This is a genomic window from Pantoea sp. alder81, assembly GCF_020179835.1.
Classification (GTDB): domain Bacteria; phylum Pseudomonadota; class Gammaproteobacteria; order Enterobacterales; family Enterobacteriaceae; genus Pantoea.
On the sequence record NZ_JAIUDA010000004.1, the window covers coordinates 56,373 to 114,043 of the forward strand.

The window sequence follows — 57,671 nt, forward strand, 5'->3', positions numbered from 1 at the left end:
AATACCAGCCAGAAGGCTGAAGAGGCAAATCCGCTGAAGATGGTGCTGGTAGGTGCGATGTTCAGCAGCGTGGCGGCGGCAAAAAACAGCAGCGCGGTAAGGTATTCCGGCAATCGCGCGCTTGCCCATAGCAATATGGTGATGGCTATCACCAACGTGGTAAGCCAGAAATGCATATCTGAAGTCACTGACCGAACTCCCTGTCTACTAACCGTCGCACAAAGCGGATAAGCATAGTGCAATCCATAATGTGCAACGCTGAGTCAGTTAACAGTTTGTTAAATTGCCAGCTGTCCGAGCCAGTTTATTAACGCTTCGCTGCCCGGCTGGCTGCGCGAACGCTGTGGCCAGGCAAGAAAATAGGGTTTACTTAACGGCAGGCTTAACGCATCAACCATAACCAAATCCCCTCGCGCCAGCTCAGCGGCAATCAGTCTTTTCTGCCCCAACAACAAACCCGCTCCTGCCACAGCAGCATCTATCGCCAAAGAGGTCAGATTGAAGCTTAACGCGGGTTGTGGCACGGGTTCCGCCATGCCTTTCGCCTGATACCAGCTGCGCCAGTCGGGCAAAAAACGCCCTTCGTTACCCCAGTCGAGATGAATCAACGGAGCCTGCTGCAACACGCTTTCCAGCGGAAATTGCTTGAGCAGCGCGGGACTCGCCACCGGCACCACTTCGTCCAAAAACAGCCGCTGCTTATCAAGCTGAGGATAGCGATCCTCACCAAAGCAAATGACAAAGTCCGCTGGGGTTGCATTGAAATCCACTTGTGCATGAGTGCCGTGCAGCGATAAATCAATATCAGGACAGTGAACGCGCCACTGCGCAATGTGGGGCAGCAGCCACTTCGAGGCCAGCGCGGGCAATGAATAGAGCGTTAGCTTGGGCATCGTCGCCACATGACGCAGGTTTTGCTGCCCGAGATGCAGAATGTCAAAGGCTTCCGTCACATAGCGCAGATACTCTTTGCCGGTTTCAGTCAGCATTACGCCACTTTGCGTACGCACAAACAGCGCGCTGCCCAACTGTTCCTCTAGCTGGCGAATTTGTTGGCTCACCGCAGCAGGCGTCAGCGCCAGTTGTGCGGCGGCCTTTGCCAGACTGCCCAACTCCGCCGCCACCTTAAATGACTGGATAACGCTGATTTTCGGTAAACGCGGTGACTGTGCGGGCATTAAGGTTTCCTTAGCAGGGCATTAAATTTATATCGTTACGCACTAACATATCAGTGAGTTACAGTCATTACACACCTGTCACAATGAGAACTGCTGCTATGACTGCACTGATTCGTTTCGATTTGCATCCACTGGCCGACGCCGAATGGCGACGTGAATGCCGTGAACAGCTCAACCAGCATGGCGCGCTGGTTCTGCGTCAGTTTTTACAACCCGACGCGTTGCAAAACATCATTGCCGAAGGAAATGCTCAGCGCCATCTGGCCTATCACACCCTCAGCAAACATAACGTCTATCTGATGAAAAAAGACGAGGCGTTCGACGCTGATCATCCGCGCAATCGCGATGTGATCAGTACCAAAGGCTGTATTACCGACGACGTGATTGCCGCCGAATCGCCGCTGCGCCAACTGTATAACGACGAACTGTTTAAAAGTTTTCTGTGCGACGTGCTGGGCGAAACCGCGCTCTATCCCTACGCCGACCCGCTTTCATCCATCAACCTGCATTACGCGCCCGATGGACAGGAACTCGGCTGGCACTTCGATAACTCCTCCTTTGCCATCACCCTACTGGTGCAGAAACCCCGCGCGGGCGGCGTATTCCAGTATGTGAAGGATTTACGCGATGCCGATGCGGGAGAGATGAATTTTGACGGCGTGGCGGCGGTATTGGATCAACGCCAACCGGTCGATGCATTGGCGATTGAAGCGGGTGACTTAGTGCTGTTCCGTGGTCGCAACTCAATGCACCGTGTGACGCCAACTGAAGGTGACGTCACGCGTATGCTGGCGGTGCTGGCGTACAACACGCAGCCCGGCATCGCCCTGTCGGAAACGGCGCGCATGACCTTTTATGGTCGGTTATGATTGGCGTTTAACAAACCCTGCCAGCCACGCACAAAAATCTGCTGGGTACGAAAAGCCACCAGATCGCGCCAGTCGCGGTCTGCTGGCCAAAAACCTTCCACCAGCTCATGCTTTAAGGCGCGCCCTGATTCACTGGCCGGTTCACCCTGCAGATGCAGCCAATGATCTTCACGCACGCGACGATGCATCTCTTCGCCGGGATACGTTCCGCACTCCACCACCAGCGGCAAGATCTGCGTCTGCGGCAGTGATTCCAGCAGGAACTGCGACAGATAGCCGGTTGCGGTTGCGGTCACTCCGGTGACACTGTCACGGCCTGCACCGGTAAACAGTAACGTTAACCACTCGCCATACAGAGATTTTCCCCACTGATGCGCAGCGAATTGTTGTTCAGCAATCGAGAGCAACATCGGATGGCCCCAGGCACCGGCTCCCGTATGCAGATCGAAGCTCAGGATGGTTTTTGCCTGCGACAAATGGTCAGCGATGATGGTTTGCATGGTGCGATAAGACCAGCTCGGCTGCTGTCCACCGTAGAAGAAGCCGTCCGCGAATTGGTATTGCCCGGCTTCCACCACCCGTTTCACCGCCAGCCAACCTGCGCCGTTAAGGGTTTCAGCTAATAGCTCATCAGCTTGTGTACGCTCGCCATGGTAGATGCCGTGCCATGACGGGTATTCAGGGTTAGCGGGGGCTGGCTGCGTAAAGTCGATGAAGTTGCGGTTAAGATCGATGTTGTCTTCGTTGACGCGTCGTAAATGTGCCGCGCCCCAGGGATTCAACAGGTGCAGCAACACAATCGCGGTGTCATCGGGCAAGGCAGTGAGACTAAAGCGATTAAGCCACTCAATCTGACTGTCCGAACCATAATAGCCTTCCACTCCGTGCGTGCCAGAGATGATCATCATCAGTTTGCTGGCGGCGGGATCGCCAATTACGGCGACATCGGTGTAAAGCGTTTCACCTTGTGGGCCCGACAGCGGATGCGGATAAGAAGTCAGAGCGCCGTGTTGGCGCTCGACTGCCGCGAGGAAACGTGCACGTTGGGACGGGTAATGCGGCAATTCAGACATGCTGTTTCCTGTAAATAATGGCGCTTACGGATAGACCTTAAACTTGAAATATTTCTTCGCTAACTGATCGTAAGTGCCGTTGTTGTGCAGTTCGGCCAGCGCATCATTGATTAGTTTCAGATGGACGGTATCGCCCTTACGCAGGCCAATCCCGACACCGTTACCCAGCAGTTCTTTATCCACCAGCGTGGCTTTAATGACGTAATCTTTGCCTTCCGGCGTATTCAGGAAACCCTGATCCGCTGACACTGCATTTGCCAGTGTGCCATCGAGGCGTCCCGCGACCAGGTCAGGATAGATCTCCATCTGATTCGGGTAAGACACAATATTCACGCCCTGCGTCGCCCATTTTGCTTTGGCGTAGGTTTCCTGAATGGTGCCCTGCGCCACGCCGATGTTCTTACCATTCAGCGTGCTGATATCTTCGGTCAGAGTGCTGCTCTTCGGCGTCAACAGCGCACTCGGCGTGATATACAGCATGTTGGTGAAATCCACCTGCTCACGGCGTTTTTCTGTCATCGACATCGCCGACAGAATCGCATCAAACTTCTTCGCCTGCAGTGCCGGAATACTGCCATCAAAGCCGATCTGCACCCACTGGCATTTTACTTTTGCCTGAGCACAAATGGCGTTGCCCAAATCGATATCAAATCCTTTGAGCGAGCCATCGCTGGCTTTAGATTCAAACGGGGGGAAGGTCGGATCGACACCAAAGCGCAACGTCTGCTCAGCAAACGACAGGGTGCTGAAGGCGCCAAGTGACAGCAGTAACGCGAAGGACAAACTCTTTTTCATTGTTAGCTCCAGCAGGCAGGTAAATTCACGACGGCATGGAGAGTTAATAACATGGCGGAAACATTACCACCACTAAAAAAATGGATTTGTGTAGAGTGAATTCTTATATTGATTAATAAGTTAGAGAATTTTCACACCCCATTAAAAATAACTTAATACCCCGCCGTCATTCTTTTGTCATAACTCGCTCACCCTGCTGTCAGCGCCGTTTTCATATCCTGTGCCCGAACCTTCCTTATCTGGAGCACGATCATGAAACTGAAAAAACTGACTTTTGCAGCGGGCATTTTATTGGCGATGGCTGGCGGCGCGGCACACGCCCAAGCGCAGCCGGTGAAGAATATTGTGTTAGTACACGGTGCTTTTGTAGGCGGTGCGGGCTGGCGTCCGGTGTATGACCGCCTGACGCACGATGGCTATAAAGTGACGCTGGTGCAGGAACCGCTGACTGGTTTCCCGGAAGATGTTACGGCGACACGCCGCATCATCGATCAGCAGAACGGACCGGTGATTCTGGTCGGTCACAGCTATGGCGGCGCCATCATCACCGAAGCGGGAAATGACAACAAAGTGGTGGGACTGGTGTACATCGCGGCGCACGCGCTGGATAACGGCGAAACCGAAGCGATCAACGGCAAGAAATTCCCGAACAGCGCGCATCCGTTTGCCAAATCGACTGATGGCTATCTGACCATTGCGCCAGAAAATTACCACAGCGATTTCGCCGCCGATTTACCGGCCGCCCAGGCGGATTTTGAAGCGCATGCGCAGATGCCAACCAATGCCGCCGTGTTCACCGCCAACATTCCAGACCCGGCGTGGAAGACCAAGCCTAGCTGGTACATGGTGGCGAAAGCTGACAAAATCATTAACCCTGATCTGGAGCGGATGTACGCCAAACGCGCGCACAGCCATACAGTTGAAATCGCCGGCGCCAGCCACTCGGTGTATGAATCTCATCCTGATGATGTGGCGAAATTGATTGAACAGGCCGCTCAGCAGGCGCAGCCCTAACCCACTGATTCCGCCCGGAGATGCGCATGAAAATTTTGGTGATTGAAGATGAAGCCAAAGCGCGCGATTACATGCGCAAAGGATTAACCGAAGCGGGATTTATCGTGGATGTGGCCGAGAACGGGCAAGACGGTTTGTTCTATGCGCAGGAGCATCATTACGATCTGATCTTACTCGACGTAATGATGCCTGGCATGAGCGGCTGGGAGGTGATGGCCGCGCTGGATAAACAGATCCAGACACCGGTGATTTTCCTCACGGCTAAGGGTACGTTGGAAGATCGCATCAAAGGGCTGGAACTGGGCGCGGATGATTACCTCGTGAAGCCCTTCTCGTTCGCAGAACTGCTGGCGCGCGTTCGTACGCAGTTGCGGCGCGGCGGTCAGCAAAAACTTCCCGATGTGCTGACCCTCGCCGACCTGCAACTCGATATCCTTAAACGTCGGGTGGAGCGCGCGGGTCAACGCATCGATCTCACCAATAAAGAGTTCAACCTGCTACACCTGTTTATGCTGCATCCCGGTGAGGTGCTGACGCGCACGGTGATCGCCTCACGCGTGTGGGACATGAATTTTGATAGCGATACCAACGTGGTCGACGTGGCAGTAAAACGCCTGCGCCAGAAGATCGATGGCCCCTTTGCCCAGCCGCTGATTCATACCGTGCACGGCGTCGGATATCGCTGCGAAGCTGAAACATGAAAAAACTCTCGCTTGCCACTCGCTTATCACTACTGCTCAGTACCTCAGTGATTGTGATCTTTGCCCTGAGCGGCTTTGCCTTGTATCAGTCTCTGGCGAAACAGATCGGTGTGCGTGATGACGCGGCTTTACTGACACGTATCGATCAGATTCGTACGCTGCTACGCGATGAAGACGCCATCACGCTGATCCAGCAAAAACCACGCCTGTTTGCCAATATGCTGGGCAACACGGAGTCTTTGCTGGTGCTGCGCTTTCCCGGCCAGCCGCCGCTGATTGTCGTCAATCCCGGCGCACGACCGATGCCCGACATCACGCCGGTGGCCACCGATCAGCCACTGAGTCTGGCCTCTGTACATCATCAGCAGGCACAGGATGGCACCCCTTTTATCTCCGCCGCCGCCTTAGCGCCTACGCGTGATGGTAATGGGCAAATTGAGATCATTACCGGCCGCCAGATGAGCGATCGTACCCAAACGCTGAACAGCTATCGCGATCAGATTATTGTCTCGACTGCACTGGCTGCGCTGCTGGTAGCAGCGCTCAGTATCTGGCTTATTCGACGCGGCTTGTCTCCGTTACGTCGGCTGGCAGCGGAAACTGATGCAATAGACGTGCGGCGCTTATCGCATCGTATCCAGTTCAGCGATTCCCCGACAGAACTGCAACCGCTGGTCGCTGCCTTCAATCAGATGCTCAGTCGCCTGGAAATGGGCTATCAACAACTCAGCCAGGTTTCAGCGGATATGGCACACGACCTGCGCACGCCGATTGGCACCTTAATCGGTCAGACCGAAGTGGCGTTGAGCCAGCCGCGCAGCGTGGACGATTATCAGGCGTTGCTGGGCTCGAATTACGAGGAACTGGAGCGACTGGCGAAGATGATCGATAACATGCTGTTCCTCGCCAAAGCGGAAGACGCCAGTCAGGCGATGGATTGGCAGCGGATCGATTTGGCACAGCTGGGCGAAAAGTTGCAGGACTATTTTGATGGCATGGCCGAGGAGCACGCCATGCAGTTGGAGATGCGCATGCAGGGAGAATTACGCGCCGATCCGCAACTGCTGCAACGTGCACTGGCGAATCTGATGGCGAATGCGTTGCGCTATGGCGAGCGCGAATCGACCATTCGAGTGTTAAGTGCGGTGCGCGATCAGGGAATTGAGTTGGTGGTGGAGAATCAAGGCGCGGCGTTGAGTGCTGAACAGCAGTCACGCATGTTTGATCGCTTCTGGCGCGCCGATGCATCACGACATCAAAGCAGTAGCGGACTGGGATTATCGATTGTGCGCAGCATCATGCGGTTGCATCACGGCAGCTGTGCGGTAAGCAGTGAGAACGGGGTGAACCGATTTAGTTTGCTGTTTCCGCGTTAAAACGTGTCGCGGCGCGACTCATCGCGCGGGGTTAAAACCACGTAAAAAAATTGCGCCGCGACCGCTTAAATAAAGGTGAAAATCTCTTCGCGCGGTAAACGTGATTTTGGCAATGCCGCGTTGAAATCTTCGTCACTGCGATAGCCCAGCGACACCAGTACCACGCTGGTAAAGCCTTTCTCACGCAGGCCCAACGCCTGATCCAGCGCACGCTGATCAAAACCTTCCATCGGTGTCGCATCAATCCCTAGCATCGCGGCACCTAACAGCAGACCACCGAGCGCCAGGTAAACCTGTTTTTCCATCCACTGCGGGATATCACGCTGCTCATAACGGTGCATATCAACATAGCCACGGCGGCTCTTGTCCTGTCCGGTCTTGCCTTCTGGTTTGGCAAAACGCCCATCCTGCTCTTCCTGCGCCAGTACATTTTGCAGATGCGCGTCATCCAGATCGGTGCGCATGCACAGCGCGATCACATGGGAAGCATTCAGCACTTTCGGGCCGTTATAGACAAACGCGCCGGTAGTGGATTGCGCGATCTGCTCACGACCTTCTGGCGTGGAAGCGACCACAAAATGCCACGGCTGAGAGTTGACGGATGACGGGCTGTTACGCAGCACGTTCAGCAGCGTTTCGATCTCTTCCTGCGGCAAGCTTTTACCACTGGCGAAGGCTTTAACGGTGTGGCGACGAGCCACTGCATCATTAAGTGTCATGGCAATCTCCTGAATCGATTATTTTAAAAGTGCCGTTACCTTAACCGCCGCGCTTACACGGCGGTTAACGAATTGTGTTTCAAAGGGTTAAAAGCCGCTGAGCACGATCTTGCCGCGGGCTCGACCGCTTTCGATCAGCGCATGGGCTTTGCGCAAATTGGCCGCATTGATAGTGCCGTGATGTTCGCCCGCCGTGGTTTGCAGCGTCTGGTCATCAATCAGCTGACTCACGCGTTCTAATATGTCGTGCTGACGCTGCATATCGCAGGTCTGGAACAGTGAACGGGTAAACATTAGCTCCCAGTGCAGCGAGATGGCTTTACGTTTCAGCGGCACCACATCCAGCGTTTCAGGATCGTCGATCAGTGCCAGCTTGCCCTGTGGGGCCAGCACATCAACCAGCTGGGTGTAATAGCTGTCGGTGTGCGTCAATGAAGCCACATAGCGTACCTGCGGATGGCCAATGGCCGCCAGCTGTTCACCCAGCGGCTGCTGATGATTGACCACATGATGCGCGCCCAGTGAGCGCACCCAATCCGCGGTTTCAGGGCGTGATGCGGTGCCAATCACCGTGAGGTTGGTCAGCTTACGCGCCAGCTGCGTCAGGATCGAACCCACACCGCCGCCTGCACCAATAATCAATAACGCCGCATTGTCTTCTGCCTGCACCTCAAGACGGTCAAACAGCAGTTCCCACGCGGTGAGTGATGTCAGCGGCAACGCAGCAGCACCGGCATCATTGAGGGTGCGGGGTTTATGTCCGGCAATGCGCTCATCCACCAGCCCATATTCGGCATAACTGCCAGCGCGAGTGATATCGCCGGCGTAAAACACCTCATCGCCCGGCTGGAACAGCGTGACGTCTTCGCCCACCGCTTCTACCACGCCGACGGCATCCCAACCCAGAATGCGCGGTTTATCGGTTGGCGCACCGTTACGCACTTTGGTATCCACCGGGTTCACGGCAATCGCGTGAATATTCACCAGCAGATCGCGTGCGCCCGGTTGAGGTTTGGCGACATCCAGTTCGTACAACGCATTTTCATCGGAAATCGGTAAACCGTTTTGGCTATAAACAATCGCTTTCATCAGGCCGTTCCTCAATTCATCAGGGTGTTAAGTAAGTTGGATTCAGCATAGCGGCCTGCACGCTGTGGAAAAATGCCGATTGCACAACAACACTTTCACTCTTAGAGTGAAAATCCCTGCCTGTTTTGACGATGAGTAAGAAAATGATCCGACTGGAAGATGTCACGCTATTCGTGCGATCGGCAGCACTGGGCAGCTTTTCCCGCGCGGCCCGTGAAGTGAATTTGCTGCCGGGGCAAGTGAGCGCCGCCATTCAGCGACTGGAGCGAGAACTGGACCGTCGCCTGTTTGCGCGATCCACACGTAGCCTGCGCTTGACCGCCGAAGGGGAAAAGTATCTGCCGTACGCGCAGGAGATGCTGGCTCTGATGCACGCCGGTGCCGATAGCCTGCAAAGTCACGAAGACGCACTGAGCGGCGAACTTAAAATCGCGATGCCTTCCGATATTGGTCGCAATATCCTCTTGCCACTGATCACCGACTTCTGCTGTGAACACCCTGCCTTATCGGTTCGTTTATCGTTATCCGATCAAATCAGTGATGTGTTTCGCGATCCGGTAGATATCGCCATTCGCTACGGCAAACTCGAAGACAGCAGTTACGTGGCATTGCCGCTGGCCGAGGACAATCGCCGCATCATGGTGGCGTCGCCAGCTTATCTCGATCAACACGGACGCCCGCAACAACTGGAAGATTTAGCGCAACATCACTGCCTGCCGTTTGTGATGGGCGGCCACGTCTATGACAAGTGGACGTTCCCGCAGGAAGGTATGCGCCGACAAATCACGGTAAAAAGTCGCCTTCTGTGTGATGACGCCGAAGTGGCGCGCCGTTGGGCTATCGATGGCATGGGCATCGCATATAAATCGTGGATTGATGTCTGTGAGGATATTCAGCAGCGCCGCCTGGAACGGGTGCTACCTGAGATCCCCGGCGAGAGCACGCCACTGCATTTAATCTGCCCGCATCGTAAGCAGTTCTCTCCCGCGATTCGGGCATTGCATAGCATATTGCGGGAGCATCTGCAGGCGATTACCGCGCAACTGTAATAGCTGTAATTATGCAGAGCTTATGCGAACTTGCGGTTTTGATTGCCTCGGGAGCGGCTTTATCATTTTGAAAATTGATAACACCTTCAGGGACTCACATGCGCAACATCACAAAGACAATACTCGCTTCACTGCTTTTCTCCTCACTGCTTGCCAGCGCCAACGCCGAAGAGACACTTCGCATTGGCTATCAGAAATCCTCCACCTTGCTGACGTTGATAAAGCAGCGCGGCGATCTGGATAAGGCGCTCGCCGACCGTGGCATAAAAGTGACATGGCACGAGTTCACCAGCGGTTTGCCACTGCTGGAAGCGCTGAATCTGAACAACGTTGACCTTTCTGCTGACGTGGCCGATACCGTTCCGGTGTTCGCGCAAGCGGCTGGCGCCGACCTCACGTATTACGCGCGCGAAACGCCCTCTCCAGAAGCTCAGGCCATTCTGGTGCCCGCCAACTCCAGCATCAAATCGCTGCAGGATTTAAAAGGTAAAAAGATTGCCGTTACCAAAGCGGCAGGCAGCCATTATCTGCTGATCGCCGCGTTGCAAAAGGCGGGACTGAAATTCAGTGATGTCACACCTGCATGGCTGACGCCTGCCGATGGGCGCGCCGCGCTGGAACACGGCAGCGTTGATGCATGGGTAACATGGGAACCCTTTGTCACCAGTTCGAAAGTGGAGCAGCACACGCGCGTGCTGGTGAGCGGCAAAGGTCTCGCCAGTTATCAGCGCTACTATCTGGTATCGACGCCTTATGCGCAGAAGCATCCTGAGGTGTTGGGGATTGTGTATAAGACGCTGGATCATGAAGCTCAATGGCTGAAAGCACATCCAACGGATGCAGCAAAGATTCTCTCTCCGTTGTGGGGTAATTTGCCATTGGCCACGGTGGAACAAGCGAACCAGCAACGTAGCTATCAGATCGAGCCAGTGAACAAGAGCGATCTGGCTGAGCAGCAGAAGATTGCAGATGCGTTTTATCAGGCGAAGCTGCTGCCGAAAGCGATTGATGCGCAGGATGTGGGCACCTGGCAGCCGCAGACGAAATAGTCACCCTGCCAGAGAATGAGTTGATTAAGCAGGTTGGCATCGGGCATGTCCGCTGATCGCATTGAAGCTTTGCCTGCAAATGCCGATAGACGTATCAGGCTTTCTCAAAGCCGTTTCCGCCCCCCATTAGTCGTTTTAAAGGAGAGCAAGATGGATGTATCACAGATTACTTCACTGGCTATCGGTCTGGATAATATGGACCTCAGCAGTAAGGTGAGCACCCTGGTACTGAAAAAGACCCTCGATAATCAGCAGTCAATGGCAGCAGGAATTCTTGATTCCATTCCGCAACTGCCTGCTAATCCGGCAGTTGGCCGCAACATCAATACCACCGCATAAACTCACGTTGCATCGTTGCACTTACTGAACGACCTCTGTTAGCGTGTATTTTTAACCACTCCCTACTTCAGGGAGTGGTCGACACGCTAATCAGGGACGTTTCGTGACGATTTTCTTTCCGCTTATCTACTTGTTTGCCGGATGGTTGCTGGGAAAAACCGCCTGGGATTGCAAAACGGCTGCGTCATGGATATTGACGCGCATCGCTATTCCCATCGTGATCATCTTTAATATATCAACCCGCTTTCACAGCATGAGCACCATTATTATCGCCACCGCGATATGCATGATGTTTCTATTGCTGGCAGGCCGCTATGTTTTCCCTGATCCCATTAAAAACCTGTGCTTTAGCTATCTCAACATCGGCTGGCTGGGTCTGCCCGTTGCTAGCGTGTTATTCGGCAATGATGCTGCGACCATTATTATTGCCGCCTATGTCGGCAGCTCAATTGTCGGCAACTCGCTGGGCGCAGGCATGCTCTCCGGCGAGAAATTTAATCCAATCACGTTGATGCGCACCCCGCCCGTCATCGCACTGATGATCGGCGCAGCGTTAATTCCATTCAGTGATCAGGTGGCTCAATACTTCGATAGCCTGTATCAAATTGCCAAATTCATGATGAGTTTTCTTGGCATGGCCGTGTTGGGCATTTGGCTTTCAAAAACGACAATATCGATGGAAGATTTTCGACTCGAACTGCGTCCGTTTATCACGCGTTCAATGGTTTTCGCTGTGCTGGTTTCTTTGCTGCTGCTGATAGCCGATCAGTTCAACGCGCCACTTATTACGCACAATCCAGCAACGCTGTATCTCTTCTGTCTGCTTCCCCCCGCAGCCAATATTATCGTACTGGAGACACATTACCTGGGCACTGGAAATTCAGCGCGGGCGATTTCATGTGGGACTTGTATCAGTATCGTGGCGATAGCGCTTTATTCGGCTGCTGTTTTGGGTGGCAGAGCGTTAGAGATATGGGGTTGAAGAGATGTTTAAGCGGGTTAACCTGATGCTCTTTAGACACTCATTTATCGTTTGTCGCGACATGTGCGAACAGGTTGTGCGGCATCAGCTCTAGTTCGTGCTATTTAAAAGGACATAAGCAATGACAGTTCAGCATGAGCCCTACTGGAACCGAATGGTGCCCGAACTGACCGTAACGGACTTCACTGCCTCACTGTATTTTTACACTGATGTATTGGGATTTCAGATTATGGTCAGACGAAGTGATCCCGAATTTGCTTACATCAACCTCGGCGAAGCACAGCTGATGCTTGAGCAGTTTCAAGCCGAAGGCTGGAATACCGCAGAACTCGTCAAACCGCTGGGGCGCGGCGTGAATTTCCAGATTGAGGTGGATGATATTGCCTGTGTGCTGACGCGGGTAAGGAAATATGGCGTGCCGCTGTATCGGGATTTGCGAGAAAACACCTATCAGATTGGAGAAACCATCGCTTGCCAGAGAGAGTTTCTCGTTCAGGATCCGGATGGCTATCTTCTACGTTTTTGCCAGTTTGTTGAGTGAGGGGGATTGTGGAGGTTGGGGGCTGGTTTTCGAGTGATGGATACCGATGGCTGGGGGGCCGCTTTGAGCGAAAATCGGACGTCGGTGATTAGTCTCTTTAGCCAGATTACAGGTATGAGCCGCTAATATAAGCGGCTGCATCTGTAACTTATTCTGAGTAGCAGTGCTCCGCCGACGGGAAGCTGCCGTCTTTGACGGCCGCAATGTAACTTTTTAACGCGCCCTGAATGTCGTGCTGCCCTTTCATAAAGTTTTTGACGAATTTCGGGGCCCTGCCGGTGATGCTCAGGCCGAGCATGTCGTGCAGCACTAAAACCTGTCCATCTGTATCCGGGCCAGCGCCGATGCCAATGACTGGTACGGACACCGCCCCGCTCAGCGCTCTGCCCAGCGAGGCGGGGACGGCTTCAACCAGCACCATTGCCGCGCCGGCTTCTTCCAGCTTTTTCGCGGTGTCGACCAGTGCGGCCGCCTGATGGCTGTCACGTCCCTGCACTTTAAAACCGCCAAAGACGTTAACCGACTGAGGGGTGAGTCCAATATGGGCGCAAACTGGTATACCGTTACGCGTCAGCTGACGCACTGTGTCGCACAGCCACTCTCCACCTTCAATCTTGACCATCTGCGCACCGGCCTGCATTAACTGCGCGGAGCTGTGCAGTGCCTGCTCAGGCGAAGAACAGGTCATGAATGAAAGGTCGGCTATGATGAAGCCGCCGTTGTTTCCGCGCTTAACGCAGGCCGTGTGATAAACCATATCTTCCAGCCTGACCGGCAGGGTGCTGTCATGGCCCTGCAGGATCATTCCCAGCGTATCGCCGATCAGAAGCATCTCAACGCCTGCCGTGCTCAGCTCGTGTGCAAACGTGGCGTCGTAGCAGGTGAGCATGGTGATTTTCTCGCCGCGCTGCTTGAGGTTTTTCAGGTGTGTCAGTGTGACTGATGACATGGTGTTCTCTGCTAATTCTTGACGTTGATGAAGGATGTTGCGGGGGCGATAATACCAGCTTTCGCAACGCTAATTGTATTGCTCGGTCTGCAAGACACCATAAAGCTCGGGCTGACTTTTCCCTGACGTTGAGTGTATTCATAAAGTCCCTGCTGCATGATGCGTTGTTATAAGCCTCTATGGCCATGCGTCACAGAAACTGCTCTGCCAGCAGCAGAGCCGCAATAATGATCATCAGGCTGCCTGAAATCCGGCTGACATTTTGTGCGGCGCGCGGTCTTGTCCCAAGCACCGTACCGGAGCCATACCCCACAAGCAGGTAGACCACGCCGCAGCTGATCACATGCACCAGCCCCAGCGCGATCATCTGCAGTGGAAGCGGCCAGGCAGCGTGGACGTCAGTGAACTGGGGAAGCAGGGCCAGAAACAGCAGAAAAACCTTCGGATTAAGCCCGCTGATGCAAAAGCCCTTGAGCGCCCATTTCAGTGGCGAACCTGCATCATCATTCTGCTCCGCCGCCGGCACTGTCGGATGGCGCAACATGCCGAGCCCGAGCCACAGCAGGTAGGCCGCCCCGGCTACGGTCAGGAGCGTCAGTACGCCCGGCGTGCCTGCAATGACTGAGCCGACCCCCGCTGCCACTATGAGCGTTGCAACAAGATGGCCGCTCAGCATGCCGGCAACCGCCGGCACAACCCGGCGTCCCCGGATGCCGGCTGAAATGGCGTAAGCCCAGTCGGCGCCGGGCGTGATTACGAAAAGCACGGAAACAGCCCAGAAGGCGGCGAACATACTCAGTGACATGTGGCGTAATCCTTATCGACCCCATCGCTGACCGGGCTTTGATCAGTGTTAAAAAGCTGCATCCAGGGAAACCTTTACCTGACTGATACGTTAAAAGTTGAAGAAAGAATATCGCTTTGTAAGCGGAATGTGCTTTCATTTACAGCTTAGAAAATGAGTCAAAACGGGAGGTTTTCAGGAATGGACAGAACAGACTGCAATATTCTTGCAGAGCTTCAGAAGGACGGGCGGCTTTCGCTCACTGACCTGGCGGAACGGGTGGGGATCAGCCTGTCATCATGTCAGCGCAGGGTCAGAGCCCTTGAGCATGAAGGGGTAATCAGCGGCTACCGGGCGCACCTGGATCCGGCCAGATTCGGGCTGAACTTTTCAGCCATAGTTTTCGTCACCCTGCGCGAGGGAGACCGACAGGCGGTCGCCGCCTTCGAGGCGGCAGTAGAGGAGATACCGCAAATTATTCAGGCGCAGCGACTGTTTGGCGATCCGGATTATCTGCTTCATGTTATCACCCGTGACCTGCCGGCTTTTCAGGCGCTGTATGATGAAAAACTCTCTGGTATCTCAGGTGTGCAGCGGCTTACCTCAACACTGGTTATGAAAACGGTTGTGAAAGATCGCGCGCTGCCTGTCTGACACTTGTGCGACGCCTCCCCATTCGATAGTTTTCAAAAAGTTTTTGGCACGGAGACAATGTTGTGCTGTGGAACGGTTAAAAAGTCGAACTTCCGCTGTTGGCACGAAGCAGACCTGCAGCTGGGCGAGGTCCGCTATGGGCTGTGAGTGCAACTGATGGATGCAACGCGTTGATTGAATCGCTCTGAGGGTGAACCTGGTCCGGTATTTTCTTTGTCTTTCGTTAAGTTGACTGGCAACACCCTTTAGTTATGGCTGGCTGAGAAGAGTACCGATGGATTTGAATATTTGAGTAAACTTAATTTAAAACGCCGAACCAACTGGAAACAGCGTTTAATTCTGTTAAGTCAGATCCACTCCCCTGAGCCCTGACCAGCAGCGCTCTGACGACTGCGTAACCAGTACCTGGGGATCGCTACTGATGACATTAACCAGCGTGGCAACCCTGTCGGTTAAACTCCGTATGTTCTCGGCGCCAACATACACATATTCATTGGCTGGCAAAGCAAAGGTGCGACCTTTTTCACACACAACGCTGCGTGAAAACCCATTTTCGAGCATCGCGTATAACACCTCAATGAGAGTGTTAGCCGTTGGCTCGCGAAGTTCAATCCTGATGGTATAGCTGGCCATAATAATTACCTCCTCTTAAATTTTAATTTAAGTTTACTTACATTGGGAGTGAGCGTATCTGCAGTCAATGATATTAAGAACATTCTTATTGGAGCGTGAGCTTTTTTTAAGACCAGCAATAGATTTATAAAAAGGGGGGGATAAAGAATATTTGCTGCTGACGATGAGCAGGTATCAGGAAGTATTTCGAATATAAGCTGAGTCGGTTTTTGATGCTTAATAAATGAAGATTTAAGAATGATTACAGCTTAAGGATGATCTGATAATTTTAACCTTGCAATAAATAAATTCCCGCCTGGGCGGAAAAAGTATGACAAAAAGGGAAATTTCTCGCGCGCAGCAGCGTTTACTGCGCGTTGAGACAATAGCATTCCCTAAGCTACAGTTTCGTGATCTTTAAGTTAAATGCCATACGGAAAGCTTATACATCCCTGATCCCGGCAATTTTTCTGGATGCACTTTTCATACGGAGTAGGAAATGATTCCTGGCGGAAACAGAAAGGGGTTAAGGCTGCTTTCAGGAAATTATCTTGTTTCCTGACAAAATATCATGTAGTGACTGGCTCTAATAATGGCAGTTGCACCGTGTTTTTTTGTCAGGTATAAGTCTGCCGGTAGCGCGGCTGAACACGCTGAAATCCAAATTTTGCGCGCCCGTTGCTTCGGTCTCCAGCAGCAGCTTCAGGGTTGCTGCTGGTTTCAGAGTCAATCAGCAATCCTTTCCCTCAAATCTGCGTTAACCTTTCAGGGTGCTATACGCTTCGCTTAAATTTTTATGGCACTACTCATTGATGATAATTCTTAGCGCTGCACGATAAATATGAACTTAACTGCTATCCTGAACTCTGTATTAATACAGGTTTTTCCACCTGTAACGAATTTTAACCCGCTCAGTGCGGGTATTTTTTTTGTCTATAAATCGTCATTCTAAATAAACAGTGCCAATGTTTTCTGATAAATGTTTCTGACTATCCGTGGAACTGTGTCCCCCATCGAGAATATGAAAGTTTCTTTATCAATATGGACTTATTAATTGCCGTCTCGCTACATACAAACCTGTCAATGCTGACTAGAGTTAATGCGTTAACTCACCCAACCGGAGCACCTATGGCAGAGCAACAGGCTAACAGCGGGAGTTTTGCAAATAACAGACAGCGTGCCGTCGAGCCGGTCGCAAAGGCGGGCAGGCCAGCGGTGGCAACTTTAAGTATGACCCGGAGCGTGCAGCAGAAGCGGGTCGTAAAGGCGGAAAGATAAGCCGTAGGGGTATAAAGTAAAAGCGAATAATACTGACAACGTCCCTGACGGGGCAGGACTCTGGAGCCTGAGCGCTCCTGCTGTGTTTCAGGCTTCGTTAGGGATATTTTTATGGACCCAGTTTCAACAGACTTTTACGTATTCAGCGTGGCAGACAGTGATGGCTGCAGCAGCCTGCACCGTACTCAATGTCTCAGGGCTCCCGAATCATTTAATCGCGTGTTCATGGGATCGTTCTCCGCTCCCGATTACGCCTGGCAGTATTTCAAAATCCACCATCCGGGTTTAAGGGCGGCATTCTGCCTGTCGTGTATGCGATAAAGCACGCGTAAATTTCACAGGCATATCTTCATGCTATCGGTGATTGTATGCAGATATGAAATACGGCTCCTTTAACTCCATACGTAATTCCCTGAATAAGCCATTTTTGCCGTATCCGGCAGAGAGACCTCTGTATGAGCAAAGCGCCCGCGCTGTTCTGAACTTCCTGCGTTAGTCCCTCAGGCGCACAGTTTAATTAGTGCGTAGCTTTACATACCTGTATGCACACACATTGAATCATCATTGCAAGTGTCCGGATCCCCTTCGGCTTGACGACAGGCCGTGACCTGCCTCCAGGATGAATATATTCCGATGTGAGCAATGTCCGCTGGCACTAAGCAGTCAGCCACAACAGCCAATGTCCGCAGTGCTCGCTCTGCGGACAATGCTAACAGCATTCAGTGTGAATAATAGGGGGCAGGCCAGCACTGTCATATTTAAAAATTCTTATATAAATCAATATTTAGCCAGTCCGAGGTGGTCCCGCAGATGGGTTCCTTCATATTCGGTACGAAAGATGCCCCGTCGTTGCAGTTCCGGCACTAAAAGTCCAGTTAATGCCTCTACCCCTGTTGGGAAATGAGTGGGAACGGCAAGGAATCCATCACAGGCATTGGCATCAAGCCAGGCTTGCATCTGATCGGCAACCGTGGCCGGGGAACCGATGGCTTTAAAATAACTGCCTTCCGCGAAGTAGCGGGCAGTTTCAAGGACGGAGAGATTTTTATCTCGGGAAATAGCCATAATCGCGTCCCGGTGAGATTTTCCCGCGTTTGATTCAGGCAATTCTGGTACAAGTTCATTAAGGTCAAACTGGCGAAAATCTACCCCACCCGCCAATGGTTTCAGATTGCTTAGGGCAATGTCATCTGGAATCAGGGCTAGCATCTGGTCGGCCAGTTCTCTGGCCTTCTGGTCTGTTTCGGCAATGATGGGAGTAAGCCCCACCATGATTTTGATTGAATCAGGTGAGCGCCCGAATTCCTGAGCGCGCCGACGAATGTCATCACGAAATGCGCGCCCGCCTTCGAGGGTGGATTGCAGTGTAAATACCACATCAGCCGTTCGTGCCGCCAGCGCCCGACCGGGCTCTGATGCACCGGCCTGAAAAATAACAGGTCGCCCTTGTGGGCTGCGCCCCATCGGAAGTGGACCTCGAACCTTAAAATGCGTGCCCTGGTGCTGAAGGAAATGCATCTTATCAACATCGAAGTAAACACCGCTCTGCTTATCCCGCGTAATAGCATCCTCATCCCATGATTCCCAGAGGCCGTTAACAACGTCGACGAACTCTTCCGCCCTTCCATAGCGGTCGGCGTGCCCCACATGGGCATCCAGGCCATAGTTTTGCGCTTCATCTTCGTTAAAGGAAGTGACTAAATTCCATCCAGCTCTCCCCTTGCTAATAAAATCGAGAGTTGAGAACCGACGCGCAATGTTGAACGGTTCGTTAAATGTCGTCGTGGCTGTGGCAGCCAGACCCAATCGTGAGGTATGGGCTGCAAGAAGCGGTAGCACCATCGTAGGGTCAAAGTGGATTGAACGGGGGTTAGCCGCACCGTATTTGTCTCCCGCCAGGATGTCATTACTGCGACGCACGGCGGCCTGGTCTTCGAAAAAGATGGCATCCAGTTTGGCGGCTTCTGCAAGTTGTGCAGCGTGCACCAGATGGTCGATGTCCAGATCTATTTCAGGAATGGCGTCCGGCAATCTCCAGGCTCCGAGGTGATATCCCGGGAATAGGAACAAGGCTAAATGAAGCTTCTTCTGTGTCATAAACTCACCTCTTATTAATACTGTGCGAAAGCGCGATCTCATCGCCTGGATGATTAGCCTGTGCATTGCCATGACAGTATGGGTAATTTAAGGTGTACTAATCCATCAGCATAAATGCACGTACCTGTTGCATAAAACTATACAGGGCCGACATGAGTCCATTTTCCCGTTTTGCAGCCTACTTTATGGAGGTTGCGCGCCATGGAAGTCTTCGAAAAGCAGCGGAAAGGCTGCACGTATCCGCGTCAGCCATTAATCGGCAGATACTCCAGGCGGAAGAAGATCTGGGTATACCTTTGTTTGAGCGACTGCCGGGAGGCATGCGTATGACAACGGCAGGTGAACTTCTCTACACCGACCTACTCCGCTGGCAACGTGACTTTAACGTGACAAAACAACGATTTGATGAGATTAAGGGGCTCAGGCGCGGCAAGGTCAGTATCGGGCTGGTTCAGGCTTTGACGGAGGGACAACTCTGTGACGAGATTTCTGCCATTGCTCAAGAGCATAGCTGGCTGGATCTCCAGCTAAATGTAGAAAGCAGCGCAGTAGTTACACAGCAGGTACGAGATTCCGAAATTGATTTTGGACTGATACTTGACCCGGAAAGCGTTGTCGGACTTGAAGTGTTCGCCTTTGCAGAGATCGAGATGGGTATTGTTCTGCCGCCTCAGCACAGGTTTAAGGATAATGTGGCGCTTTCCCTGTCTGACCTGAATGAAGAAAAGCATATTCTTCCAGGCAAATCACTGGTCGTTCACGAACGTGTTCGATCAATTTACGCCCATGCGCGTCAGATGCCCGAAACAGCAATCTCCTGCAATGATATCCGCCTGATTAAAGCGCTCATTGCGGGGGGAGCAGGCGTGAGTGTGCTTTGCTGGCTCGACGTAATGGAAGATGTCAGAGCGGGACGTCTACACTTTATTCCTCTAAAGAACAGGCCGCTGCGTCCTCTGATTCTGGGTTTATGCATTAACTCTACAAGGCAGCTATCCCGCGCGGCTCATCACGTGATGAAGCGCCTGTCTGTAGTTATTGAGGCCTTATGACCTGCTCCCCGTGGATTCCGCCTCTTACGGCAGTGTGTACATCGCGATTTTAGCCTTTGCTGGCCATTATTTAGCCAGTTTGATAACAAACGAACCATCTTCTTTTTTGATTTTGGCTCCTCGTTCAGCCCAGCGATCCGCCAGTTCAAAAAATTCATCGGCACTGATGTTGAAATCCAGCACAACTTCCCTGAATTCACCACTTTTCAACATCTCGTTCGCTTTTTTATAGGACTTTGCAGTTGTGCTTTTCATGGATTTTCTTCTCCGAAAGTTCAGTGGGTAATTTTTGTTCAGTGCAGGATATCTCTGGTTGGTTCTTTAGTCGCAAAAAAATGCGCCACCGGACGCATTTTCATCCATAGGATGACCCGCTATACAGCCCCCTTCCCCTTCGAGTGAGCATTCCATCCTTTAATTTCGCAGACAACCTGATTATGTTAATAAACATATGCCGCATGCAACGGGCTCTGCATTAACACCCCAAAACGAGGTTAAGGATGATTTCACTGGGTTTTGTGTCAAAGAAAATGCTGTCTAATTGGAGTGACGTTCCGCCCTACCTGCCTGATTTCCAGTTCCACGAAAAACACAGAGCTGTAATCAAATCCACCAGCCCTGAAAAGATCATGCCGCTTATCAAGGCATTTGATATTGAGCAAGATTCGGTGATCCGGGCATTAATGTCGATACGACAGTTGCCGCAGAAACTGCAAAGAAAGGCCCCTGAAACCCAGGATGATCAATTCGGTCTGCAAACTTTCACGCTTCTTCACGCCTCTGCTTTAGAACTTTGCTATGGGTTAAGAGGCGAGTTTTGGCGCGCCGACTTTGGTTTAGAAAAGATATCTGACGCAGAAGAGTATCAGCAATCCGCGCGGCCGGGTGCTGCAAAGCTATTGCTGCGCTATCAAGTTAATCTAATCAACCACAGCCAATCCGAGCTCATTACCGAAACGTTCATCCACTGCCCGGACAAGGCCTCTCATTTTAAGATGGCAGCTTACTGGCTGGCGATCAGAGCAGGAAGTGGTTTGATTCGGCGCAGAATGTTGAACTCCGTTAAGCATGAGTTGGAAAATAAACCATAAAAGGAAGCAGGATGATTTCTAAATAAAATGCTGAACATTATGTCTGGGGTGATAACTGCGACGGTTGGTATTTGGTCAATCGTCAGGACATGCTGATTATTCATGAGAAAATGCCTCCCGGCACACGTGAAACCCGTCACTTTCACTCCTTCTCTAGGCAATTCTTTTTCGTTTTGCAGGGCGTCCTGACGATGGAACTGGAAGGTGAAAAACACGACATCGAGGCTCAGCACGGATTAGAAATTGCCCCAGGCGCAAGGCATCAAGCCAGAAACGACAGTGCAACTTCCGTTGAATTTCTTGTTATCTCCCATCCAACGCCACGAGGTGATCGCACCGATCTTTCAGCATGATGAATTTCAACTATGATTCCCCCTTCACCTCACATGAAGCCAAATCATGAATCACGAGAAAGAAGCTGAACATATTATTGACCTGTATCGCGAAGGCGCGGAAGTCTGGGATAACCATCGCACTAAGCATTTTATCGAGCAGCACTGGTTGGCGCGTTTTCTCGACCTGATTCCTGCTGGCGGTGAAATTCTGGATGTAGGCTGCGGCGCAGGTATTCCAATTGCTGAGTACTTTTTGCAGAAGCAATTTAAGGTGACGGGTGTAGATGCATCCGAGCCGATGATCGCCCGCTGTCGGGAAAGGTTCCCACAGGCGCAATGGCAAATTGCCGATATGCGCACGCTGGCACTCGAAAAGGCTTTTAACGGTATCATCGCATGGGACAGCTTCTTCCACCTGACGCGCGACCACCAACGCGCGATGTTTCCGCGCTTTGCTCGACATGCCAAGGTCGGCGCTGGCTTAATGTTCACCAGCGGCCCCGATGATGGTGAGGCGATGGGCACTTTTCTTGACCGTCCGCTCTATCATGCCAGTCTGGCTCAAGAGGAGTTCCGCCAACTGCTGTCGGATAACGGTTTCAACGTGGTTAATCAGATCACCGAAGATGCCACCTGCGGTGGCAGAACGGTGTGGTTGGCTCAGAAAAACAAAACTGCTTAAAGCGCGAAATCCACGTGCTGGCCGCCAGGCATATTCACGCCAATCGTTAATTGCCCGCCCAGCGCCTCAACATAACGCTTTAAGGTGGCAATTTTCAGGTCTTCGCCACGCGCTTCAATTGCTGCAACCGACGGTTGGGCGATACTCATCACCGCCCATCAATCATCCCCCACATCCCTGCAAACACTCCGCTCAGGCTTTTGTTTCCCACTTCCGAAAGGTGGTTGTCGTCGCGATACAGCGGCACATTTTCTCTCGCGCCATAGCAGAAACGGCTATCACATAATCCCTGCGCGGCATCCAGCAAGGTGACGTTTGGCGAAAGCGCCGCGATCTTGTTGAGCATCGCCAACGCATCCTGATGACGTGATTGATACTCGGCACGAGATTGCTGAATGGTCAGCACTTTGCCGCGCATCGCATCGCGTGACATGCGATAAATCACGTCATAACCGAATTCCGGCACCGGCGTCATGATGAATACACGATGATGGCTGGCGAGTTGTTTCACCGCGGCGCCAAAATGCTGTTGATAGGCGGCGATGGAACTGCCGTCCTGCCTGAAGCTATAGGTCGGTGCGCTGCTGCCGCTTCCATACTCACCGTGCAGATAAAACGACATGCGATTGATGATCAATACCGATGCGTTGGGGTATTTGCGTTCGATATCGGCCATCGCCGCCTTCACAAAGCCACCGCAATCAGGGCTGGCGCTGCGTTGAATATCCGGCACTGAGGGGCAGCCTGATTGCGCTATAAATACCAAACCATCCTTTGGCTGGGCGCTTGCCACAATCGAGGACAACATGGCGGCGGCGTGGCTATCACCCAACACCACCAGGTTTACCTTGCTGGCACTGCCAAAAACGCACTGTGGTGAGATCATGCCGCTGAGCACAAAGCAATTTTTGGCCATTGCAAAGCGTTGCTGAGAATAGTGTTCAATCGAGGCCACCACAGCGGGTGCGCGTGATGGGATTCCCGCCTTTGCTACAATTGTCACCCCGAACAACATCACCACCGAGGACTGCCCAAGCGCGATATAGGTTTTTCGGCTAAACCAACCTTGCGAATTCTCGACCCAAATGTAGGAAACCCAACCTGCGGCCAGGGATAACAGAACCAACAACATCTGGCTGACGATCGTGATGGGCCAGTCCACCAGATGGCAGAACACCCACAAAGGCCAATGCCATAAATAGATCGAGTAAGACGTTTTGCCGATGTGCTGCACGACGCGATGATTTAAACACCAACTGTTCTGCACCGCCGCGTGAAGAATCAGCGCAGTGAATAAGACGGGTATCAGCGTCATAATACTTGGCCAGGCGATGTTTTCATCAAATATGAACGCGCATAATATTAGTGACAAAATACTGACTGGCGGAACCCAGCCCTGCCCGCTCAGTCGGGTTTTAGGTGCCAGATACACTAATCCGCCAACCAGCATTTCCCATGCGCGGGTGGGCAACAAATAATAAGTCGCGGTGAGATGATAATCAGTGGCGACCATCACCAGTACTAATCCAAACGACAGCAGCGCGGCAATTCCCATCGTCCAGGCAAACTGTTTGCGCAGAAAACGTGCGGTGAACATTAACGCCAGAGGCAATAATAAATAAAACTGCCACTCAACGCTTAATGACCAGGTGTGCAGCAGCCATTTATACACCGATCCGGTATCAAAATAACCTCCCTGTTTGAAATAGACCACATTGGATATAAAGCTGAGGCTGGAGACCGCATGCTCAGCCATGCGTTGATACTCGTCTGGCGGCATCAGGAAATAGCCCATCAACATTAATATTGCGCACAACACCATTAATGGCGGGATAATTCGCCTGCAGCGCGCGGCATAGAAAGCCATCAGTGAAAACTTCTGATGATTAAGTCGCGACAGAATAATTCCCGTCATTAAATAACCCGAAATAACAAAGAACACATCAACACCGAGGAACCCTCCACTCACTTGGTTAAAACCAAAGTGATAGAGGAGGACTAACATAACCGCATAGGCACGCAGCCCGTTAATGTCAGAGCGGAAAGTCATGGGGATGATCCCTGAAAGAGGTTTTCAGGATAATGTAAAGATTGTGATAAGACGCAGCAATCGATGAAATCTCTGTAATTTCATGTCCATGACACAAGAAATGGAACTGTACACCCGATGATTTATCTTAAGCTCATTTAATTCTCCCTCGAATAATCATCAGGTTGTCAGACGCGTAAACAGGAACAGCTTTACGAAATCATTATTAACTTAAATGAAATGAGATCAGGATATTCAGAATAGTGTCACACTCTCATCAGCCGATATTAACGTTCAGAAATAGTGAGCCATTAAGGTTTACCTGGTGCTAATACCGCAATTGCACCTTCGATTAAACGATAATGTGCAGGCGTGCGGCCAATAATTTCCCCATCCGCATTAATGTCATGCGGACGCCGGGTGTGCAGGCTAAATTGGGTGCCGCTCAGCGTACGCACGTTGCCCCAGCGACCATGTGTGCCACGGCGCAGCGAGGGAAACAGCGCCAGAATTTGCCACCAGTGACGCACTTCCAGGCTATACGCATCCAGACGACCATCATCGGGTGCTGCGTCCTTCTCTATCGTCATCCCACCGCCGTAGAAGCGGCCATTGCCCACCGAAAATTGCACCGTTTTAATTGCTTCCTGCTGGCCATCATAATGCAGTATGGCGCTGAACGGACGGCTTTGCCGCAGCAGGCGCAATGCAGCCAACGCATAACCCGCTGTGCCCCACTTTTTCTTGGCTGCTGCGGTGAGATTGCGTGCCAGGCTGGCAGAAAATCCAACGCTGGACACGTTCAAAAACAGATGGCCGTTGACTTCACCCAGATCGATACGCCGCGTGTGTCCTGCGACGATGATGTTGATCGCTGCCTCCAGATTAAAAGGAATGCCTAACGTACGGGCAAAATCATTGGCCGTGCCGAGCGGTAAAATGCCCAGCGGCAAGCGGGATTGCATCAGCCCCAGTGCCGCCGCATTCAGCGTGCCATCGCCGCCGCCGACAATCACCACATCCACTTGAGACTGATGCGCCAGAATCAATTCACTGTAACTGCGTTCATCATCTTCGTGCGGGGTAATCAGGGAATAGCCTGCTGCCGATAATTGCTGATGTGCCAAATCCGCCCACTGCGCACCACGGCGTGCCCGACGATTGATCAGCAGGAGCGCGCGCCGCTGCTCAGGTTGAGCACCAGGATTGGTCATTTCGATATTTCCCTGAAATTAAATGCATCAGGCGAAAGTAACCAGACATAACGTAACTGGCAATCTTCCTTAGATATCTTTACACCCATAATAGGATTTATCTATATCTGAAAGTTATTAAGATCCCCTTAAGATTTTTGTGCTTCACTTATTCACTGGCGAACACCAGATTTGACGCATTGCGTTATCACAATACTCTCCATGAGCAAGGGTGAATTATGCTGATAAAACTGAAGCGAACCAGAACACACGTTGAAGATCGTAATCTCGCCCTGTGCCTTGCCACATCAGCAGGATTATTGAATGCCATGGCGTTAGCTGCTTTTGGCTTTTTCCCCTCACATATGTCCGGCAATATCGCGCAAATATCCAGCGATTTGAATGAGCTGGATATTCGTAACCTCAAGGTATTTATCGCCATGATTGGTGCCTTTGTCACCGGCGCGGTGGTGGCAAGGATTTCGGTGGTGCTGGGGGTGATTAATGGGCTGCGCACCATATTTAGCTGCATTTTACTGGTGGAAGGCGTGCTGTTAATTATGACCTCGTTGTTCGAAATCTATTATTTCTCATCGAATAATAACGGGGAAATATTGCTGCTATTGGCCTTCTTAATGGGTGTACATAACTCCACCTCGACGCAACTTTCCAACGGTCGCGTTCGTTCTACCCATATTACCGGCACGCTGACGGATGCAGGCATTTCAATCGGTTCGGTATTTGTTGCGTTATTGCGTCGCGATCCTTCCAAAAACATTCGTGCTTTTAAGCAGCAACTGAACACCCATCTGGTGACCATTTTCTCCTTCCTTACCGGTGGCATTGTCGGCCTGCTGATCTTCAATGCGTTAGGCTTCGGATCGCTGATTGGCCCAGGATTAATTCTGGTCGTGATTGCCTCGCTTTCGATTGTTTTCACGCTTTATAAAGTGAGAAGTCGCAGCTACGCCAAAGCGATCCCTTCTTAATACAGAATCAGCAGTAGTCATTCTGCGATGCAGGCGATATAACAAAAGCAGGACAATCTCATCGCAGAGGACGACATGGCGCTTTCACACGAATTGATTCTGATCTACACCACCTATTTTGTTGCCACCGCCAGCCCTGGCCCGAGCAATATGGCGATTATGGGCACGGCAATGAAGAAAGGGCGCGGTGCCGCACTGGCGCTGGCAAGTGGGGTGATCAGCGGTTCGATGATGTGGGCGCTGCTGGCGGCCTGTGGCGTGTTAACCGTGCTGGCAACCTTTGCTCAGCTGTTGATCGTGCTGAAGATAGGCGGTGGTTTATATCTGTTGTGGTTGGCCTTTAAGGCAGGCAAATCCGCCTTACGCCGTCCCGATGCGAATGAATTCAGCGCCAGCGGCGATAAAGTCGCCTTTGCCAGGCTGTTTCGTCAGGGTATCTTGATGCACGTCGGTAATCCCAAGGCGATTCTGACCTGGGTGGCGATTATGTCGGTGGCTTTGAAACCGGATGCTGCAGCCTCAACCTTGCCGATGATCATCGCGGGTTGTGCCACGATATGCGTGCTGGTGTTTTGCGGCTATGCGCTGCTGTTCTCCACGGCGGTGATGGCAGCATTTTATCACCGTATCCGCCGTGGGCTGGATGCGCTACTGGCCTGCTGCTTCGCCGTTGCGGGATTAAAACTGGTGTTCAGCCGCAGTTAACCGTGAGCGGTGCTGACAACACAACAGCACCGCTTAACTCATCAGGAGTTGTTTGGCGCGGCGGCCTGCGTTTCGCTAAAGGTCGGCTTCTGACGCGTCACCGAATAGACCACGTTTTTCGGGCCTTTGGTGTCGGTAGTCACATCTACCGATGAAATGGTCACCTTGCCAAAACCAAACAGCGTCTGCACGTAACCACCGATTTGGTGTTTACCTTCAGCAACGCGGATCTCTTTATTCTCGCCTTTCTGCAGCAGACCGGCATCCTGACCATCTACCGTAAGGTATACGGAAGAACCGTCATCGGTGCGCGTGATCTGGTGAGACACGTTGATCACGGTCGGACCGCTATCGAACTGGGAAGGAATGTTGTCATTCTCGATGGGGGCAGCGGCAGGCGCTTCAGCTTGCGCGGTAGCGTTGCTGTCAGCGGCATGGCGTGCGCAGCCGGTTAGCATTAATGCGGCCGTCAAAGCGGCTAGAGTGAAACGCGAAAACATCGTGACGAAAGACCTTTTTCTGAATGAGAAGTGTTTATTTTAGCGTGCCTCGCTGAGTGATGACAGTCACAGAATTCCAGTATTTTCCGAAAACCTGTCTCCAGGTGTTTCATCTGGGGGAAAGCAGCACGGAATGCAAATGGCTAAAATCAGGGCGCCCGTAAGGGACGCCCTGCCTTATCGCGATTACCAGCTGTAGCTGACAGAGGCCACAATCGAACGACCGCTGCCGTAGAAGCACGCGCTGGTGTTGCTGCATGAGGCAACATAGTGCTTGTCGGCCACGTTGTTCACGTTCAACTGCAGCGTGGTGCCACGCAGTGAGTTAGCCGCTTCGCCCAGCTCATATTTCGCCATCACGTCATAAAGCGTGTAGTGCGGAACCTTGTCCTGACCAATGGAATCCGCCCAGGCTGTGCCGGTGTAACGTACACCGCTGCCGAGCGTCAGACCGTTTAGCGCACCATCGAGGAAGCTGTAGCTACCCCAGGCAGATGCGGCATGACGCGGAATGCTGGAAGGCGTTTTACCGACCTGCGCCGCGGTGTTGCTCTCTTTGGTTTCCGCATCGGTAAAGGTATAAGCCGCCATCACCTTAATTTCAGGGGTGATTTGCGCGTGCGCTTCCGTCTCAATACCTTTGGACTTCACCTTACCGATCTGCTCGTTGTAACCCAGTTCGCTGTTGTAAGAGGTGATGTTTTTCTGCGTGATATCAAACGCGGAAACGGTGAACACCGCATCCCAACCCACTGGCTGATATTTGATACCAATTTCCGTCTGCTCACCCGTAGTCGGTGCGAACGGATCGCTACCCGGCGCACCGGTGCTCAGGTTCGGTTCGAACGAGGTGCTGTAGCTGACATACGGCGACAGGCCATTATCGAAGGCATACAACAGACCGGCACGGCCGGTGAACTTGCTGTCATTTTGCTGAGTGGTGGTGTTTTCAATACGGTCCTGCGTGCGCACTTCTGACCAGTCCTGGCGCCCCGACAGCAGCAGATTCCATTGATTCCACTCCAGCTGATCCTGCAAATACACGCCAACCTGATCGAGCTTTTTACGCGTGCTGGTGTTCAACGCCAGATCGCTCTCATTGATCGTCACACGGGTCGGATTCGCCCAGTCGAGAATGTATTGGTCACCGCTGTCGCGCCACAGTTTGTTATCGACATCGCTCCATTTGTAATCCAGCCCACCCAATACGGTATGCGCAACGTTGCCCGTATCGAACGTCGCTTTCACCTGGTTATCAATGCCCAGTTCTTTGGACTTGATTTTGTCATGCTGCGGACGACGGTTGATGGAGTGATCGTTATCGGCATCAAAGGTATAGACCAGATATTTGTACGACTCATCCATGTTGCTGTAACGCATATTCTGCGTGAAGCTGATGTTGTCGTTGAAGTTGTGCTCAAAGATGTAGCCAACCGAGGTTTGCTCGCGTTTCGCTTCGTTAAAGCTCGGATCGCTGACGTTGAAATCGTAAGGAATGTAGCCCGCGCTGGTGTTAAACAACGTGCCGTTGGCAGGCAGGAAGTTACGATATCCGGCCTTTGGCTCGTTCTGATACATGGTCAGCAGGGTGAAACTAGTGTCCGCATTTGGTAGCCAGGTCAATGCCGGGGCGATCGCCATGCGCTGCTGTTTGTTATCTTTCACGAACTCATGTCTGGTGCTGGCGATGCCGTTGAGACGATAAAACAGCGTGTTGTCGTCATTCAGTTTGCCGCCGAAATCAAACGCCGCTTCGCCCAGATGCTGATTACCGGTGCTGAGCTGAACTTTATGAATGCTCTGCGCGGTTGGGCGCTTGCTGGTCATCGCAATGATGCCGCCGGGGTTCACCTGGCCATACAACACCGATGCAGGGCCATGAATCATCTCCACACGCTCCAGCAACCACGGATCGATCTGCCCCGCCGCGCCCGCCTGGCCGGATAAGCCATAGCTCAATCCATCGAGGAATTTCGGTGCATAGCGGAAACCACGCGCGATGATCTCATCGTTACGGTTTGAGTTACCACGATAGTTGGTCAGCACGCCGCTGGTGTAGCTCAGAGCATCTGCTACCGACGGTGCAGCCTGATCGTCCATCTGCTGACGCGTAATCACCGAAATCGATTGCGGAGTTTTACGCAGTGGCGTTGAGGTTTTGGTCCCCGCAGCACTCTCTTTCGCCACATAGCCTTGCAGCGGAGACGTCACGCTTTCACGCGTATCCGCATTCACGGTGATGGTCTCTTCTGCCGCGACGCTGAAGGTGGCAGGTGCCACCAGCAGAATTGAGGCCAGTGAAAGGTGAAGACGGGAGAATCTGAACGGAAGTGCCACAGCAGGTATTGCTAAATTTTTTGCTTTAACGGACATAGTTGCCATCTCTATTTCAAACTGCCTTGTCGATGAAATAATCCGTCCATTCCCCTCCACCCAACGGCGAAAGCTGTAACGGATTGAAATATAACTTCCTCTCGCAAAACGCGGCCCTGAATCCCCGTTAAACATCCATCTCAGAATAATCATCTGAAAAATAGGGGATTTATTCGGCGCAAAAATAATATTGCAAATGTAAATCGTTATCAATAGCATTTGCATTACGTTTATTAATGTAAAGTCTTTGAAGAAAATGTGGAGAGAGGTTGCAGAATGTTTCTCAGCGACGCAGAACAAATGACGCCAATCTGGTTGCCCGCTGGAACAGTTACCCAGTGGTTGCATCAGCACGATCTCGGCAGCCATCGCTGGTGGGAACAGCTGCAAACGGCGGGTACACCAGTGATTGAACATCAGCCGGGTGGAGAAACCCGTATGCATTTCTTCTGGCGCGATCCCGAAGGCCGTTCCGAGCTATCTGCTACTAAAAAAGTTTATGTCGATATAAACGGCGTTACTGACCATCACAGCCAGGCTCCCGAATCCCTTGTTCGCGTGGGCAATAGCGATGTCTGGCATTGGTCGACACAGATCGAATCTGACTGGCGCGGCAGCTACAGCCTGATTCCGGTGACGGATGAGCACCTGCCCCCGCTGTTCTGCGGCAGTGACGAAACCTGCCGGGTGCTGCAACGAAAGTGGTGGATATCGCTGATGCCGCTGGCGATCCCCGACATGCTGAACCCGTCTCCTCCGTTTCTGAGCAGCCGCCGCTTTGCGCTGAGTAATGCGCATATGCCAGACGCGCCCGATCAATCCGCCTGGCAACAGCTGGATGCCGGTTTAGCGGAAACCTGGCCGGATGGACTGCAAACTTTGCAGTGGCACAGCGATCTGCTCAACGTCACGCGTAACGTCTGGCTTTACACCACCGGGCAGACCGCGCAACCGGATCAGCGCCCGCTGGCGATTCTGCTGGATGGGCAGAATTGGGTATACGGACAGCCGATTTTCAGCGCCCTCGATCAGGTCACCGATGCCGGCGAACTGCCGCCTGCCTGCTGGTTGTTTATCGACGTGATCGATAGCCAGCATCGCGAAGTCGAGCTGCCCTGCAACGAAACCTTCTGGCTGGCGGTGCAACAAGAACTGTTGCCGCTGGCGCGCCAGCATGCTGCGTTCAGCAACGATGCCAGCCGCACGCTAGTGGCAGGCCAAAGCTACGGAGGCCTCGCCGCGCTCTATGCCGGACTTCACTGGCCACAGCGTTTTGGCCGCATCCTCACACAATCCGGCTCGTTCTGGTGGCCGCACCTGCAATACATCCGCGATTACGCCAACCGTGAACAGCACGATCCGGGTCTGCTGTTGCAGCGTTTGCAGGACAACGCCCTGCCCGTCGGCAAGCTGAAGATTTTTCAGGAAGTCGGCGATCGCGAGCAGGACATGCTGTTCGTTAACCAGCAAATACGTCCCGCGCTGGAAGCCGCCGGACATGAACTGTTTTTCCGCTGCTACGCCGGAGGGCACGACGCGCTGTGCTGGCGCGGCGGCTTGATCGACGGCTGCCGCTGGCTGCTGGCCGATCTTCTCTCTGACCCAACCTCAAAAGGTAACCACCATGTCTGAACAACAAAATCCGTTTGATAACGACGCGCTCGATTTTCTGGTGCTGATCAATGCGCGTCAGCAGTACAGCCTGTGGCCCGCATTTGCTCAGGTGCCTGCGGGCTGGCAAAACGTGGCGGGACCGCTGCCGCGTGCTGCAGCGATTGAGTACATCGAAACACACTGGCAGGACATGCGACCAGCGACGCAACAGACGTCGTCCAGCGCACATTAATTTTTCGCTTTTTAACTTTTTCTTTTTTCGATTTTTTTAGACGGGAACATTCCTTTGGCATCGTTAATCACGCATTCACCTGCGTATCCTTTGGTGGCGGCTCAGCCCGGCATCTGGATCGCTGACGCTATTGCGCAGCAGCGCAATCAATTTACCGTGGCGCACTACAGCGTGCTGCACGGCGACATTAACCGCGCTGCGTTGGACAGCGCCATCCGCCAAACCATGGCAGAAGCCGACACTGTGCAGGCGCGCTTTGGCCTTGATGAAAAGGGTCATCCCGCGCAGTGGTTTAATGCGCAAGCACTGGTGCTGCCGGAGTGGCATGACTTCAGCCAGCGCGCGGACGCCACTGGCCAGGCGCATAAACTTATGCAGGCCGATCTGCGCGCCGAACTGGCTGCTGACGGTGATAAGCCGCTGTATCGACATGTATTAATGCGCGTGGGTGATGGCAGCTGGTGGTGGTATCAGCGTTATCACCATCTATTGGTTGATGGCTTTAGTTTCGAAGCGCTGACGCAGCGGGTGGCAGCTATCTATGCCGAACTGTGCCGTGGTGAGGAACCCTCACCTACACCCTTCACGCCGTTTAGCGAGGTGATCGATGAGTATCAGCAATGGCAGGATTCCCCGGCGTTTTCCCGTTCCGCCAGCCATTGGCAAACCTATGCGGCTGAACTGCCCGAAACCTTAACGCTCTCCAGTGAAAGCGTACCGGATGCAGGCGATCGCCCTATCAGCTGCTACGTAGCGCTACCCGAGTTGGCAACATTGCGCCAGCACGCTGCATTTAAGGATTGCAGCGAAGGCGATATCGTCAGTGCCCTGCTGGTGGCCTATCTGGCACGCATTAGCAACACTCCTCGCTTATCGGTGGGCTTTCCGTTTATGCGCCGCATGGGCTCGGCGGCACTGACGGCGTTAGGGCCGGTGGTTAACGTGCTACCGCTGATCTTCAATATCCCTCATCACACCGATTTAACCGCGCTGGTGCAGCAGGTGCAGGCGGAAATTCGCAAAGCACGCCGTCACCAGCGCTATGAAGCCGAGCAACTCCGTCGCGATTTGGGTTTGGTCGGCAGCAATCAACAACTTTACGGGCCGGTGATTAACGTCAAGGTCTACCATGATGATCTGCAATTCGATGGCATTCCGGCGGTGACCCACACCTTAGCCATGGGCCCTGTCGACGATATCGAGTTTGAAGTGGGCTTCCGTGATGGCACATTGCAGTTAACGCTGGTGGCTAACCCTACGCGCTATGACGCGCAAATGTTACAGCGTCACGCCGACCGTATTCGTCATCTGCTCGCGCAGTTCGCTGCACAACCCGAGGCCACTCTGGATATGCTGGCGATCATTGCTCCTGACGAACAAGCTGATTTACAGCGCTGGTCCACTGGCCCAAAAATCACCCCGCCGCCGGGCGCGACCACCATCGTGGATATGCTGCTGCAACGCACGGCACAAAGCCCAGACCTGACGGCAGTAGTCTGCGGCACACAGTCACTGACCTATCGCCAACTGACCGACCGCGCCATGCAACTGGCGCACGTGCTGATTGCGCGTGGCTTGCGAGCGGACGATGTGGTGGCGATTGGTATTCCGCGCTCGGTGGATTCGCTGGTGGCCATCTTTGGCGTGCTGGCGAGCGGCGCGGCCTACATGCCGCTGGATCTCGACTATCCGCGCGAACGTCTGGCACTGATGTGCGACGATGCGCAACCCGCGCTATTGCTGACTCATTCAACGACACTGGCGCAGATGCCAACGCTTCCTGCGCTGTGCATCGATCAGCTGGAGAGCGAACTGGCGGCACAGCCGACCAGCGTACCGAGCACCCTGCTGTGCGGTGAGGATCTGGCTTATATGATCTACACCTCCGGTTCAACCGGCCGACCAAAGGGGGTGATGAGCACGCACCAGGGGCTATTGAATCTGTTCCTGTCACATCGCGAGCATCTGTTTGGACCGGCAATTGACCGCTTCCACGCCAGCAGCCCGCGCCGCATGCGCGCCGGTCACACTGCATCATTCTCGTTCGACTCTTCATGGGAACCGCTGTTTTGCATGCTGATGGGCTGCGAGCTGAATATCTTCGATGAAGAACTGCGCCGCGATGCCTGGGGTTTGATTCAGCAGATGAACGCAGTGCCGGTCGATCTGCTGGACATCACGCCGTCATTTTTCTCCCAGATGATCGACAGCGGATTGCTGGAGGCGGAAAACCACCGCCCTGCGTTTGTCATGATTGGCGGTGAAGCCGCCACGCCAACGCTGTGGAAACTGATGCAGCAACAGCAGCAGATGGAAATCCACAACTATTACGGCCCGTCTGAGTACACCATCGATACCCTTGGCGCCAGCGTGCTGGCTTCACCGCAGCCGGTGATTGGCCGTCCGGTGGGCAACAGCCAGGTTTATCTGCTCGACAGCCAGCTGCGTCCGGTGCCGATTGGCTGCACCGGAGAACTCTACATCTCAGGAACCGGCATCGCGCGCGGCTATCTGCGCCGCCCGGATCTGACGGCCGCCCGCTTTGTGGCTAACCCCTTCCGCGAAGGCGAGGTGATGTATCGCAGCGGCGATGTGATGCGCTGGCGTCATGATGGTCAACTGGCGTTTATCGGACGCGTGGATCACCAGATCAAAGTGCGCGGTTTCCGCGTCGAACTCGGTGAAATTGAAAACGCGCTGGTGGCGCTGCCCGAGGTGAGTACCGCAGTGGTGATTGCCGAAGTGATGGGTGCCACTCACCGTTTGATTGGTTACTGTTCGGTACAGGATGACGCCCTGCGCAACGATCCCTTGATCAGCGCCCGCTTACTGGCGCAGCTCGGCACCCAGTTGCCGGACTACATGTTGCCGGCCGTGCTGATGGTGCTGGATGATCTGCCACTGAATGTGAATGGCAAAATCGATCGCCAGGCGCTGCCGAAACCGCAGCAGGCACAGCAACAGCAAAGCCGCGCGGCGCGCACACCGCAGGAAACGTTGATTTGCCAGGCAATGGCCAGCTTACTCGGGCTGGAGAGCGTCGGCGCAGAAGATGACTTCTTCTCACTCGGCGGTGACAGCATCTCGGCAATGGGGCTGAGCACTGCCGCCCGTCGTGCGGGCTATCTGCTGCGCCCGCGTGATATTTTTGCCGAACGCACCGCCGCGCGCATGGCGCAAGATCTCGCCCCGCTGGCACAGCACACTCAACATGCTCGCGTGTCTCAACAGGGCGCGATTGGCGGTCTGCCGATTCTGCACTGGTTCCATGCGCAAGCGGGCATCAACGCACGCTTCGCCCACGGCGTGCTGCTGTCGGTGCCGCCTGAGCTGCAACTTTCGCAGCTGGAACAGCTGATTGAGCAACTCGTCAGCGCGCATCCAGCCCTTAACGCCTTCACGCGTAATGCGCAGTTGGTGGTGGGTGAAGCGCTGCCTGCACGCCCTGCGCGTTGTCGTGTTGTCGAAGTGCAAGTGCGTGACCAGACCGCAGACCAGGCCTTCCGTGACGATGCAGCACGTCTCAATCCAGCAGCAGGATCCCTTTTGCAAGCAAGCCTGCTTCAGAGTCAGGGGTCGAGCTGTGGTCTGGTGTTAACGCTGCACCATCTGGTGGTGGATGGCGTGTCATGGCGCGTGTTGCTGGATGAACTGCAACAGGCCGGTGATGCACTGCTAAGCGGTGCGCCGATCACCTTGGCCGCCGAAGAGACCTCGCTGCATGACTGGTCCGCTACGCTGCTGGCCAACCTGGCGTCACGTGCCAGCGAAATGCCATTCTGGCAACGCATGCTGGAACAGCCGCTGCCTGCGCTGGGTGAGCGTGCCTTAACCGGTAACGAACGTGCCTTACATCAGCGCACCCTGCTGGATGCGGCCACCAGCTCAGCCTTGCTGAATACCCTGCCACAGCAGTTCCGCGCCACCAGCGAAGAGTTACTGCTCACCCTGCTATCGCTGGCGCTGCGCAGTATGAACGGCAGCGTATTACAACGCGTGACGCTGGAATCCCATGGCCGTGCCGAGTTGCACGATTATCAGGATCTGGCGCGGACTGTCGGCTGGTTGACAGCGGAGTTCCCTCTGCTGGTCGCCCTGCCCGATGCGGCTACCCTGAATGACAGCGTGCGCGCGGTGAAGTCCGCGCTGCGTGCCGTGCCGGATCGCGGTATCGGTTACGGCCAACTGCGCTGGCTGGATGCCCACCGCGGCATTACGCTGGCAAAACTGGCCGCCGACCATGCGCCACAAGTGCTGTTTAACTATCTTGGCCGCTTTACCCAATCCGCTGGTCACTGGCAGCCTCAGCGCACGGCGCAGCAGTTCCGCGACACTTTTGCGGTGATTCAGGACGATGCGATGCCGATCCAGCACACATTGGAACTCAACGTGTTTGTTGATGACCAGCAGCTGGCGCTGAACTGGAGCTGGGCGGAGGGCGTTTTACACGCCGATCAGATTCAGCAACTGCATCAGGCAATCGCTCAGGGTGCACAGCAACTTTGTCAGTTCGCGGAGCAGCAGCCACAACACGCCGCCAACACGCTGGTGGCAGCAGAGATCAATCTTGAAGGTGTCGATGATGCGGTGCTGCAACAGCTGCGCGCGCGCCACGGTGCCTTTAGCCATGTGCTGCCACTGCTGCCGTTGCAGAAAGGATTGCTGTTCCACGCGCAGACCACTGGTGCGCAAGGCAGCTATAACTCACTGACGCGTTTAACCCTGAGCGGCGATGTGTCGGTGGCCTCGGTGCAGCAGGCGCTGAATCAGGTATTGCAACGTCATCCGCAGTTAGCCGCGAAATTTGATAGCGAACTCAGCCTGCAGCCGTTGCAGTTACTCCCGGAAGGCGAGCTGCATTGGCCGCTGCAGGTTCGGGAAGTCGAGGATATTGAAGCCGCTGAATATCAGGCGCTGGCACAGGATCTGTTCCAGCAGCCTGTGATGTTGCAGGCCACGCTGATCCCGCATCGCCATGAAGCACGCTGGACGCTGCTGCTCAATGCGCATCATCTGGTGGTGGATGGCTGGTCAACACCGGTCATTCTGAACGATTTGCTGAAGGCGCTACGTCAGCAGCCTCTTACCGCCCAACGCACCCAGTATGCCGACATCGTGCGCCAGCTCAGCCAGCGTGATGTGCATCAGGCTCGCCAGCAGTGGCAGGAATGCCTGCGCGATGTGCGGCCCACGCTGCTGTATCCCAATGCCGTCGACAGTGGCGTTCAGGAGAAACGCATCACGCTGGATGCCACGCTGGAGCGCGAACTCTATGCGCTGTGCCGCGCACGCGGGTTGACCCTCAACACCGTCATGCAGGGCCTGTGGGGCATGATGCTGTCGATTGCCAGCGGTCAGCAGGACGTGGTGTTTGGCGCACCGGTTTCCGGACGTTTCGGTCAGATTGAAGGGATCGATCAACATGTCGGTCTGTTCAGTAATACGCTGCCGGTGCGCGTGCGGTTTGACACTCAGCGCCCGTTGCTGGAACAGCTAGCAGAACATCAGAATCAGCAGATCCAGCTGATTGAACAGGATTGCCTCGGGCTGGCAGAAATCCAACAGCTGGCCGGAGCGGGTACGCTATTTGATACCCTGCTGGTGGTGGAGAACTACCCTGATAATCAGACATTACTCGACGCCAACGCACAGGTGCGCTGCGACGCGATTCACAACCGCGGATATACCCACTATCCGTTGACGCTGCTGGTGCTGCCGGGTGAACAGCTGACGCTGTTAATGGAATATCGCGCCTGCGTCACCGATGCGGGTCGGCTGGCTGAACGCCTGTTGCTGCTGTTACAGCAGCTGGTGACCACACCGGATCTGCCGTTAACACAGTGGCGTTTACAAACCCTCGCCGAGCAATCGTTGCTGGAGTGGGTGAATAACACGGGCGTGCAGCTGGAGAATGAAACCCTGCAACAGGCCATCGCCCAGCAGGCCGCACGCACGCCGGATGCGCTGGCGCTGTGTGATGTTGAGCATCAGCTTAGCTACCGCGAAATGCATCGTCAGGCCACATTGCTGGCCGATCGCCTGATCGAAGCCGGTGTGATGCCAGGCGATATCGTTGCCGTTGCCTTGCCACGTTCGGTTCGCCTGAGTATCGCGCTTACCGCCATCTTGCAGGCAGGCGCGGCCTGGTTGCCGCTGGATATTGGCTATCCCGATGAGCGTCTGGCTTACATGGTGGACGATGCACGGCCGTGGGTGGTGATCACCGAGTCGGCGCTGGAAAATCGTTTTGCTGGCTTCGGCACCCTGATGATGTTCGATCACCTTGCCAGTGCGCAGAGTGAGGCGCGTCATACATTGCCCAAACCCGACGCGCAGCGCCCGGCTTATGTGCTTTACACCTCAGGTTCCACGGGCAAGCCGAAAGGCGTGGTGGTCAATCAACGCGCCATTGTTAACCGCTTGCGCTGGATGCAGGCCAGCTATCCATTGCGTAGTGACGACGTGGTATTACAGAAAACCCCGTGCAGCTTTGATGTTTCGGTGTGGGAGTTCTTCTGGCCGTTGATGACCGGCGCGCAGCTGATGATGGCACCGCCGGATGCCCATCGCGATCCGCAGACGCTGTGGCAGTTGATCGATGAGTATCAGGTCACGACCCTGCACTTCGTTCCGTCGATGCTGGCCGCCTTTGTCGGGCATGTCAGTGCATCAACCGATCGCGCCTGTGCCTCACTGCGCCGCGTATTTTGCAGCGGAGAAGCGCTGGCCTGCGATCTGGCTCGAAGCTATCAACAGGTGATCGCGGCTCCGCTGCATAATCTGTACGGCCCCACCGAGGCCGCCGTGGATGTCACCTGGCAACCGGCCAGCGGTAACGCGCTCGAAGGCCTGAATGGCCCCGGCGTGCCGATTGGTCGCCCGGTATGGAACACTCAACTGCATATCCTCGATAACCTGCTGCGCCCGGTGCCGGTTGGCGTGCCAGGCGATCTCTATCTCAGCGGCATCCAGCTGGCGGATGGCTATCTGCATCGCGCCGATCTTACCGCACAACGCTTTATTGCCGCCCCATTTGCCGATGGCGAACGCATGTATCGCACCGGTGACATCGCCTGCTGGCGCGAAGATGGCGCCGTGGAGTATTTGGGCCGTAGCGACGATCAGCTGAAGATGCGCGGGCAGCGCATTGAACCAGGTGAAATTGAGCAGGCGCTGGTGGCTTTACCGGGCGTGGCGCAGGCGGTCGTGGCCGCTCGCAACCTGACACAACAGGCTGCGGCGGGCGTCGATAACCGCCAGCTGCTGGGCTGGCTGGTGGCACAGCCTGGCGTGGCACTGGATATTGAGCAGGTTAAGCAGCAGTTGAGCACCCGCCTGCCTGCCCATATGCAGCCGGTGAGCTATCTGCTGCTCGACGATTTGCCCCTCAGCGCCAACGGCAAACTGGATCGTAAAGCGCTGCCGATGCCGCAACGCAGCGCGCAGCCTGGTCGCCTGCCGGAAACACCTCACGAACGGGTGCTGGCAGAGCTGTTCCAGCAGTTGCTCGGTTGTGAGCAGGTGTATGCCGATGACGATTTCTTCGCGCTGGGCGGTCATTCACTGCTGGCGATGCGACTGGCAGCAGAAATGCGCCGTCGTGTGCCACAGCCGGTAAGTGTCGGACAGATCATCGCCGCACGCAGCGTGGAGAAACTGGCGGCACTGCTGGCGGGTGATGTCAGTGATAGCAGCGGCAACGGGGAGCTGCTGCCACTGCGTGCCGGTCAGGGCCCGACACTGTTCTGCATCCATCCGGCATCGGGTTTCGCCTGGCAGTACAGCGCCCTGCTGCACTATATCGACGGTGATTTCCCGATTGTGGGGCTGCAATCGCCGCGCCCGGCGGGTGTTATCGCGGACTGTGCCAGCGTCGAAGCCATGTGCGATCGACATCTGGCCGTGATTCGTGAACAACAGCCGCACGGACCTTACTTCCTGCTGGGCTACTCGTTGGGCGGCACGCTGGCACAAGGCATTGCGGCGCGTCTGCAGGCCAGTGGCGAAACCGTGGCCTTCCTAGGTCTGCTGGATACCTACCCAGCCGAAGGTCAGGACTGGCGCACGCCAGATGCTGAGGAGGCTGAACAGGAAGTGGCACGCGAGCAGGCCGAGTTTATGGCTGCTACTGAAGATGAGCGCGATCCGCTATTGCGAGCAGAGAAAGCCGCGATGTTTAGCACCATCGTCGCCAACTACAAGGACGCGGTTGCCCGGCTTGCGGAAGCGCGCACGCCGCGTTACGCCGGCAAAGCCACGCTGTTTATGGCAGAGAAAACCCTGCCTGCCGGCATGGATGTGCCTGCGACCTGGAAACCGTTTGTTTCAGATCTGGAAATCTGGCCGCTGGAGTGCGAGCACGCTGACATTTTGTCTGCCACCTCGCTGAAAGCGCTGGGTCCGCTGATCAATCGTTTGTTATCTGAAACTCGCTCATAACACCCGGCCTTTGGCCACTTAATGTGGGCGCACTGATGTGCGCCCCTGCACGTTTTAACAATGGATATTTATGGCTAAGCCTTCAATTTTTCTTGATTTCAGCCTGCTGAAAAACAACGCCGCGTTTCGCGCCATCTTCTGCGCGCGCATGCTATCCGTATTTGCGCTGGGCATGCTGGCAGTCGGCGTACCGGTCCAGATTCAGGCCATGACCGGCTCGACCTTACAGGTCGGCGTCTCCGTGATGCTGGATGGTGTCGGCATGTTTATCGGCCTGCTGCTCGGCGGAGTGCTGGCGGACCGCTTCGATCGCCGTAAACTGATCCTGTTTGCACGCGGCACCTGCGGCATCGGTTTTGTGCTGCTGAGCCTGAACGCATTTAGCCCTGTCCCCTCACTGTGGGCGCTCTATTTCCTCGCGTTCTGGGATGGATTTTTTGGTGCGTTGGGCATGACAGCGCTGATGGCGGTGATTCCGTTAATTGTGGGACGCGAGCATCTGGCGGAAGCTGGTGCGCTAAGCATGTTAACCGTGCGACTGGGTGCGATTCTGTCTCCGGCGCTGGGTGGCATGATCATCGTGGCGGCGGGTGTCGGCTGGGCGTTTGCCGTGGCGGCCATCGGCACGTTAGCGACCCTGATCCCGCTGGTGCGGCTGCCCGCGATGAAACCGGAACAACAGGAGCCTGAACACCCTTTACGCGCGCTCGCCAGCGGCATTCAATTTGTCTGCCGACATAATGTGGTAGGTGCCGCGGTGCTGGTCGGTTTGCTGCTGAGTGTGGTGGGTGCGGTGCGCATCCTGTTTCCGGCGCTGGCGCAAGCGTGGCAGGTTGATGCCTCTGCGCTCGGGTTAATGTACTCCGCCGTGCCGCTGGGTGCGATGATCGGCGCATTCACCAGCGGCTGGGTGCGACAGCTGTCACGGCCTGGTCTGGTGTTGTTGATTAGCGCGCTGGCCGCCTTTGGCTGCATCGCTTCTTTGGGGCTGTATAGCCAACTGATCCCGGCATTGCTAGCATTGGTGGCTTATGGCTACAGCAATGCCATCGCTTCTCTGCTGCAGTTCATTCTGATTCAGCACCACACGCCGGATGCCCTGCTGGGTCGGGTCAACAGCCTGGGCACCGCGCAGGACGTGAGCGGCGATTCGCTGGGTGCGCTGGGGTTGGGCGCACTAGCACGCGTGCTGACCGCGCTCAACAGTGTGCTGTGGTTCGGCGGCGTGGCGGCGGGTTTACTGCTGCTGGTCGCGCTGGCCGCACGCGGTTTGCGCTCGGCACAGATGAATAATGAACCACCAGCCGCTGAGCAAGCTGCCGCCTAGTGTGCGAACTGCCGTTCGATACTGCTGAATATATTGCTGCCGATTAGGGTGCGAACTGCCGTTCGATACTGCTGAGCATGTTGCTGGCACTGTAGTAATCGAGGCGGAAGGTGTCGTTACCCATGGCAAAAATGTCGTGATGCTGCACGGCGGGTAGATGTGCGAGGAAAGGATTCTTCGCCACTTGCGGCACCGTTTTTTCATCGGCGGCGAACAGCAGCAGCGTATTGCCGGTGACGCCATCCGCCATGGTCTCGCCGTTGAGTTGGATGATGTCGTTGCGTTTGCCCATGCTGGTACTGCCCTGCAGGCTGGCAGGCGGCACCGCCAGCGTGAAGCCCAACGCTTTCAGTAACTCTCCCTGCGCCGAAGCCGGCGTCCACACATTCATGCCGCGCCCATCTTCGTAATAGACAATCGCCGATGTCGGCTGCGGCGGCAGGGTAATTTTGCTGCGCAGTGTCTCGACGCGATGGTCAAACTGCGCGATTGCCTGTTTCGCCTCCGCTTCGTGACCGGTGATGTGACCCAACTGCAACGTCAGTGCCTGCCAGCTCTTATCGCCGTAATCAACCACCAGCACGGGCGCGATGGTTTTCAGCTGATCGTAGAGTTTCAGCGCAGAGTCTCCGCCGGTCGCCGCGATAACGATCAGATCGGGTGCCTCGGCTGCAATCGCTTCCGCGTTGGGCTGGCTTACGTACAGTGGCTTAACGTGACGGGCTTTAGCGACCTCCCCCCACTGGGTAAAGAAGCCCTGGGCATCGGACACACTGCTGTTGCGACTGGTGGCGCCAGACCCAATCAGCGGCGCGTTTATCGCCAGTAAGGTGCCGCTCAACGTCACGCTGGTAGAGACAATGCGCTGCGGTGGCTGCGGTAAGGTGAACGGGCCTTGCGGTGTGGGTATGGTGCGAGGCCAGCTGGCTGAATCTTCAGCGGCGGCCGCATAGTTGAACAGGGAGCAGAGGCAAAGCAGTAACGCCAGAACGGGCAAACGCATCAGGTCATCCATTACTTGATAATTGAGAATGGATATCATTATCAAAATGAAGATTTGGTGCAAGAGGATTTGGTGGCGAGGAGTGATTGGTGATTAGTGATTGGTGAAAATTGATGCTGGAGTGCGGATGAAGATTGAGTGCTCATGCCGAATGAGCTAGTTGTTGCGTCCTGCGTTCTGCAGGTTGAAGCATGCAAGGTGAGAGATGAGAGATGCACAGAGTGTTGCGGGCCAGCTAATTAACCAGCCCGCAAACGATTATTGCTCCAGCGAGTAGCGCGTCATCGGCGCCACATCCTTGATCAGCCCGTTGGCTTTCATATATTCACCAAACGCCTGATAACGCGCTTTATCAAAGGTCGCGCTGTGCCCATCAAACAGCGGCAATGTCGCTTCCCATGCCTGATGATTGAGTTTGGTGTTCAGCTCAGGATACTGCTTAATAAACGCCTTCCAGGCTTCTTCCGGATGCGCACGCAGCCACACTACGCCCGCGTCCAGGCCGCGTAAGAATGCCGGTATACGCTTGTCCTGGGCGGCGCTCTTGTTGTTCGCCAGAATGATCAGCTCATCATAAGCGGGCACGCCATAATCTTCAGGTTTGAACACCACCGGTTTCGCGCCCTTATCCTGCAGATCAATCAGCTCGTAGTTGCGGAAAATGGTCATCGCGCCATCGATTTTGTGCGTCAGCAGCGCTGAAGTCGAATCCATGTTCAGGCTGATTAATTTCACCGAATTGATATCCACACCCTGCGATTTCAGCATGTTACGGATCGCCACATCTTCCGATCCTGGCACCGCATAGCCCAGCGTTTTACCCGCTAAATCTTTAAGTGAATGGATATCGCTGGACACGGTAGTCAACGTATTCAGCGGCTGACCAATCAGCGTCCCGACGCGGATCACCGGAATGTCTTTTTCCACCAGCGTGTAAAGCTGTGGCTGATAACTGATCGCCAGATCGGCCTTACCCGCCGCCAGCAGCAGCGGCACCGACGCTGAATCGGCGGGGGCAATCATCTCGACATCCAGCCCTTCTTTCTTGAAAGCGCCGCTGTACTGCGCGGCAAAAATAGCTGCATGGTTGGGGTTCACAAACCAGTCGAGCAGCAGGCGAACCTTCTGTTCGGCGTGCGCGCTGATGGTCGCCAGCAGCAGCAATGCGGTAATCGCGGTACGTAGGGTGTTCAAGGGACGTCCTTATGTTGAGTGCCAGAGGAATTTTTTACGCAGCAATGTGACGCCGCCGGAGAGCAGCAGAGCCAGCATCAATAACAGCAATAAAGCAGCAAAGCTGGTGGCGGTTTCCAGCCGGGCGTTGGATTGCATCATCAGGTAGCCCAGCCCTTCGCTGGCACCCACCCATTCGCCAATCACCACCCCAATCGGAGCCAGCACCACCGCCATCTGCAAGCCGGAAAAGAATTGCGGTAGCGCAGCCGGCCAGCGCACGTGCCAGAAAACCCGCGCACGTGAAGGATTCAGTGTGCCCGCCAGCTCCAGCCAGCCAGAGGGCGTGCGGCACAGGCCATCGAACAAGGACAGGCACAGCGGGAAAAAGACAATTAACGCTGCGACCACCACTTTGGAGGCGATGCCAAAACCCAGCCACAGCACCAGCAGCGGTGCCAGCGCAAACACCGGGATCGCCTGACTGGCGGTCACCAGCGGAAACAGCACGCGGCGCAGAGTCTGGCTGCCCGCCATCAGCACCGCCAGAATGACGCCCGTCCCGACGCCCAGCAGCAGCGCCAGTACAATCTCTGCCAGTGTATACAGCGCGTGATGAGCTAACAGTTGGCGATGCAGCCATAATGCTTCCATCACCGCCAGCGGCGAAGGTAATAAAAAGTCCGGCACGCCGTGGTGCCGCGCCAGCAGCCAGCCGCACAGCAGCACTGCGATCAGATAGATCGCGCTAAACAGTTTTTTCATCTTGATTCAGTCGTGAGAAGAGTTCGCCCTGAGCCTGTAACAGGCCGGGATCGTCAAGGGATCGAGGGGCGTCACCAACAGGGACTGGCCAGGCTTCAACCGTCAACGGCTGGTCGTGTAACAGCACGATATCATCAGCCATACGGCAGGCTTCCAGCGGATCGTGCGTAACCAGCAGCACTGTTTTGCCCTTGAGTAGCGTGGCGGTCAGGGTTTGCAGGCTGAGTTTAGTCATCACATCCAGCGTGGCGAAAGGCTCATCCATCAGCACCACTTCGCGTTGGGCATACAGCGTACGTGCCAGTGCCACACGCTGACGCATCCCGCCGGAGAGTTTATCCGGTGAGGCTTGCGCCACCTCACTCAGTTTCACCTGCTCCAGTAGCGAGATTGCGCGCGAGCGATCGGGTTTTTCACCGTTGAGCCGCGCCGCAAGCATCACGTTCTCCAACACCGTCAGCCAGGGATACAACAGATCCTGTTGCCCCATCCACGCCACTTTGCCCGGTAAACCGCTAATTTCGCCCTGTTGCGGCTGCAACAACCCCGCCACCAGCCGCAATAAGGTGCTTTTCCCAATGCCGCTGCGGCCTAGCAGCACAGTGGTTTTACCGCCGCGCAGTTGCAGATTGAGTTGCTGGCACAGCGCCTGCTCGCCCCAGCTAAAGGTGATGTCCTTAAAACAGATCGGAGTCATGGTCGTCGTGCCGCCAACATCGCCAGACGGGTAAACCCTCGTTCTGTCAGCACCGAGGCTGCCTGCGCCGCGCGAATTCCACTGGCACACACCAGCACGATGCGCCGATCCTGCGGCGGCTGCCAATCGGCTATTACCTGCGGCAGAATGCGTTCGACGTTGTTCGCTACGCTGACCGGCGCTTCTTCCACCGCGCGCAATTCGACAATGCAATCGTCCGCTGTCAGCAGTGGCTCATCGATAAAGGGCACGGTGTTCACCGGTTCTTCTGCGCCGTCGAAACGGAACGCGCGAAAATGCCAGTTGATGAAGTCACAGTTGATGACGCTGCCCAGTGGCGAAGGCTGCAGGTTCAGCAGCACACTTAACGCCATCTGTGCCTGCATCGCCCCCAGCGTGGCCACCGCCGGCCCCATTACGCCCGCGGTGTTGCAGTTGGCTGCTGAAGTGGGTAAGCGTGGAAACAGCGCCCGATAGCTGGGTGCGATGCCGCAGAAGCCACCGACGTAGCCTTGCCGACCCAACACCGAGGCACTGATCAAGGGAAGCTGCGCTGCCAGACAGGCGTCGGAAAGTTGATAGGTCACCGCGAAGTTATCAGCCGCATCGACCACCAGATCGATATCCGTGAGCAGGTGCGGCAGATCGCTGGCGCCGATAGCCCGTGGCACCACCTCTATCTGCACCTCGGGATTACGATGCAACAGCGCCTGTTGCGCCCGTGCTGCCTTGCTGTGACCAATGTCCTGCATCGTAAATAGCGTCTGGCGATGAAGGTTGTGCAAGGCCACTTCATCGTCGTCACACAGGCGGATAAAACCGACGCCTGCGCCAACCAGTTGCGGCAACAACGTGGCACCCAATCCGCCCGCCCCTACCACTAATACACGCGCATCCGTCAGTTTTTGCTGACCTGCTGTGCCGATTTCCGGCAGCATCATCTGCCGTTGATAGCGATCCATGATGGCTCCTTAACTCAGACTCGCCAGACCAAAGATCGGTGTAGAAGCCGCCGCCATATCGCGCTTCTCCATCAATCCGGCACTGCGCGCGGCCTGCCCCGCTTCAATCGCCAGACGGAAACCGTTCGCCATAGCAACCGGATCGCCCGCTTTCGCCACGGCAGTATTGAGCAGGATGCCATCGAAGCCCATTTCCATCGCCTGCGCGGCCTGTGATGGCGCGCCTATACCGGCATCAATAATCAGCGGGATATCGCTGAACCACGCCCGCATCGCGCGCAATCCTTCGATATTGCGTAACCCCTGCCCGGAACCGATGGGTGCGCCCCACGGCATCAGCAGTTCACAACCGGCTTCCAGCAGCTTCTCACCGACGATCAAATCTTCGGTGGTGTACGGGAACACCTGAAAACCGTCCGCACACAGGATGCGTGCCGCTTCGACCAGCGCAAAAGGATCCGGCTGGAGCGTGTCGGCATGACCGATCACTTCCAGTTTGATCCACGAGGTGTTGAACAGCTCACGTGCCATTTGTGCGGTGGTCACCGCCTCTTTCACCGTGTGACAGCCCGCGGTATTCGGCAGCACGCGAATGTCCAGACCGGTCAGCAGCTCGCGAAAAGCCGCCCCTGCCGCGCCTTCACGACGCAAACTGACGGTGATGATGTCCGTGCCGGAGGCGGCAATCGCCTGTTGCAGAATGGCCGGTGACGGATAGCCCGCGGTGCCGAGTAGAAAACGTGACTGGGGAGCGAAATCGTAAAACATGGTTCAACCTCCCTGCATCGGGGACAAGACTTCCAGCTGGCAGCCCTCTTCGAGTCGCTGGCTGCTGTACTGACTTTTGGGCACAAAGTTGCCGTTGAAAGCGCTGGCGACGCAGGCGGCGTCAATTTGCTGTTCGATCAGCAATTCGCTGAGCGTGCAGGCCTCGGTGCGGATCGCACGGCCGTTAAGCTGAATGTTCATAGGATTGTTCCCCGAAAAGGCGCTGCATCAACTGTTCTGCCATCATTGGCGCCAGCAGAAAACCGTGGCGATACATGCCGTTAAGATAAAAGGTGTCGTTTTGATAGTGGATTTCCGGCAGGTTGGCCGGATAGGCAGGACGTAAACCGCTGCCGCTTTCCACCACGCGGGCTTCAGCAAGGGCAGGATGAATGGCGTAAGCCGCGCTGAGCAGCTCCATCATGGCGCGCGCACTGATGGCGCTGGCATCGTCACTTTCCACCATGGTGGCACCGAGCATGAAATGGCCGTTACGGCGCGGCACCAGATAGCACGGAAAGCGCGGATGCAGCAGGCGAATTGGACGCGAGAACTGCACCTCATCGCTGTGCAGAATCACCATTTCACCACGCACCGCCCGCAGGCGCGGAAGATCGGTTTTGGCATGCATGCCACGGCAATCAATCACCCGGCCCGAAGGTTGTTTTGCATCAAAACGCACGCCGCGCTGTAACAGCTTTTTGCGCATTTCGGTGAGCGCCAGGCGCGGGTCGAGATGTGCTTCCCCGGCAAAAAACAGCCCGCGCGCAAAACGCCCCGCCAGCAGAGGTTCAAGCTCACCGGGATCGACCCATTGGTGCTGTTCGGTCATGCGTGCGAAGCGAGTCAGTTCCTGGCTGTCGCGCGGTGGCGCCACCACCAGCGTTCCCTGATGCGCCACGCTGCTGACGCGCTGTTGCCACCAGCCAGCAGCGTGTTGACCGAGAGTGATCACTTCCTGCGGTGCACTTTCAGATTCACACCAGGGTGCGAGCATGCCGCCAGCAAACCAGGAGGCGGGTTGGCGCGAATCGTCGCCAATGATGTCGACGTCTTCGCCGCGTTCAGCCAGCAGCGTTGCCACGCAGAGGCCTGCCACGCCGCAGCCTAATACTGTCCAGCGACTCACAGCAGGTTATCCAGGATATAAAGGGAATTCACATCGGCCTCTCAGTGTTGACTGAGACCCGCAGATACAGGAGGAGGGAAAGGGCGCGAGCGATCCTCTGCGCCAGACAACACCGGAGCGGTGCTGTCAGTCTTCCTACGCCAGTATCAACTGGGTCAGGTTCAAAGGGTCGCTAAGCCGCGCATTGCGCTTTTAGCCTCTCAGTCTCTTTGGCGAGACTCCCCCGACGCGTCTATTTGTATTGCAGGTGCAGGTCGCCGTCAAGCACGGATTGCCGAAGACAGCCGTCACGTCATCGCATGGCATTTATCGCTACGTGCACGTTCTGGATCGAAAACGTAACATATGGTATACAAAGGCATTATTGCTACTTTTCAAGCGCAAAGAAATTACAGGTGATGTTGGACTCATTATGAAAAATATTAGAATTGCCTTTATTAAAGCCGGTTGGCACAAAGAGATTGTGCACAATGCTTTGGTGGGTTTTGAGCAAGAATTAGAAGCACAGAACGTTGAAGCGGAATTAAAAGTTCTGGAAGTGCCGGGCGCATTTGAAATGCCGCTGCTGGCAAAACGCTTAGCGGAAACCGGCAAATACGACGCGATCGTTGCGGCTGCGCTGGTGGTGGATGGCGGTATCTATCGCCACGATTTCGTTGCGGCAGCAGTCGTTGATGGCCTGATGAACGTTCAGCTGACCACCAATGTTCCGGTGTTCTCCGTTTCGCTGACGCCACACAATTTCCAGCCGGTCGATGTGCTGGAAAACTTCTATACCGAACACTTTATTAAGAAAGGCAAAGAAGCCGCGCGTGCTGCGCTGGCCATTCATAATTTGTCGATCGATTAATTCTCTCTCAGGAACACTTCATTATTCGCAGTGAAGTGTTCTTGCTCTCAATAATACCTCCCTGCCCTTAAGAACAATATGTTCTACGCTATTTCGAAAATCGCATAAGCCACTTTCACTGCTCTCCTTTGCAACTTCAACTTACGTAAATTTTTGTCGTAAACAGCAAAAGGTGTACAAAAACACTTCACATTCATAGCATTCACTATAATGTATAGCACAGGCTATACTTCTCAGGGGATGACTATGTTGACCAGGCACGTTGTATCGGTTGTGATGCTTACGCTCGCGATGAGCACTACGGCATTTGCTGCCGACAAACTCAAAGTGGTCACCACTTTCACGGTGATCGCAGACATGGCAAAAAACGTCGCGGGTGATGCCGCCGAAGTGACGTCCATTACCAAGCCCGGCGCAGAGATCCACGAATACCAACCTACCCCAGGCGATATCCGTCGCGCGCAGGGCGCCGATCTGATCCTGGTAAACGGTTTTAATCTGGAGCAGTGGTTTAGCCGCTTTTACCAGCGCCTGAAAGGCGTGCCTGAAGTCACGGTGACCGAAGGCATTGAACCCTTAGGCATCACCGAAGGCCCTTACAACGGTAAACCCAACCCGCATGCCTGGATGTCACCAGACAATGCGCTGATTTACGTCGATAACATCCGCAAAGCACTGCAAATATACGATCCCGCCAATGCCGCCGTTTACCAGGCCAATGCGGATCGCTATAAAGCGCAAATCCAGCAGACTCTGGCACCGATGCGCGCCGGGATCGAAAAACTGCCTGAAAACCAGCGCTGGCTGGTGACCAGTGAGGGCGCGTTTTCCTATCTGGCGCGTGATTTAGGTCTGAAAGAACTTTATCTGTGGCCGATCAATGCCGATCAGCAGGGCACGCCGCAACAGGTGCGCAAAGTGATCGATGCGGTCAGAACTCAAAACATTCCGACCATCTTTAGCGAAAGCACCATCTCCGCCAAACCGGCCCAACAGGTCGCGCGTGAAGCGGGTATTCACTACGGCGGCGTGCTGTATGTTGACTCTCTCAGCAATAGCGATGGGCCAGTTCCGACCTACCTTGACCTCCTTCGAGTGACCACAGACACCGTGGTAAAAGGCATCACCGCCGGGAGCCAAAAATGACCCTAAACGTGCAGGATGTTAGCGTCACCTACCGCAACGGTCACACTGCGCTGCGTCAGGCCTCTTTCTCCGTGCCAGCGGGCAGCATCGCCGCGCTGGTGGGCGTCAACGGCTCGGGAAAATCGACGCTGTTTAAGGCCATTATGGGTTTTGTGCCACTCTCAACCGGTCTGGTCACGCTGGCGGAGATGCCCGCTAAGCGCGCGCTAAAACACAATATCGTCTCCTATGTGCCGCAGTCGGAAGAAGTGGACTGGAGCTTCCCGGTGCTGGTGGAAGATGTCGTGATGATGGGCCGCTACGGCTACATGAATATGCTGCGTATCCCGCGAGCCGAAGATAAACGCAGCGTGGATGAGGCGCTGGCACGCGTCGGGATGAGTGATTACCACCATCGTCAGATTGGCGAACTCTCAGGCGGGCAGAAAAAACGTGTCTTCCTCGCACGGGCGCTGGCGCAGAGTGGGCAAATCATCCTGCTGGATGAGCCCTTTACCGGCGTCGATGTCAAAACTGAAGCGGCGATCATCACCCTGTTGCAGGAGTTGCGTGATGAGGGCCGTACCATGCTGGTCTCCACGCACGATCTCAACACCATCCCTGATTACTGCGACCGCTGCGTACTGGTGAAAAACACGGTGCTGGCGAGCGGCTTACTGCGCGACACCTTCACCGCCGCCAATCTGGCACGCACCTTTGACGGTGAGGTACAACAGCGCAATGCCGCATTGTTGCAAAAGATTGCCGCACGTCCGGGGGCGGATCATGTCGTGGATTATTGAGCCATTTGGCTATCAATACATGCTGAATGCGATGTGGATCGCCGCGCTGGTCGGGGCGATTTGCGCGTTTCTTTCCTGCTTTCTGATGCTGAAAGGCTGGTCGCTGATTGGTGATGCGCTGTCACATTCGATAGTGCCGGGTGTGGCTGGCGCGTACATGCTGGGGTTGCCCTTCTCGCTCGGCGCTTTTCTTTCCGGCGGACTGGCGGCGGGCAGCATGCTGTTCCTTAACCAGCGCACGCGCCTGAAAGAGGACGCGATCATCGGATTGATCTTCTCCTCCTTCTTTGGCATCGGATTATTTCTGGTGTCGCTCAATCCAACGTCGGTCAACATCCAAACCATTGTGCTCGGCAACATCCTCGCAGTGGCACCCGCCGATATCTGGCAGCTCGGCACCATCGGTGTGGTGACGCTGACGTTGCTGCTGCTGAAGTGGAAAGATCTGATGGTGACGTTCTTTGATGAAAGCCACGCGCGCTCGCTTGGACTAAATACCACCGGCTTGAAGATTCTGTTCTTTACCCTACTCGCCGCCTCCACCGTCGCCGCGTTGCAAACCGTCGGTGCCTTTATGGTGATTTGTCTGGTGGTGACGCCGGGTGCCACCGCTTATCTGCTCACCGACCGCTTCCCGCGTTTGTTGATGATTGCCGTGGCTATCGGCAGCATCACCAGTTTCCTCGGCGCGTGGAGCAGCTATTTTCTCGATGGTGCGACTGGCGGCGTGATCGTGGTGGCACAAACTCTGGTGTTCCTGTTGGCGTTTGTGTTTGCGCCTAAACATGGCGTGCTGGCCGCGCGGCGACGCGCTCGTCTGGCACAGGAGATCAACGTCAATGAGTGAAATATTGCTGAGCCCTTTCGATTTCGAATTTATGAATATGGCGCTGATTATCACGCTGATTTTGTCACTGCCTTGCGCGATGCTGTCCGCATTTTTGGTGTTAAAAGGCTGGTCACTGCTCGGCGATGCCATGAGTCACGCGGTGTTTCCCGGCGTGGTGCTGGCGTGGTGGATCGGTTTTCCCTTTGCGATCGGCGCTTTTATCGCGGGCATGCTGTGCGCACTCGCCACCGGTTTTATCAGCCAGAACAGCCGCATCAAACCTGATACGGTGATGGGCATTGTGTTTTCGGGGATGTTCGGTGCCGGGCTGGTGCTCTATCTCAAGCTAAAACCGGAAGTCCATCTCGATCATATTTTGTTCGGCGATATGCTCGGTATTGGCTGGGCGGATATCGCGCAAACCGCCGCCATTGCGCTACTGGTTGTGCTGGTGCTAAGCGTGAAATGGCGCGATTTGTTGCTGCATGCCTTTGACCCACAACAGGCGCGCGCCTGCGGTATCAATGCAAATTTGATGCATTACGGGCTGCTGTGTTTGATTGCGCTAACCATCGTTGCCGCGCTGAAATCGGTGGGAGTGATTTTGTCGATCGCCATGCTGATCGCCCCGGGAGCCATTGCGCTGTTGCTGGCGCGGCGGTTTTTAACGGTGATGCTGCTGGCGGTGGTGATTGCCACATTAACCGGATTGTGCGGCGTTTATGCCTCGTTCTTCCTCGATAGCGCGCCGGGACCGACCATAGTGGTGCTATATAGCCTGCTGTTTGTGGTGACGTTTGTGGGTGTGAGCTGGCGCGATAGAGCGAATCGTCACGGCTTTGCGGATATCAAATAAAGTGATTCCGGGCCGCAAATCTTAAGGTTGGGCCATAAATTTAATCAATTGGGCCGATAATGAGTGAAATGGGCTGAAAACTATTTATAATGGGCCGTAAATGTTTAGGGTGGGCCATAAATATCGATATCGTGGGCCATTAACGTTCAATATGGGCCACAAATCTATCTGGTCTTAAGCCTTCAACGAGTGCAAAGCACGGGCCAGATAGGTTTCTGATTTATGGATTTTAAGCTAATCCCAGAGGCATACGATTTTGATCCAGCCAACCTCCCCAGATGATCTTTCAGACCTACAACACCGAATTCTCTCAACTATCGCAAGTGCCGAATCTTCGCTCAGTTCCGGTGATCTCGCAGGTCGGCTTGGTGTGGGTCGTTCAACGATCAAACGTCATATCGAAATTTTGCTTGGGCAAAGCAAAATTATCAGGCATGGCGTAGGACGAGGGACTCGGTATACCGCGCTGGCACCCTTGAACAAACTGCCCCAATCCGGTTCATCGGTGACGGATAAGACCCCTGAATATCATTCCTCTTCCCTTACTTCAGCTCAGTCATTGCTTCAACATTTAAACTTACCTCTGTCAGTAAGGGATATTTCCGGGTATGACCGTAGCTTCGTGGACAATTATATTCCGAACGAAACATTCCTCCTGCCCCAGACGCTAGCCTTGGCCTTGATGAATGAAGGAAAAATGGCAGGGCAACAGCCCGCTGGGACATACGCGCGAAAAGTTCTGGAGCAATTGCTCATCGATTTGTCCTGGTCATCTTCTCAACTTGAGGGAAACAGATATTCATTGCTGGCCACTGAAGAACTGTTCAAAAGTGGCGCGGCATTAAATGATTTAGATGCCGTCATGCTGCTTAACCATAAACAGGCAATAGAGTTTTTGGTCGATGCAGTCCCGGAATCAGGATTAACGGGGCCGGTAATCAGTAACCTGCATGCTTTGTTGATGCACGATTTACTGTCAAATCCTGACGAGTTGGGAGCGATCAGACGCAAAATAGTGAATATTTCGGGAACAACCTACACTCCACTACAGGCACCGTTCCTGTTACAAGAAATGTTCGACATTATTATCAAAAAAGGACGGCTGATTAATAATCCTGTGGAGTCAGCCTTTTTCCTGTGGGTCAATATCGCTTATTTGCAACCCTTTGAAGACGGAAATAAAAGAACCAGCAGGCTGGCCGCAAATATTCCGCTTATGATCTACAACAGCGCTCCACTCTCCTTTCTTGATGCTGATGTAACAAGCTATGCATACGCGATGATGGGAATCTATGAAAAACGTGACGTGAATTTAGCCGTTGAGTTGTTCGTACATTTATATCGTCGTTCAATCAAACGCTATGCCGTCACACTGGAAGCCATGGGTGTTCCAGATCCATTTAGACTTCGTCACCGGGAAGATTTAAACACGACTATTCGCTTAATCGTTGCAGAGGGTAAGAATATTGAGTCTGCGATACAGATGATTGATCTTGTTCCTGAAGACAGAGAGCGATTCATGCAGCTTTTGCAGAATGAACTGCGCATATTGAGTACGTTAAATTGTGCCAGGTATCGTCTATCAATATCGCTAACGGAGCAGTGGATCCGTCAGGGGCGGCCAAGCTAGCAATTATTTTAAGTGAAACCGACAGACTGCGTTCACGCCCGTTTTTGGCTAACCCGCTCCACGACGTTTGCACCGTGGCGCTGAACAACGCGGCGGGCAGTGAAAAATCCATCACAAAATATTGAGTAAAGAGACATTCTTGTTATCAACCATTTTGGCTTTGCCGGCCCAGAATCCGAGCAACATGATAATGAAGCTCGGAGCCAGAGCATGCAGAATCACGTAAGTCTTGACTGCTCCCCGCTCTAAAGGGCGAGGATTCCCACTTCAACGCAACCTACCTAAACCACATTAAGCGGCTTTAGGCTTTACAGTCGCTCCGTGGGCTAACGCGGTCAGCCCGACCGCTTTTATATTCTTCGCCGCGTTTACGTCACGGTCATGGTTAGCCTCACATTCAGGGCAAATCCATGACCTAACGTTAAGCGCCATTTTTGTCAGGGTATAGCCGCAACTGCTACAGCGTTTTGAGGACGGGAAAAACGGGTCAATTGCGACCACGGATCGCCCCGACCATTGGCCCTTATATTCAAGCTGGCGAACAAATTCGCCCCAGCTTGCGTCTGCTATCGCTTTGGATAGTTTGGGATTGCGGATCATATTTTTCACTTTCAGGGATTCGACGCAAACAACTTGGTTATCGTTTATGAGTTTGCGGGATAGCTTGTGCAGGTTATCCATACGGCAATCAGCAATTTTCGCGTGGATGCGGGAGACTTTTGCACGTGCTTTGGCGCGATTCTTTGAGCCTTTTTTCTTCCTGCTCAATCGACGCTGTAGCAGCGCGAGGCGCTTCGCATATTTAGCGGTGTGGCGGGGATTGCCTGTTTTGAATCCGGTATCGGTGACGAACAAATCTGTTAAACCAACATCAATGCCGACCGTTTTAGCGGTGATCGGCAGTGATACAGGTTCAAACTCGCAGAGGCACGATACAAAATAGCGCCCAGCTGAATCTTTGGACACGGTGACGGTAGACGGCACGGACGGCAAAGGGCGACTCCAGCGCACGTCTAAAGGCGCTTTGCTCTTTGCCATAAACAACTTGCCATCACGATATTTAAACGCTGCATCGGTCAGCGTAGCCGCCTGTTTATGACGCTTGCTTCTGAAGGTGGGATATTTCGCCCGACCTGCAAAGAAGTTAGAAAAGGCGGCTTGTTGGTGGCGTAGCGCTTGCTGCAATGGAACGCTGGAAACGTCATTGAGCCATGCAAAATCTGGCTCTTTTTTGAGAGCGGTTAGTCGTGCGCTGGCTTGCGTGTAGCCGATCTTTTCCTGGCGGTCATAGTATGCGTCAGTGCGCCAGCGCAAGATGCTGTTATAGACAAAACGCACACACCCAAACGTTTGAGACAAAAGCTCAATCTGATCGGGTGTAGGGTAGAATCTGTATTTATATGCGCGTTTCATTCCTTACATATTACGGCGAATTATGTAAGAGGATCCAGAAATGTTACTCAGTTACCGCGCTTATATCCCCGCCCGATTGGGTGAGGTCTTATGCGCAAATTAATAAATCACCTGTTTCACGGCGTACAGCCCTTTACTGAAGGTTTTCGGGGCATGGTGGTCCGGCAAGCGGGCCAGTTCCGCAGCACGAGTGCAAAGTTGATCGCTGCTTGCTTCACCGCCCTGCATCGCCGCCGCGCTGACCAGCAAACCCAATGCCCAGATCGCGCCACGATGGGTATTCACCCCGTCGGTGGTAGCCATCATTTGACGCTCACCTTCGCGACCAAGGCGGCCCACGGTTTCGCGCAGTGCGATATCCACTGGACGCTGCCAGCACTGTTGCGCCAGCGCATAAAGCGCATAAAAGGTCGGCGTCAGGTTCACTTCTTTGATCAGGCAATCGGTGGCGTGCTGAGAGAGATAGGCAATACTCTCTTCAGTCAGCACATGCGTCACGTCATCACCATAAATCATCACCGGCGCCAGCGGCATTCCGGAATTTTTTGCCACTTCAATGGCATCGAGTTTCTCTACGAAGGTCGGTTTCACGCCTGCCTGGAAGGTTTCCACCATCCACCAACGCTGGCGTGTCTTCGGTACTCGCCCCGGTGTAGAGATTGCCCTTGCGGTCGGCTTTGAAACCGGCGATCAGCGCAACATTGGGCGCGAGATCGACGTACAGACGGGAATAAAGTTCGATGTAAGTGTGAATCGCACCGATTTCCAGCTGATCGTCCTCCAGCAGCTGCGATATGCGCAGACTTTGCGTGCCGGAGAAGGAGAAGTCGAGCTTACGAGCGATGCCCTTTTCGAAAATGTCGAGGTGTTCACTGCGGCCCACGCTCGGCATGATCATATGAAGATGGTGCACTTTTTGCGGATTGACCTCGGCCAGCATGCGCGAAAGGAAATCTGCCTGTTTTTGGTTGTTCCCTTCCAGCACGACCCGGTCGCCCGGCGAGATTAATTTTTCCAGCATCTCGACCATTTGATCGGTGGGTAATACTTTGCCCTGCACCGGCAACGACGCCTGCCGCCGTTGTTTCTCGATACGGCGCGTATTCCACACCCGCGCCGTTTGTTGTCCTGATGACATGACTAACCTCCTGAATGAGCGAATCGCTTGATTACGTCAACGCAGGAAAGTGTGGTCTTAAGCGGTGATGGCATCAATCAACCTGAGGGTGGGATCGTTAGCCTGAGAGTAATGATTAGGCTGCTAGAAATTTGCGGTTGGTCAACGTTTCAAGGGGTAAATTGTGGGCAAAAAAAATGGGCACCTATGAAAGATGCCCAGCGCATATCAAGACTAAACCTACATTGAGTATGATTATAGCGGCTTATGCGCCGTCTCTTTTGCCTTCCACAAGGCAAACAGCGTGATCAGCAGCGCCAGCGTGACATAAAGCGAAACCCACAAACTGCTTCCCGTTTCTTTAAACAGCGTGGTGATGATCAACGGCGCGAAACCGCCCCCGACGATACCTGCCAGCGTGTAAGCCAGTGACGACCCGGCATAACGAACGTGGCTGGGGAACTGCTCAGTAACGAATGCGGCCTGTGGCCCATACATGATTGCGTGAATCAGCAGACCCCCTATCACCGCCAGCACAATCAGCACCGGCTGCGTGCTGTCTAATAACATGAAGAACGCGAACGACCAGATGATCGCCAACACTGCGCCAGTGATGTAAACCGGGCGGCGTCCCCACTTATCCGACAGCGCACCAAACATTGGGACGGTGATCGCGTTCCCTATTGCGCCTAACATCGTAGCCATTAAAGCCAGCGGACGTGGCAGCTGTAATACGGTGGTGACGTAAGTCAGGGTAAACACCACCACCAGCGCGTAAAGCACATCGGAACCGATACGCGAACCACCCGCAATCAGCAGCTGCTTAGGATATTTGACGAACA

51 protein-coding genes, 6 pseudogenes and 1 riboswitch (2 of these 58 cut by a window edge) are annotated in these 57,671 nt (G+C 54.4%); of the genes and pseudogenes, 27 read left to right on the forward strand and 30 right to left on the reverse strand.

All coding sequences use genetic code 11. From position 1 onward, the window contains the following. On the reverse strand, nt 1-176 hold the 5' end (the start) of the coding sequence (locus LBW88_RS12545) for an SLC13 family permease (RefSeq protein ID WP_224933005.1). Its footprint begins 1,111 nt before the window's first position; 176 of the gene's 1,287 nt are visible here — the first part of the coding sequence; it begins with the start codon at nt 174-176; its stop codon lies beyond the left edge, outside the window. A gap of 102 nt (nt 177-278) precedes the next feature. Continuing rightward, nucleotides 279-1,178 (reverse strand): LysR substrate-binding domain-containing protein, encoded by a 900-nt coding sequence (locus LBW88_RS12550; protein WP_224932614.1) that lies wholly within the window; start codon nt 1,176-1,178, stop codon nt 279-281. 98 nt (nt 1,179-1,276) lie between these two features. Between LBW88_RS12550 and LBW88_RS12555 the strand changes: the two genes are divergently transcribed. Continuing rightward, on the forward strand, nt 1,277-2,047 hold the full coding sequence (locus LBW88_RS12555; protein WP_224932615.1) for a 2OG-Fe(II) oxygenase: 771 nt from the start codon (nt 1,277-1,279) through the stop codon (nt 2,045-2,047). Here the strand turns inward: LBW88_RS12555 and LBW88_RS12560 are convergent. Beyond that, nucleotides 2,032-3,120 (reverse strand): DUF2817 domain-containing protein, encoded by a 1,089-nt coding sequence (locus tag LBW88_RS12560; protein ID WP_224932616.1) that lies wholly within the window; start codon nt 3,118-3,120, stop codon nt 2,032-2,034. The genes LBW88_RS12555 and LBW88_RS12560 overlap by 16 nt on opposite strands. A gap of 24 nt (nt 3,121-3,144) precedes the next feature. Then, complete coding sequence (locus tag LBW88_RS12565) at nt 3,145-3,915, reverse strand: transporter substrate-binding domain-containing protein (RefSeq protein WP_224932617.1); 771 nt, start codon at nt 3,913-3,915, stop codon at nt 3,145-3,147. Between the two features lie 252 nt (nt 3,916-4,167). Here LBW88_RS12565 and LBW88_RS12570 point away from each other — a divergent pair, with 252 nt between their 5' ends. From LBW88_RS12570 to LBW88_RS12580, 3 genes are read left to right on the forward strand one after another with little or no spacing between them, the layout of a single operon-like run. Then, complete coding sequence (locus tag LBW88_RS12570; RefSeq protein ID WP_224932618.1) at nt 4,168-4,929, forward strand: alpha/beta hydrolase; 762 nt, start codon at nt 4,168-4,170, stop codon at nt 4,927-4,929. A 26-nt stretch (nt 4,930-4,955) separates the two neighbouring features. Continuing rightward, nucleotides 4,956-5,630, forward strand: a complete 675-nt coding sequence (locus LBW88_RS12575; RefSeq protein ID WP_034830307.1) for a heavy metal response regulator transcription factor — start codon at nt 4,956-4,958, stop codon at nt 5,628-5,630. Beyond that, nucleotides 5,627-7,006 carry a heavy metal sensor histidine kinase gene (locus tag LBW88_RS12580; RefSeq protein ID WP_224932619.1) on the forward strand — a complete coding sequence of 460 codons (1,380 nt, stop codon included), beginning with the start codon at nt 5,627-5,629 and terminating at the stop codon, nt 7,004-7,006. Before LBW88_RS12575 ends, LBW88_RS12580 begins: the two co-directional genes overlap by 4 nt. Before the next feature lie 65 nt (nt 7,007-7,071). Here LBW88_RS12580 and nfsB read toward each other — a convergent pair whose 3' ends face one another. Both nfsB and LBW88_RS12590 read right to left on the reverse strand, forming a co-directional pair. Further along, entirely contained in the window at nt 7,072-7,725 is a 654-nt protein-coding gene (gene nfsB / locus LBW88_RS12585) for an oxygen-insensitive NAD(P)H nitroreductase (RefSeq protein WP_224932620.1), read from the reverse strand. Nucleotides 7,726-7,812: 87 nt separating this feature from the next. Next, nucleotides 7,813-8,814: a zinc-binding alcohol dehydrogenase family protein gene (locus LBW88_RS12590; protein ID WP_224932621.1), complete on the reverse strand. Its 1,002-nt coding sequence runs from the start codon at nt 8,812-8,814 to the stop codon at nt 7,813-7,815. Nucleotides 8,815-8,957: 143 nt separating this feature from the next. Between LBW88_RS12590 and LBW88_RS12595 the strand changes: the two genes are divergently transcribed. The 5 genes from LBW88_RS12595 (at nt 8,958) to LBW88_RS12615 (ending at nt 12,774) form a co-directional block, all read left to right on the forward strand. Beyond that, the gene (locus tag LBW88_RS12595) at nt 8,958-9,863 is read left to right on the forward strand and encodes a LysR family transcriptional regulator (protein WP_224933006.1); all 906 of its coding nucleotides are present in this window, start codon (nt 8,958-8,960) and stop codon (nt 9,861-9,863) included. A 98-nt stretch (nt 9,864-9,961) separates the two neighbouring features. Beyond that, nucleotides 9,962-10,912 (forward strand): aliphatic sulfonate ABC transporter substrate-binding protein, encoded by a 951-nt coding sequence (locus tag LBW88_RS12600; RefSeq protein ID WP_224932622.1) that lies wholly within the window; start codon nt 9,962-9,964, stop codon nt 10,910-10,912. Between the two features lie 150 nt (nt 10,913-11,062). Next, the gene (locus LBW88_RS12605) at nt 11,063-11,251 is read left to right on the forward strand and encodes a YjfB family protein (protein ID WP_097118832.1); all 189 of its coding nucleotides are present in this window, start codon (nt 11,063-11,065) and stop codon (nt 11,249-11,251) included. 103 nt (nt 11,252-11,354) lie between these two features. Then, the gene (locus LBW88_RS12610; RefSeq protein ID WP_224932623.1) at nt 11,355-12,233 is read left to right on the forward strand and encodes a permease; all 879 of its coding nucleotides are present in this window, start codon (nt 11,355-11,357) and stop codon (nt 12,231-12,233) included. A 121-nt stretch (nt 12,234-12,354) separates the two neighbouring features. Then, the gene (locus tag LBW88_RS12615; protein WP_224932624.1) at nt 12,355-12,774 is read left to right on the forward strand and encodes a bleomycin resistance protein; all 420 of its coding nucleotides are present in this window, start codon (nt 12,355-12,357) and stop codon (nt 12,772-12,774) included. A gap of 148 nt (nt 12,775-12,922) precedes the next feature. On the opposite strand, the gene panB is transcribed toward LBW88_RS12615, so the two are convergent. Together panB and LBW88_RS12625 are read right to left on the reverse strand one after the other, a co-directional pair. Beyond that, a complete protein-coding gene (panB, locus tag LBW88_RS12620; RefSeq protein ID WP_224932625.1) occupies nt 12,923-13,723 on the reverse strand; it encodes a 3-methyl-2-oxobutanoate hydroxymethyltransferase in 801 nt (266 codons plus the stop codon). 190 nt (nt 13,724-13,913) lie between these two features. After that, entirely contained in the window at nt 13,914-14,528 is a 615-nt protein-coding gene (locus LBW88_RS12625) for a LysE family translocator (protein WP_224932626.1), read from the reverse strand. 180 nt (nt 14,529-14,708) lie between these two features. On the opposite strand from LBW88_RS12625, the gene LBW88_RS12630 reads away from it, so the two are divergent. Then, nucleotides 14,709-15,161: an Lrp/AsnC family transcriptional regulator gene (locus LBW88_RS12630; protein WP_224932627.1), complete on the forward strand. Its 453-nt coding sequence runs from the start codon at nt 14,709-14,711 to the stop codon at nt 15,159-15,161. Between the two features lie 342 nt (nt 15,162-15,503). Here LBW88_RS12630 and LBW88_RS12635 read toward each other — a convergent pair whose 3' ends face one another. Then, nucleotides 15,504-15,794, reverse strand: coding sequence for a hypothetical protein (locus LBW88_RS12635; RefSeq protein ID WP_224932628.1), 291 nt, complete (start codon nt 15,792-15,794; stop codon nt 15,504-15,506). 1,107 nt (nt 15,795-16,901) lie between these two features. Between LBW88_RS12635 and LBW88_RS12640 the strand changes: the two are divergent. Beyond that, a pseudogene (locus LBW88_RS12640) lies at nt 16,902-17,071 on the forward strand (general stress protein). A 757-nt stretch (nt 17,072-17,828) separates the two neighbouring features. Here the strand turns inward: LBW88_RS12640 and LBW88_RS12645 are convergent. After that, nucleotides 17,829-19,148, reverse strand: a complete 1,320-nt coding sequence (locus tag LBW88_RS12645) for an LLM class flavin-dependent oxidoreductase (RefSeq protein ID WP_224932629.1) — start codon at nt 19,146-19,148, stop codon at nt 17,829-17,831. Between the two features lie 152 nt (nt 19,149-19,300). On the opposite strand from LBW88_RS12645, the gene LBW88_RS12650 reads away from it, so the two are divergent. Beyond that, nucleotides 19,301-20,200, forward strand: coding sequence for a LysR family transcriptional regulator (locus LBW88_RS12650; protein ID WP_224932630.1), 900 nt, complete (start codon nt 19,301-19,303; stop codon nt 20,198-20,200). A 66-nt stretch (nt 20,201-20,266) separates the two neighbouring features. On the opposite strand, the gene LBW88_RS12655 is transcribed toward LBW88_RS12650, so the two are convergent. Further along, nucleotides 20,267-20,455, reverse strand: coding sequence for a hypothetical protein (locus tag LBW88_RS12655; RefSeq protein WP_224932631.1), 189 nt, complete (start codon nt 20,453-20,455; stop codon nt 20,267-20,269). 245 nt (nt 20,456-20,700) lie between these two features. Here LBW88_RS12655 and LBW88_RS12660 point away from each other — a divergent pair, with 245 nt between their 5' ends. The 3 genes from LBW88_RS12660 to LBW88_RS12670 all read left to right on the forward strand — a co-directional run bounded on the left by LBW88_RS12660 (nt 20,701) and on the right by LBW88_RS12670 (nt 22,308). Beyond that, nucleotides 20,701-21,291, forward strand: coding sequence for a hypothetical protein (locus tag LBW88_RS12660; RefSeq protein ID WP_224932632.1), 591 nt, complete (start codon nt 20,701-20,703; stop codon nt 21,289-21,291). A 71-nt stretch (nt 21,292-21,362) separates the two neighbouring features. Then, nucleotides 21,363-21,644 (forward strand): cupin domain-containing protein, encoded by a 282-nt coding sequence (locus LBW88_RS12665; protein WP_224932633.1) that lies wholly within the window; start codon nt 21,363-21,365, stop codon nt 21,642-21,644. A 46-nt stretch (nt 21,645-21,690) separates the two neighbouring features. Continuing rightward, the gene (locus LBW88_RS12670; protein ID WP_224932634.1) at nt 21,691-22,308 is read left to right on the forward strand and encodes a class I SAM-dependent methyltransferase; all 618 of its coding nucleotides are present in this window, start codon (nt 21,691-21,693) and stop codon (nt 22,306-22,308) included. Here the strand turns inward: LBW88_RS12670 and LBW88_RS12675 are convergent. From LBW88_RS12675 to LBW88_RS12685, 3 genes and pseudogenes are all read right to left on the reverse strand, one after another. Then, nucleotides 22,305-22,457, reverse strand: a pseudogene (locus LBW88_RS12675) (transcriptional regulator); the annotation flags it as partial. The gene LBW88_RS12670 and the pseudogene LBW88_RS12675 sit on opposite strands and share 4 nt — an antisense overlap. Next, nucleotides 22,457-24,358, reverse strand: coding sequence for an acyltransferase family protein (locus LBW88_RS12680; RefSeq protein WP_224932635.1), 1,902 nt, complete (start codon nt 24,356-24,358; stop codon nt 22,457-22,459). The pseudogene LBW88_RS12675 and the gene LBW88_RS12680, both read right to left, overlap by 1 nt. 290 nt (nt 24,359-24,648) lie before the next feature. After that, nucleotides 24,649-25,551, reverse strand: coding sequence for a lipid kinase (locus LBW88_RS12685; protein ID WP_224932636.1), 903 nt, complete (start codon nt 25,549-25,551; stop codon nt 24,649-24,651). Nucleotides 25,552-25,769: 218 nt separating this feature from the next. On the opposite strand from LBW88_RS12685, the gene LBW88_RS12690 reads away from it, so the two are divergent. After that, nucleotides 25,770-26,519 (forward strand): YoaK family protein, encoded by a 750-nt coding sequence (locus LBW88_RS12690; protein WP_224932637.1) that lies wholly within the window; start codon nt 25,770-25,772, stop codon nt 26,517-26,519. Nucleotides 26,520-26,594: 75 nt separating this feature from the next. Then, a complete protein-coding gene (locus tag LBW88_RS12695) occupies nt 26,595-27,224 on the forward strand; it encodes a LysE family translocator (protein ID WP_224932638.1) in 630 nt (209 codons plus the stop codon). 41 nt (nt 27,225-27,265) lie between these two features. Here the strand turns inward: LBW88_RS12695 and LBW88_RS12700 are convergent, their stop codons facing one another. Together LBW88_RS12700 and LBW88_RS12705 are read right to left on the reverse strand one after the other, a co-directional pair. Then, on the reverse strand, nt 27,266-27,724 hold the full coding sequence (locus tag LBW88_RS12700; RefSeq protein ID WP_224932639.1) for a hypothetical protein: 459 nt from the start codon (nt 27,722-27,724) through the stop codon (nt 27,266-27,268). Nucleotides 27,725-27,910: 186 nt separating this feature from the next. Further along, nucleotides 27,911-30,097: a TonB-dependent siderophore receptor gene (locus LBW88_RS12705; protein ID WP_224932640.1), complete on the reverse strand. Its 2,187-nt coding sequence runs from the start codon at nt 30,095-30,097 to the stop codon at nt 27,911-27,913. A 276-nt stretch (nt 30,098-30,373) separates the two neighbouring features. Between LBW88_RS12705 and fes the strand changes: the two genes are divergently transcribed. The 4 genes from fes (at nt 30,374) to entS (ending at nt 41,709) form a co-directional block, all read left to right on the forward strand. Then, nucleotides 30,374-31,729 carry an enterochelin esterase gene (gene fes / locus LBW88_RS12710; RefSeq protein ID WP_224932641.1) on the forward strand — a complete coding sequence of 452 codons (1,356 nt, stop codon included), beginning with the start codon at nt 30,374-30,376 and terminating at the stop codon, nt 31,727-31,729. After that, a complete protein-coding gene (locus tag LBW88_RS12715) occupies nt 31,722-31,943 on the forward strand; it encodes an MbtH family protein (protein WP_034830344.1) in 222 nt (73 codons plus the stop codon). The genes fes and LBW88_RS12715 overlap by 8 nt, the downstream gene beginning before the upstream one ends. Before the next feature lie 54 nt (nt 31,944-31,997). After that, nucleotides 31,998-40,382 (forward strand): amino acid adenylation domain-containing protein, encoded by an 8,385-nt coding sequence (locus LBW88_RS12720; protein ID WP_224932642.1) that lies wholly within the window; start codon nt 31,998-32,000, stop codon nt 40,380-40,382. A gap of 70 nt (nt 40,383-40,452) precedes the next feature. Then, nucleotides 40,453-41,709, forward strand: a complete 1,257-nt coding sequence (gene entS / locus LBW88_RS12725) for an enterobactin transporter EntS (protein ID WP_224932643.1) — start codon at nt 40,453-40,455, stop codon at nt 41,707-41,709. A gap of 43 nt (nt 41,710-41,752) precedes the next feature. Here the strand turns inward: entS and fepB are convergent, their stop codons facing one another. The 8 genes from fepB to LBW88_RS12765 form a co-directional block, all read right to left on the reverse strand. After that, the gene (fepB, locus tag LBW88_RS12730) at nt 41,753-42,712 is read right to left on the reverse strand and encodes a Fe2+-enterobactin ABC transporter substrate-binding protein (RefSeq protein ID WP_224932644.1); all 960 of its coding nucleotides are present in this window, start codon (nt 42,710-42,712) and stop codon (nt 41,753-41,755) included. A gap of 258 nt (nt 42,713-42,970) precedes the next feature. Next, a complete protein-coding gene (locus LBW88_RS12735) occupies nt 42,971-43,906 on the reverse strand; it encodes an ABC transporter substrate-binding protein (RefSeq protein WP_224932645.1) in 936 nt (311 codons plus the stop codon). 9 nt (nt 43,907-43,915) lie between these two features. Next, nucleotides 43,916-44,650, reverse strand: coding sequence for an ABC transporter permease (locus tag LBW88_RS12740; RefSeq protein WP_224932646.1), 735 nt, complete (start codon nt 44,648-44,650; stop codon nt 43,916-43,918). Continuing rightward, nucleotides 44,634-45,347, reverse strand: a complete 714-nt coding sequence (locus LBW88_RS12745) for an ABC transporter ATP-binding protein (protein WP_224932647.1) — start codon at nt 45,345-45,347, stop codon at nt 44,634-44,636. Before LBW88_RS12745 ends, LBW88_RS12740 begins: the two co-directional genes overlap by 17 nt. Then, the gene (locus LBW88_RS12750) at nt 45,344-46,309 is read right to left on the reverse strand and encodes a HesA/MoeB/ThiF family protein (RefSeq protein ID WP_224932648.1); all 966 of its coding nucleotides are present in this window, start codon (nt 46,307-46,309) and stop codon (nt 45,344-45,346) included. Before LBW88_RS12750 ends, LBW88_RS12745 begins: the two co-directional genes overlap by 4 nt. A 9-nt stretch (nt 46,310-46,318) precedes the next feature. Beyond that, nucleotides 46,319-47,077 (reverse strand): thiazole synthase, encoded by a 759-nt coding sequence (locus LBW88_RS12755; RefSeq protein ID WP_224932649.1) that lies wholly within the window; start codon nt 47,075-47,077, stop codon nt 46,319-46,321. A gap of 3 nt (nt 47,078-47,080) precedes the next feature. Next, nucleotides 47,081-47,278, reverse strand: a complete 198-nt coding sequence (gene thiS, locus LBW88_RS12760; RefSeq protein ID WP_224932650.1) for a sulfur carrier protein ThiS — start codon at nt 47,276-47,278, stop codon at nt 47,081-47,083. Further along, on the reverse strand, nt 47,262-48,206 hold the full coding sequence (locus LBW88_RS12765) for an FAD-dependent oxidoreductase (RefSeq protein ID WP_224932651.1): 945 nt from the start codon (nt 48,204-48,206) through the stop codon (nt 47,262-47,264). The genes thiS and LBW88_RS12765 overlap by 17 nt, the downstream gene beginning before the upstream one ends. 115 nt (nt 48,207-48,321) lie before the next feature. Beyond that, nucleotides 48,322-48,441, reverse strand: a riboswitch (TPP riboswitch). A gap of 177 nt (nt 48,442-48,618) precedes the next feature. Between LBW88_RS12765 and LBW88_RS12770 the strand changes: the two genes are divergently transcribed. From LBW88_RS12770 to LBW88_RS12795, 6 genes are all read left to right on the forward strand, one after another. Further along, nucleotides 48,619-49,056, forward strand: a complete 438-nt coding sequence (locus tag LBW88_RS12770) for a 6,7-dimethyl-8-ribityllumazine synthase (RefSeq protein WP_224932652.1) — start codon at nt 48,619-48,621, stop codon at nt 49,054-49,056. Between the two features lie 276 nt (nt 49,057-49,332). Continuing rightward, nucleotides 49,333-50,202 carry a metal ABC transporter substrate-binding protein gene (locus LBW88_RS12775; protein ID WP_414004085.1) on the forward strand — a complete coding sequence of 290 codons (870 nt, stop codon included), beginning with the start codon at nt 49,333-49,335 and terminating at the stop codon, nt 50,200-50,202. Next, nucleotides 50,199-50,984, forward strand: a complete 786-nt coding sequence (locus LBW88_RS12780) for a manganese/iron ABC transporter ATP-binding protein (protein ID WP_224932654.1) — start codon at nt 50,199-50,201, stop codon at nt 50,982-50,984. Before LBW88_RS12775 ends, LBW88_RS12780 begins: the two co-directional genes overlap by 4 nt. After that, entirely contained in the window at nt 50,968-51,831 is an 864-nt protein-coding gene (gene sitC, locus LBW88_RS12785) for an iron/manganese ABC transporter permease subunit SitC (protein ID WP_224932655.1), read from the forward strand. The genes LBW88_RS12780 and sitC overlap by 17 nt, the downstream gene beginning before the upstream one ends. Next, nucleotides 51,824-52,669 carry a metal ABC transporter permease gene (locus LBW88_RS12790; RefSeq protein ID WP_224932656.1) on the forward strand — a complete coding sequence of 282 codons (846 nt, stop codon included), beginning with the start codon at nt 51,824-51,826 and terminating at the stop codon, nt 52,667-52,669. The genes sitC and LBW88_RS12790 overlap by 8 nt, the downstream gene beginning before the upstream one ends. Before the next feature lie 256 nt (nt 52,670-52,925). Beyond that, on the forward strand, nt 52,926-54,299 hold the full coding sequence (locus LBW88_RS12795; RefSeq protein WP_224932657.1) for a Fic family protein: 1,374 nt from the start codon (nt 52,926-52,928) through the stop codon (nt 54,297-54,299). 49 nt (nt 54,300-54,348) lie between these two features. On the opposite strand, the pseudogene LBW88_RS12800 reads toward LBW88_RS12795, so the two are convergent. The 6 genes and pseudogenes from LBW88_RS12800 to LBW88_RS12820 form a co-directional block, all read right to left on the reverse strand. Next, nucleotides 54,349-54,485 (reverse strand): annotated as a pseudogene (locus LBW88_RS12800) (AEC family transporter); the annotation flags it as partial. A 105-nt stretch (nt 54,486-54,590) separates the two neighbouring features. Continuing rightward, entirely contained in the window at nt 54,591-55,712 is a 1,122-nt protein-coding gene (locus tag LBW88_RS12805) for an RNA-guided endonuclease InsQ/TnpB family protein (RefSeq protein WP_224932658.1), read from the reverse strand. A gap of 120 nt (nt 55,713-55,832) precedes the next feature. Continuing rightward, nucleotides 55,833-56,135, reverse strand: a pseudogene (locus tag LBW88_RS12810) (triphosphoribosyl-dephospho-CoA synthase); the annotation flags it as partial. An 87-nt stretch (nt 56,136-56,222) separates the two neighbouring features. Continuing rightward, nucleotides 56,223-56,327, reverse strand: a pseudogene (locus LBW88_RS26495) (malonate decarboxylase subunit alpha); the annotation flags it as partial. Next, nucleotides 56,326-56,850, reverse strand: a pseudogene (locus LBW88_RS12815) (malonate decarboxylase subunit alpha); the annotation flags it as partial. The pseudogenes LBW88_RS26495 and LBW88_RS12815, both read right to left, overlap by 2 nt. A gap of 234 nt (nt 56,851-57,084) precedes the next feature. Beyond that, nucleotides 57,085-57,671, reverse strand: the end of a protein-coding gene (locus LBW88_RS12820; RefSeq protein WP_224932659.1) for an MFS transporter. 727 nt of this gene lie beyond the right edge of the window; only the last 587 of its 1,314 coding nucleotides appear in the window; the start codon falls outside the window, past its right edge; it ends in the stop codon at nt 57,085-57,087.

Coding starts and splice junctions, on each gene's coding strand:
- LBW88_RS12550 (WP_224932614.1), bottom strand. CDS start 1,178: ATGCCCGCACAGTCACCGCGTTTACCGAAAATCAGCGTTATCCAGTCA.
- LBW88_RS12555 (WP_224932615.1), top strand. CDS start 1,277: ATGACTGCACTGATTCGTTTCGATTTGCATCCACTGGCCGACGCCGAA.
- LBW88_RS12560 (WP_224932616.1), bottom strand. CDS start 3,120: ATGTCTGAATTGCCGCATTACCCGTCCCAACGTGCACGTTTCCTCGCG.
- LBW88_RS12565 (WP_224932617.1), bottom strand. CDS start 3,915: ATGAAAAAGAGTTTGTCCTTCGCGTTACTGCTGTCACTTGGCGCCTTC.
- LBW88_RS12570 (WP_224932618.1), top strand. CDS start 4,168: ATGAAACTGAAAAAACTGACTTTTGCAGCGGGCATTTTATTGGCGATG.
- LBW88_RS12575 (WP_034830307.1), top strand. CDS start 4,956: ATGAAAATTTTGGTGATTGAAGATGAAGCCAAAGCGCGCGATTACATG.
- LBW88_RS12580 (WP_224932619.1), top strand. CDS start 5,627: ATGAAAAAACTCTCGCTTGCCACTCGCTTATCACTACTGCTCAGTACC.
- nfsB (WP_224932620.1), bottom strand. CDS start 7,725: ATGACACTTAATGATGCAGTGGCTCGTCGCCACACCGTTAAAGCCTTC.
- LBW88_RS12590 (WP_224932621.1), bottom strand. CDS start 8,814: ATGAAAGCGATTGTTTATAGCCAAAACGGTTTACCGATTTCCGATGAA.
- LBW88_RS12595 (WP_224933006.1), top strand. CDS start 8,958: ATGATCCGACTGGAAGATGTCACGCTATTCGTGCGATCGGCAGCACTG.
- LBW88_RS12600 (WP_224932622.1), top strand. CDS start 9,962: ATGCGCAACATCACAAAGACAATACTCGCTTCACTGCTTTTCTCCTCA.
- LBW88_RS12605 (WP_097118832.1), top strand. CDS start 11,063: ATGGATGTATCACAGATTACTTCACTGGCTATCGGTCTGGATAATATG.
- LBW88_RS12615 (WP_224932624.1), top strand. CDS start 12,355: ATGACAGTTCAGCATGAGCCCTACTGGAACCGAATGGTGCCCGAACTG.
- panB (WP_224932625.1), bottom strand. CDS start 13,723: ATGTCATCAGTCACACTGACACACCTGAAAAACCTCAAGCAGCGCGGC.
- LBW88_RS12625 (WP_224932626.1), bottom strand. CDS start 14,528: ATGTCACTGAGTATGTTCGCCGCCTTCTGGGCTGTTTCCGTGCTTTTC.
- LBW88_RS12630 (WP_224932627.1), top strand. CDS start 14,709: ATGGACAGAACAGACTGCAATATTCTTGCAGAGCTTCAGAAGGACGGG.
- LBW88_RS12635 (WP_224932628.1), bottom strand. CDS start 15,794: ATGGCCAGCTATACCATCAGGATTGAACTTCGCGAGCCAACGGCTAAC.
- LBW88_RS12645 (WP_224932629.1), bottom strand. CDS start 19,148: ATGACACAGAAGAAGCTTCATTTAGCCTTGTTCCTATTCCCGGGATAT.
- LBW88_RS12650 (WP_224932630.1), top strand. CDS start 19,301: ATGAGTCCATTTTCCCGTTTTGCAGCCTACTTTATGGAGGTTGCGCGC.
- LBW88_RS12655 (WP_224932631.1), bottom strand. CDS start 20,455: ATGAAAAGCACAACTGCAAAGTCCTATAAAAAAGCGAACGAGATGTTG.
- LBW88_RS12660 (WP_224932632.1), top strand. CDS start 20,701: ATGATTTCACTGGGTTTTGTGTCAAAGAAAATGCTGTCTAATTGGAGT.
- LBW88_RS12670 (WP_224932634.1), top strand. CDS start 21,691: ATGAATCACGAGAAAGAAGCTGAACATATTATTGACCTGTATCGCGAA.
- LBW88_RS12680 (WP_224932635.1), bottom strand. CDS start 24,358: ATGACTTTCCGCTCTGACATTAACGGGCTGCGTGCCTATGCGGTTATG.
- LBW88_RS12685 (WP_224932636.1), bottom strand. CDS start 25,551: ATGACCAATCCTGGTGCTCAACCTGAGCAGCGGCGCGCGCTCCTGCTG.
- LBW88_RS12690 (WP_224932637.1), top strand. CDS start 25,770: ATGCTGATAAAACTGAAGCGAACCAGAACACACGTTGAAGATCGTAAT.
- LBW88_RS12695 (WP_224932638.1), top strand. CDS start 26,595: ATGGCGCTTTCACACGAATTGATTCTGATCTACACCACCTATTTTGTT.
- LBW88_RS12700 (WP_224932639.1), bottom strand. CDS start 27,724: ATGTTTTCGCGTTTCACTCTAGCCGCTTTGACGGCCGCATTAATGCTA.
- LBW88_RS12705 (WP_224932640.1), bottom strand. CDS start 30,097: ATGTCCGTTAAAGCAAAAAATTTAGCAATACCTGCTGTGGCACTTCCG.
- fes (WP_224932641.1), top strand. CDS start 30,374: ATGTTTCTCAGCGACGCAGAACAAATGACGCCAATCTGGTTGCCCGCT.
- LBW88_RS12715 (WP_034830344.1), top strand. CDS start 31,722: ATGTCTGAACAACAAAATCCGTTTGATAACGACGCGCTCGATTTTCTG.
- entS (WP_224932643.1), top strand. CDS start 40,453: ATGGCTAAGCCTTCAATTTTTCTTGATTTCAGCCTGCTGAAAAACAAC.
- fepB (WP_224932644.1), bottom strand. CDS start 42,712: ATGCGTTTGCCCGTTCTGGCGTTACTGCTTTGCCTCTGCTCCCTGTTC.
- LBW88_RS12740 (WP_224932646.1), bottom strand. CDS start 44,650: ATGAAAAAACTGTTTAGCGCGATCTATCTGATCGCAGTGCTGCTGTGC.
- LBW88_RS12745 (WP_224932647.1), bottom strand. CDS start 45,347: ATGACTCCGATCTGTTTTAAGGACATCACCTTTAGCTGGGGCGAGCAG.
- LBW88_RS12750 (WP_224932648.1), bottom strand. CDS start 46,309: ATGGATCGCTATCAACGGCAGATGATGCTGCCGGAAATCGGCACAGCA.
- LBW88_RS12755 (WP_224932649.1), bottom strand. CDS start 47,077: ATGTTTTACGATTTCGCTCCCCAGTCACGTTTTCTACTCGGCACCGCG.
- thiS (WP_224932650.1), bottom strand. CDS start 47,278: ATGAACATTCAGCTTAACGGCCGTGCGATCCGCACCGAGGCCTGCACG.
- LBW88_RS12770 (WP_224932652.1), top strand. CDS start 48,619: ATGAAAAATATTAGAATTGCCTTTATTAAAGCCGGTTGGCACAAAGAG.
- LBW88_RS12775 (WP_414004085.1), top strand. CDS start 49,333: ATGCTTACGCTCGCGATGAGCACTACGGCATTTGCTGCCGACAAACTC.
- LBW88_RS12780 (WP_224932654.1), top strand. CDS start 50,199: ATGACCCTAAACGTGCAGGATGTTAGCGTCACCTACCGCAACGGTCAC.
- sitC (WP_224932655.1), top strand. CDS start 50,968: ATGTCGTGGATTATTGAGCCATTTGGCTATCAATACATGCTGAATGCG.
- LBW88_RS12790 (WP_224932656.1), top strand. CDS start 51,824: ATGAGTGAAATATTGCTGAGCCCTTTCGATTTCGAATTTATGAATATG.
- LBW88_RS12805 (WP_224932658.1), bottom strand. CDS start 55,712: ATGAAACGCGCATATAAATACAGATTCTACCCTACACCCGATCAGATT.